General features: G+C 63.1%; 51 protein-coding genes (2 of these 51 running past the window's edge). 22 read left to right on the forward strand and 29 right to left on the reverse strand.

Annotated elements, in window-relative coordinates:
• Window positions 1-133, forward strand: the final stretch of a protein-coding gene (hslO, locus tag NCT03_RS09200; protein ID WP_244825594.1) for an Hsp33 family molecular chaperone HslO. Its footprint begins 821 nt before the window's first position; only the last 133 of its 954 coding nucleotides appear in the window; its start codon lies beyond the left edge, outside the window; the stop codon is at window positions 131-133.
• 144 nt (window positions 134-277) lie between these two features.
• A complete protein-coding gene (locus NCT03_RS09205) occupies window positions 278-634 on the forward strand; it encodes a hypothetical protein (protein WP_244825596.1) in 357 nt (118 codons plus the stop codon).
• Between the two features lie 98 nt (window positions 635-732).
• Here NCT03_RS09205 and ftsB read toward each other — a convergent pair whose 3' ends face one another.
• From ftsB to NCT03_RS09245, 8 genes are all read right to left on the reverse strand, one after another.
• On the reverse strand, window positions 733-1,197 hold the full coding sequence (gene ftsB, locus NCT03_RS09210; RefSeq protein WP_244825598.1) for a cell division protein FtsB: 465 nt from the start codon (window positions 1,195-1,197) through the stop codon (window positions 733-735).
• Between the two features lie 108 nt (window positions 1,198-1,305).
• Entirely contained in the window at window positions 1,306-2,589 is a 1,284-nt protein-coding gene (gene eno, locus NCT03_RS09215; RefSeq protein WP_244825600.1) for a phosphopyruvate hydratase, read from the reverse strand.
• Between the two features lie 367 nt (window positions 2,590-2,956).
• Window positions 2,957-3,811 carry a 3-deoxy-8-phosphooctulonate synthase gene (gene kdsA / locus NCT03_RS09220; RefSeq protein ID WP_244825602.1) on the reverse strand — a complete coding sequence of 285 codons (855 nt, stop codon included), beginning with the start codon at window positions 3,809-3,811 and terminating at the stop codon, window positions 2,957-2,959.
• A complete protein-coding gene (gene pyrG / locus NCT03_RS09225) occupies window positions 3,808-5,502 on the reverse strand; it encodes a CTP synthase (protein WP_250492571.1) in 1,695 nt (564 codons plus the stop codon). The genes kdsA and pyrG overlap by 4 nt, the downstream gene beginning before the upstream one ends.
• A gap of 219 nt (window positions 5,503-5,721) precedes the next feature.
• A complete protein-coding gene (locus NCT03_RS09230) occupies window positions 5,722-8,361 on the reverse strand; it encodes a ComEC/Rec2 family competence protein (protein WP_250492572.1) in 2,640 nt (879 codons plus the stop codon).
• An 86-nt stretch (window positions 8,362-8,447) separates the two neighbouring features.
• The gene (locus NCT03_RS09235; protein ID WP_250465187.1) at window positions 8,448-9,236 is read right to left on the reverse strand and encodes a TatD family hydrolase; all 789 of its coding nucleotides are present in this window, start codon (window positions 9,234-9,236) and stop codon (window positions 8,448-8,450) included.
• A 23-nt stretch (window positions 9,237-9,259) separates the two neighbouring features.
• A complete protein-coding gene (lolD, locus tag NCT03_RS09240; RefSeq protein ID WP_244825608.1) occupies window positions 9,260-9,970 on the reverse strand; it encodes a lipoprotein-releasing ABC transporter ATP-binding protein LolD in 711 nt (236 codons plus the stop codon).
• Window positions 9,963-11,216 carry a lipoprotein-releasing ABC transporter permease subunit gene (locus NCT03_RS09245; RefSeq protein WP_244825609.1) on the reverse strand — a complete coding sequence of 418 codons (1,254 nt, stop codon included), beginning with the start codon at window positions 11,214-11,216 and terminating at the stop codon, window positions 9,963-9,965. The genes lolD and NCT03_RS09245 overlap by 8 nt, the downstream gene beginning before the upstream one ends.
• Window positions 11,217-11,464: 248 nt before the next feature.
• Between NCT03_RS09245 and NCT03_RS09250 the strand changes: the two genes are divergently transcribed.
• The 4 genes from NCT03_RS09250 to lysS all read left to right on the forward strand — a co-directional run bounded on the left by NCT03_RS09250 (window position 11,465) and on the right by lysS (window position 17,075).
• Entirely contained in the window at window positions 11,465-12,553 is a 1,089-nt protein-coding gene (locus NCT03_RS09250; protein WP_250492573.1) for a regulator, read from the forward strand.
• A 12-nt stretch (window positions 12,554-12,565) separates the two neighbouring features.
• Window positions 12,566-14,269, forward strand: a complete 1,704-nt coding sequence (recJ, locus tag NCT03_RS09255) for a single-stranded-DNA-specific exonuclease RecJ (RefSeq protein WP_244825611.1) — start codon at window positions 12,566-12,568, stop codon at window positions 14,267-14,269.
• 85 nt (window positions 14,270-14,354) lie between these two features.
• A protein-coding gene (gene prfB / locus NCT03_RS09260) for a peptide chain release factor 2 (protein WP_244825612.1) occupies window positions 14,355-15,459 on the forward strand; the annotation gives its coding sequence in 2 pieces (ribosomal slippage) (window positions 14,355-14,435 and window positions 14,437-15,459; 1,104 coding nt in all).
• A gap of 89 nt (window positions 15,460-15,548) precedes the next feature.
• Entirely contained in the window at window positions 15,549-17,075 is a 1,527-nt protein-coding gene (gene lysS / locus NCT03_RS09265; protein ID WP_244825614.1) for a lysine--tRNA ligase, read from the forward strand.
• Between the two features lie 48 nt (window positions 17,076-17,123).
• On the opposite strand, the gene NCT03_RS09270 is transcribed toward lysS, so the two are convergent.
• The 3 genes from NCT03_RS09270 to NCT03_RS09280 all read right to left on the reverse strand — a co-directional run bounded on the left by NCT03_RS09270 (window position 17,124) and on the right by NCT03_RS09280 (window position 20,909).
• A complete protein-coding gene (locus NCT03_RS09270; RefSeq protein ID WP_250492574.1) occupies window positions 17,124-18,716 on the reverse strand; it encodes an aspartate:alanine exchanger family transporter in 1,593 nt (530 codons plus the stop codon).
• Window positions 18,717-18,783: 67 nt separating this feature from the next.
• Entirely contained in the window at window positions 18,784-19,962 is a 1,179-nt protein-coding gene (locus tag NCT03_RS09275) for an acetate/propionate family kinase (RefSeq protein ID WP_250492575.1), read from the reverse strand.
• A gap of 8 nt (window positions 19,963-19,970) precedes the next feature.
• Window positions 19,971-20,909 carry a phosphate acetyltransferase gene (locus tag NCT03_RS09280; RefSeq protein ID WP_250465192.1) on the reverse strand — a complete coding sequence of 313 codons (939 nt, stop codon included), beginning with the start codon at window positions 20,907-20,909 and terminating at the stop codon, window positions 19,971-19,973.
• 796 nt (window positions 20,910-21,705) lie between these two features.
• Between NCT03_RS09280 and NCT03_RS09285 the strand changes: the two genes are divergently transcribed.
• On the forward strand, window positions 21,706-22,455 hold the full coding sequence (locus NCT03_RS09285; RefSeq protein ID WP_250492576.1) for a glycine zipper 2TM domain-containing protein: 750 nt from the start codon (window positions 21,706-21,708) through the stop codon (window positions 22,453-22,455).
• Window positions 22,456-22,601: 146 nt separating this feature from the next.
• Here the strand turns inward: NCT03_RS09285 and pssA are convergent, their stop codons facing one another.
• The 5 genes from pssA to NCT03_RS09310 form a co-directional block, all read right to left on the reverse strand.
• Window positions 22,602-23,468, reverse strand: coding sequence for a CDP-diacylglycerol--serine O-phosphatidyltransferase (gene pssA, locus NCT03_RS09290; RefSeq protein ID WP_244825623.1), 867 nt, complete (start codon window positions 23,466-23,468; stop codon window positions 22,602-22,604).
• Between the two features lie 14 nt (window positions 23,469-23,482).
• Window positions 23,483-24,127: a phosphatidylserine decarboxylase gene (locus tag NCT03_RS09295; RefSeq protein ID WP_244825625.1), complete on the reverse strand. Its 645-nt coding sequence runs from the start codon at window positions 24,125-24,127 to the stop codon at window positions 23,483-23,485.
• A 213-nt stretch (window positions 24,128-24,340) separates the two neighbouring features.
• Window positions 24,341-25,357, reverse strand: a complete 1,017-nt coding sequence (gene ilvC / locus NCT03_RS09300) for a ketol-acid reductoisomerase (protein WP_244825627.1) — start codon at window positions 25,355-25,357, stop codon at window positions 24,341-24,343.
• Window positions 25,358-25,418: 61 nt separating this feature from the next.
• Window positions 25,419-25,910 (reverse strand): acetolactate synthase small subunit, encoded by a 492-nt coding sequence (ilvN, locus tag NCT03_RS09305; RefSeq protein ID WP_035939651.1) that lies wholly within the window; start codon window positions 25,908-25,910, stop codon window positions 25,419-25,421.
• A 107-nt stretch (window positions 25,911-26,017) separates the two neighbouring features.
• Window positions 26,018-27,781, reverse strand: a complete 1,764-nt coding sequence (locus NCT03_RS09310) for an acetolactate synthase 3 catalytic subunit (RefSeq protein WP_244825629.1) — start codon at window positions 27,779-27,781, stop codon at window positions 26,018-26,020.
• 388 nt (window positions 27,782-28,169) lie between these two features.
• Here NCT03_RS09310 and NCT03_RS09315 point away from each other — a divergent pair, with 388 nt between their 5' ends.
• The 10 genes from NCT03_RS09315 to NCT03_RS09360 all read left to right on the forward strand — a co-directional run bounded on the left by NCT03_RS09315 (window position 28,170) and on the right by NCT03_RS09360 (window position 35,374).
• A complete protein-coding gene (locus NCT03_RS09315; protein ID WP_244825631.1) occupies window positions 28,170-28,733 on the forward strand; it encodes an RNA polymerase sigma factor in 564 nt (187 codons plus the stop codon).
• Complete coding sequence (locus NCT03_RS09320; RefSeq protein ID WP_250492577.1) at window positions 28,730-29,188, forward strand: DUF3619 family protein; 459 nt, start codon at window positions 28,730-28,732, stop codon at window positions 29,186-29,188. Before NCT03_RS09315 ends, NCT03_RS09320 begins: the two co-directional genes overlap by 4 nt.
• Window positions 29,189-29,240: 52 nt before the next feature.
• Window positions 29,241-30,008 (forward strand): DUF3106 domain-containing protein, encoded by a 768-nt coding sequence (locus tag NCT03_RS09325; RefSeq protein ID WP_244825634.1) that lies wholly within the window; start codon window positions 29,241-29,243, stop codon window positions 30,006-30,008.
• Window positions 30,005-30,529: an RDD family protein gene (locus tag NCT03_RS09330; protein WP_250492578.1), complete on the forward strand. Its 525-nt coding sequence runs from the start codon at window positions 30,005-30,007 to the stop codon at window positions 30,527-30,529. Before NCT03_RS09325 ends, NCT03_RS09330 begins: the two co-directional genes overlap by 4 nt.
• Before the next feature lie 79 nt (window positions 30,530-30,608).
• Window positions 30,609-31,535: a UDP-2,3-diacylglucosamine diphosphatase gene (locus tag NCT03_RS09335; RefSeq protein WP_250492579.1), complete on the forward strand. Its 927-nt coding sequence runs from the start codon at window positions 30,609-30,611 to the stop codon at window positions 31,533-31,535.
• A 28-nt stretch (window positions 31,536-31,563) separates the two neighbouring features.
• Window positions 31,564-32,595 (forward strand): glycosyltransferase family 4 protein, encoded by a 1,032-nt coding sequence (locus tag NCT03_RS09340; protein WP_250492580.1) that lies wholly within the window; start codon window positions 31,564-31,566, stop codon window positions 32,593-32,595.
• Window positions 32,592-33,134, forward strand: coding sequence for a diacylglycerol kinase (locus NCT03_RS09345; protein ID WP_244825638.1), 543 nt, complete (start codon window positions 32,592-32,594; stop codon window positions 33,132-33,134). Before NCT03_RS09340 ends, NCT03_RS09345 begins: the two co-directional genes overlap by 4 nt.
• 146 nt (window positions 33,135-33,280) lie before the next feature.
• A complete protein-coding gene (locus NCT03_RS09350; protein WP_244825640.1) occupies window positions 33,281-34,021 on the forward strand; it encodes a TetR/AcrR family transcriptional regulator in 741 nt (246 codons plus the stop codon).
• Window positions 34,021-34,605 (forward strand): LOG family protein, encoded by a 585-nt coding sequence (locus tag NCT03_RS09355; RefSeq protein ID WP_244825642.1) that lies wholly within the window; start codon window positions 34,021-34,023, stop codon window positions 34,603-34,605. The genes NCT03_RS09350 and NCT03_RS09355 overlap by 1 nt, the downstream gene beginning before the upstream one ends.
• A 22-nt stretch (window positions 34,606-34,627) precedes the next feature.
• Window positions 34,628-35,374, forward strand: coding sequence for an SDR family oxidoreductase (locus NCT03_RS09360; RefSeq protein WP_250492581.1), 747 nt, complete (start codon window positions 34,628-34,630; stop codon window positions 35,372-35,374).
• A gap of 420 nt (window positions 35,375-35,794) precedes the next feature.
• On the opposite strand, the gene NCT03_RS09365 is transcribed toward NCT03_RS09360, so the two are convergent.
• From NCT03_RS09365 to sugE, 6 genes are all read right to left on the reverse strand, one after another.
• On the reverse strand, window positions 35,795-36,394 hold the full coding sequence (locus tag NCT03_RS09365; protein WP_250492582.1) for a DUF924 family protein: 600 nt from the start codon (window positions 36,392-36,394) through the stop codon (window positions 35,795-35,797).
• The gene (locus NCT03_RS09370; protein ID WP_244825647.1) at window positions 36,391-37,122 is read right to left on the reverse strand and encodes an alanyl-tRNA editing protein; all 732 of its coding nucleotides are present in this window, start codon (window positions 37,120-37,122) and stop codon (window positions 36,391-36,393) included. Before NCT03_RS09370 ends, NCT03_RS09365 begins: the two co-directional genes overlap by 4 nt.
• A gap of 96 nt (window positions 37,123-37,218) precedes the next feature.
• Window positions 37,219-37,641, reverse strand: a complete 423-nt coding sequence (locus tag NCT03_RS09375; protein WP_250492583.1) for a group II truncated hemoglobin — start codon at window positions 37,639-37,641, stop codon at window positions 37,219-37,221.
• A 21-nt stretch (window positions 37,642-37,662) separates the two neighbouring features.
• Window positions 37,663-40,152: an ABC transporter permease gene (locus NCT03_RS09380; RefSeq protein ID WP_244828072.1), complete on the reverse strand. Its 2,490-nt coding sequence runs from the start codon at window positions 40,150-40,152 to the stop codon at window positions 37,663-37,665.
• A 110-nt stretch (window positions 40,153-40,262) separates the two neighbouring features.
• A complete protein-coding gene (locus NCT03_RS09385) occupies window positions 40,263-40,901 on the reverse strand; it encodes a DUF4126 domain-containing protein (protein ID WP_244825650.1) in 639 nt (212 codons plus the stop codon).
• A 324-nt stretch (window positions 40,902-41,225) separates the two neighbouring features.
• Window positions 41,226-41,546, reverse strand: a complete 321-nt coding sequence (gene sugE / locus NCT03_RS09390) for a quaternary ammonium compound efflux SMR transporter SugE (RefSeq protein WP_250465203.1) — start codon at window positions 41,544-41,546, stop codon at window positions 41,226-41,228.
• Window positions 41,547-41,768: 222 nt separating this feature from the next.
• Here sugE and NCT03_RS09395 point away from each other — a divergent pair, with 222 nt between their 5' ends.
• Window positions 41,769-43,229, forward strand: a complete 1,461-nt coding sequence (locus NCT03_RS09395; RefSeq protein ID WP_250492584.1) for a cytochrome ubiquinol oxidase subunit I — start codon at window positions 41,769-41,771, stop codon at window positions 43,227-43,229.
• Between the two features lie 20 nt (window positions 43,230-43,249).
• Window positions 43,250-44,257 (forward strand): cytochrome d ubiquinol oxidase subunit II, encoded by a 1,008-nt coding sequence (gene cydB, locus NCT03_RS09400; protein ID WP_250465205.1) that lies wholly within the window; start codon window positions 43,250-43,252, stop codon window positions 44,255-44,257.
• A gap of 8 nt (window positions 44,258-44,265) precedes the next feature.
• On the opposite strand, the gene NCT03_RS09405 is transcribed toward cydB, so the two are convergent.
• From NCT03_RS09405 to NCT03_RS09415, 3 genes are read right to left on the reverse strand one after another with little or no spacing between them, the layout of a single operon-like run.
• Window positions 44,266-44,736: a hypothetical protein gene (locus NCT03_RS09405; RefSeq protein ID WP_250492585.1), complete on the reverse strand. Its 471-nt coding sequence runs from the start codon at window positions 44,734-44,736 to the stop codon at window positions 44,266-44,268.
• 47 nt (window positions 44,737-44,783) lie between these two features.
• Window positions 44,784-45,356, reverse strand: a complete 573-nt coding sequence (locus NCT03_RS09410) for a peroxiredoxin (protein ID WP_250465207.1) — start codon at window positions 45,354-45,356, stop codon at window positions 44,784-44,786.
• Window positions 45,357-45,408: 52 nt separating this feature from the next.
• Window positions 45,409-46,704 carry an EAL and HDOD domain-containing protein gene (locus NCT03_RS09415; RefSeq protein WP_244825657.1) on the reverse strand — a complete coding sequence of 432 codons (1,296 nt, stop codon included), beginning with the start codon at window positions 46,702-46,704 and terminating at the stop codon, window positions 45,409-45,411.
• Window positions 46,705-47,122: 418 nt separating this feature from the next.
• Between NCT03_RS09415 and NCT03_RS09420 the strand changes: the two genes are divergently transcribed.
• Both NCT03_RS09420 and NCT03_RS09425 read left to right on the forward strand, forming a co-directional pair.
• A complete protein-coding gene (locus tag NCT03_RS09420; protein ID WP_284503138.1) occupies window positions 47,123-49,069 on the forward strand; it encodes a putative bifunctional diguanylate cyclase/phosphodiesterase in 1,947 nt (648 codons plus the stop codon).
• 103 nt (window positions 49,070-49,172) lie between these two features.
• Window positions 49,173-50,642, forward strand: coding sequence for an HDOD domain-containing protein (locus tag NCT03_RS09425; protein ID WP_250492586.1), 1,470 nt, complete (start codon window positions 49,173-49,175; stop codon window positions 50,640-50,642).
• 10 nt (window positions 50,643-50,652) lie between these two features.
• Here the strand turns inward: NCT03_RS09425 and NCT03_RS09430 are convergent, their stop codons facing one another.
• Window positions 50,653-51,096, reverse strand: coding sequence for a hypothetical protein (locus NCT03_RS09430; RefSeq protein ID WP_250492587.1), 444 nt, complete (start codon window positions 51,094-51,096; stop codon window positions 50,653-50,655).
• A 277-nt stretch (window positions 51,097-51,373) separates the two neighbouring features.
• A complete protein-coding gene (locus NCT03_RS09435; RefSeq protein WP_250492588.1) occupies window positions 51,374-53,038 on the reverse strand; it encodes a methyl-accepting chemotaxis protein in 1,665 nt (554 codons plus the stop codon).
• Between the two features lie 288 nt (window positions 53,039-53,326).
• Between NCT03_RS09435 and NCT03_RS09440 the strand changes: the two genes are divergently transcribed.
• On the forward strand, window positions 53,327-54,598 hold the full coding sequence (locus NCT03_RS09440) for an MFS transporter (RefSeq protein ID WP_250492589.1): 1,272 nt from the start codon (window positions 53,327-53,329) through the stop codon (window positions 54,596-54,598).
• Window positions 54,599-54,743: 145 nt separating this feature from the next.
• On the opposite strand, the gene NCT03_RS09445 is transcribed toward NCT03_RS09440, so the two are convergent.
• On the reverse strand, window positions 54,744-56,699 hold the full coding sequence (locus NCT03_RS09445) for a propionate--CoA ligase (RefSeq protein WP_284503139.1): 1,956 nt from the start codon (window positions 56,697-56,699) through the stop codon (window positions 54,744-54,746).
• A 145-nt stretch (window positions 56,700-56,844) separates the two neighbouring features.
• Window positions 56,845-57,198: the 3' portion of a hypothetical protein gene (locus tag NCT03_RS09450; RefSeq protein WP_250492591.1), read on the reverse strand. 138 nt of this gene lie beyond the right edge of the window; only the last 354 of its 492 coding nucleotides appear in the window; the start codon falls outside the window, past its right edge; its stop codon occupies window positions 56,845-56,847.

Consider the following 57,198-nt stretch of genomic DNA (forward strand, 5'->3'; position numbering starts at 1 on the left):
GCGCGGCAGCGTCGAGGTTCACTGCGAGTTCTGCAATCAACGCTACGAGTTCGACCCGGTGGACGTTGCGCAACTTTTTGTCGCAAAAGAGCTCTCACAAGGGGTGAGCCCGGCGCCCGGTCAGCGGCACTGAGCCTTGCGGCGCCTGGGTTTGCGCGGGATTGGCGAGGGCATCTGCCGATCCGGCGCGGCTTTTGCATCGGTTGATGCATCAAGCTTGCCGCACGGTATGATTTTCACCCCGCCGAACTCAGTACCGGCCCGCTGGAGGTCGCAAATGAAAACCGCAACGCTCAACTGGAAACTTTCGTCGTGCCTCTTGGGCTTGGCGCTCGTCGCTGGCTGCACGATGGACCCGCCCGGCCCTTCGCCAATCTACAGCCGCTTGCCCAACACGCCGCTGCCCCCGCAAGAGACGCTCACGCCCGAGCAGCAGATGGCGCGCTATAACGCCATCGACAAACAGGCGCTGAACGAATCGCAGAAGGCTGCGAGCATAGGCAACGACGCCAAGATGATGTCCAATTACTACACGCCCCCCGTCACGGTCTACGGCGGCTATTCCAGCGGCGGCTGGGGTGGCGGTCCTTACTGGGGCTCGGGAATAGGCATCGGCACCGGCTATTCCTGGTAACGGCGAATCCCGCGCAAACCAGGCGCACATGAAAAATGGCGCGGTCGAAATATCGACTGCGCCATTTTTTTGTCCTGCCGGGAAAAACGAAAAGCCGCTCAGTTAGCCGCGCCCTGCTTCTTCTTCGCTTCGGCGGCCTTTTCCTTCTGCATTTTCTTGTCCGCGTCGCGCATTTCCTGCTTCGAGCGCGAAACCGGATTCGGCACCACGCGCAACGGCGCTGCCGAAACTTGCCCGCGCGTCGAACCGTTCATGCCGGGCACGTTGGCCGAGTTGACAGGCGCGTTGGAGTTCGGCGCGACGAATTGCACGAACACCTCGCTGTCCTTCACCATGCCCATCTCATAGCGCGCGCGCTCTTCAACAGCCGCGGTGCCGCTTTGCAGATCCTGCACTTCACCCTGAACGCGCTCGTTGCGCAGCTTCAGATTCGTGTTCTTATCGCTTTGCTGCGCGAGCTGCTGCTGCAATTCATGCACGCGAAGCCAGCCGCCGTGTCCCCACCACAACGGGTATTGGATCAGCGCCAGTAACAAGACCAGAACGACAGTTACGAGCCGCATTCGAGTAGCCGAAATAAGCGCCGCCCGGCAACCTCTATTGACGTCGAGGCCGTGGGCGGCGGGCTGAAAATAAGACTAACGTTCTTATCGACTAAAGCGGCAAAAGCTTTAGCGGAGGTTATAGAACGCCGACTTGCCGGGGTAGCTTGCGATATCGCCGAGGTCTTCCTCGATACGCAGCAACTGGTTGTACTTCGAGATGCGATCGCTGCGCGACAGCGAACCGGTCTTGATCTGGCCGGCGTTCAGACCGACGGCGATATCCGCGATGGTCGAATCTTCCGTCTCGCCCGAACGGTGCGAGATGACCGCCGTGTACGACGCGCGCTTGGCCATTTCGATCGCCGCGAAGGTTTCGGTGAGCGTGCCGATCTGGTTGATCTTGATGAGGATCGAGTTGGCGATACCCTTGTCGATGCCTTCCTTCAGGATGCGCGTGTTGGTGACGAAGAGGTCGTCGCCGACGAGCTGAATCTTCTTGCCGAGGCGATCGGTCAGCGTCTTCCAGCCGTCCCAGTCGCTTTCGTGCATGCCGTCTTCAATGGAGACGATCGGGAACTTGTCGGCGAGCGTCGCCAGATAGTCCGAAAATTCGCCGGACGACAGTTGCAGACCTTCGCCGGCCAACTGGTATTTGCCGTCGTGGTAGAACTCACTTGCCGCGCAGTCGAGCGCGAGCAACACGTCTTCACCTGCGCGATACCCCGCTTTCTCGATAGCCTGCAGGACGGTCGAGAGACACTCGTCGTTGCTGCCGAAGTTCGGCGCAAAGCCGCCTTCGTCGCCCACTGCCGTGCTCATGCCGCGATCGGCCAGAATCTTCTTCAACGCGTGGAACACTTCGGCGCCGCAACGCAGGGCTTCGCGAAAGGTCGGCTGGCTTACCGGCACGATCATGAATTCCTGGATGTCCAGGCTGTTGTTCGCGTGCGCGCCGCCGTTGACGATGTTCATCATCGGCACCGGCAGTTGCATGGCGCCCGAGCCGCCGAAGTAGCGATACAGCGGCAGTCCCGCTTCCTCGGCTGCGGCCTTCGCAACCGCCATGGAAACGGCGAGCATTGCGTTCGCGCCGAGTCGCGACTTGTTTTCGGTGCCGTCGAGTTCGAGCAGCGTCTTGTCGAGAAATGCCTGCTCCGAGGCGTCGAGGCCCATGATGGCTTCGGAGATCTCGGTGTTGATGTGTTCGACTGCCTTCAGGACGCCCTTGCCGCCATAGCGGCCGGCTTCGCCGTCGCGTAGTTCGATGGCTTCGCGCGAGCCCGTCGATGCACCCGACGGCACCGCTGCGCGGCCCATCGTGCCCGACTCGAGCAATACGTCGCATTCGACGGTCGGATTGCCTCGCGAATCGAGAATCTCGCGGCCGATGATATCTACGATAGCACTCATGGTTTCCTCAAATTGACGATGAATTCTGTCAGTCACAGCGATGCTTCGCGCGTCCAGGTTCGCGCGCGACGGCTTCGCTTGAGACACCTTCCACGGCCATCAGGTTCATTCCGTGGCGCTTGCCCGCGTGTTGCCACGCGAGCCTGGCGCCAGCGACGATCGAACCGTCTGGCACTGTCGAAATCGATGGTCCGCACATGAAACCGGCTGCATGCGTTTTGCTGCGGCCGCGGCGCGTTTGACAAGCCCTCGTGCCGCCAGGCCTTGCACGCCCATCTCCTCTTATGTTGTCACTCCGCGTGACTATTTTTAAGACACGGACGCCGTGAAGGCGACGCCCGCTTTCCTGCCTGAAGCGATTTGACGATCAGCTGAAGTCGTTTTCGAGAAACGGACCGCTCTTGACCGCGCGATCCAGCGCGACGAGCGTTTCGAGCAACGCTTCCATGCGATGCAGCGGCACCGCGTTCGGGCCGTCCGACTTCGCGCACGCCGGATCGGGATGCGTCTCCATGAAAAGCCCGGACACGCCCACGGCCACCGCCGCGCGCGCCAACACCGGCACGAACTCACGCTGGCCGCCCGAACTCGTGCCTTGCCCGCCCGGCAACTGCACCGAATGAGTTGCGTCGAACACGATAGGCGCGTTGGTCTCGCGCATGATGGCGAGCGAGCGCATATCGGACACGAGGTTGTTATAGCCGAACGACACGCCGCGCTCGCACGCCATGAAGCGGTCTTCCGAAAGACCGGCTTCACGCGCCGCGTCGCGCGCCTTGTCGATCACGTTCTTCATGTCGTGCGGCGCGAGGAACTGGCCTTTCTTGATGTTGACCGGTTTGCCCGAACGCGCGCACGCATGAATGAAGTCGGTCTGACGGCACAGGAACGCAGGCGTCTGCAGCACGTCCACGACCGATGCCACCGCTTCGATCTCGTGCTCGGCGTGCACGTCTGTCAGGACCGGCAAGCCGAGTTGCTTCTTCACTTCGCCGAGAATACGCAAGCCTTCGTCCATGCCGAGGCCGCGAAACGACTTGCCCGAGCTGCGGTTCGCCTTGTCGTAGGACGACTTGTAGATGAACGGCACGCCAAGCTTGTCGGTGATTTCCTTGAGACGCCCGGCGACGTCGATAGTCATCTGCTCCGACTCCACCACGCAGGTTCCCGCGATCAGGAAGAACGGCTTGTCGAGTCCCGCTTCGAAGTGACACAGCTTCATGCTTGCGCTCCTGCCGTGGCCGCGGTCTGCGTGGTGCTCGCGCCGCCAGCCGTGAGACTATGCGCGCGCGCCGCTTCGACGAATGCCTTGAAGAGCGGATGCCCGTCGCGCGGCGTGGACGTGAACTCCGGGTGGAACTGGACGCCGACGAACCACGGATGCTGTGCTTGCGGCAACTCCATCATTTCGGGCAGATCCTCGCTCGGCGTACGGGCGCTGATGATAAGTCCGCCGGCTTCGAGCTGGGGCACGAAACGGTTATTGACCTCATAACGGTGACGATGACGCTCGTTCACATCCGTGCCGTAAATACGCTCGGCCATCGTACCGGCCTTGATCGGGCACTTTTGTGAACCGAGACGCATGGTGCCGCCGAGATCCGATTCCTCGCTGCGCTTTTCGACGCGGCCCGCACGGTCGTACCACTCGGTGATGAGCGCGACGACAGGATTGGTCGTGTCGGCATTGAACTCGGTGCTGTTGGCGTCGGCGAGACCGGCGACGTCGCGCGCGAACTCGATGACCGCGAGTTGCATGCCGAGACAGATGCCGAGATACGGCGTCTTCGACTCGCGCGCATAGCGGATTGCCTTGATCTTGCCTTCCGTGCCGCGACGCCCGAAACCGCCCGGCACCAGCACGGCGTCGAGATGCTTGAGACCGTCCGCGCCTTCGGCTTCGATCTGCTCGGAGTCGATATATTCGATGTTGACCTTGGTCGACGTATGAATGGCGGCGTGACGCAGCGCTTCGATCAGCGACTTGTACGACTCCGTCAGTTCGACGTACTTGCCCACCATGCCGATGGTCACTTCGTTCTTCGGATGCTCGAGTTTTTCGACGAGATCCGACCACATTTTCAGGTTGGCTGGCGGCGGCGAGAGCTTCAACTCGTTGCAGACGATTTCGTCGAGGCCCTGATCGTTCAGCATCTGCGGAATCTTGTAGATGCTGTCGACGTCCCACACCGAGATGACCGCTTCCTCATGCACGTTCGAGAAGAGCGAGATCTTCTGGCGCTCGTCGTCGGGGATCGGGCGGTCGGCGCGGCAAAGAAGCACGTTCGGATAGATACCGATTTCACGCAGCTTCTGCACGCTGTGCTGCGTGGGCTTGGTCTTCAGCTCGCCCGCGGTGGCGATGAACGGAACCAGCGTGAGGTGGATGAAGCACGCGCTGTTGCGGCCCATGCGCAGGCTCATCTGACGCGCGGCTTCGAGGAACGGCAGCGATTCGATGTCGCCCACCGTGCCGCCCACTTCGACGATTGCCACGTCAGGCTGCCCGCATGTCGCCGCGGCGGCACCGCGTTCGACGAAAGCCTGAATCTCGTTGGTGATGTGCGGAATGACCTGCACCGTCTTGCCGAGATACTCGCCGCGACGTTCCTTGCGGATCACCGATTCGTAGATCTGGCCCGTGGTGAAGTTGTTGGCCTTGCGCATCTTCGTGCTGATGAAGCGCTCGTAATGGCCGAGGTCGAGATCGGTCTCGGCGCCGTCTTCGGTCACGAACACTTCCCCGTGCTGGAACGGGCTCATCGTGCCGGGGTCGACGTTGATGTAGGGATCGAGCTTGAGGAGGGTGACTTTCAGACCGCGCGATTCGAGGATCGCGGCGAGGGAGGCGGCGGCAATACCCTTGCCAAGGGAAGAAACTACGCCGCCGGTGACGAATACATATTTGGTCATCGCTAGATGCTCGCGGGAAAAACGGATTATACCGTAAAGGCACGCACCCACCCAGAGGATCGGCGGCGCAAATGCCCTGCATCGGTGCGCGCCTCGGCGATGCGCGCGATGTCTGTCGCGGGCGGTGCAAACGCCCGTTTCAGCACAAACATACGATCATGCGCCGCACCGCGCGATACGTGCATGCGCGCGGACGATGTCCTGAGAACGGCGCCTCGTTCAGCGATTCATCCAGTAGCGCAAGTGAGTCTGCCGGAAGCGTTCGAGCACGATCTCTTGCCCGAAGTCGATCCGCGCCGCGCCGTCTTCATCGCTTCGCGACAGCGCGATCTCGCGCAACTGATAGCGCGCATAAACGGTCGGGTTCGGATGATGAAAACGGTTGAGATAACCCATCTGAAATATCGCGGCGAGCGGCTTCACGGAGTCGAGAAACGGTTCGGTCGATGACGTGCGGCTGCCGTGATGCGGCGCGATCAGCACGTCCGCGTGCAACGCCGCGCGATCTCGCGCGATGAGCGTGCGTTCGTCGCCTGCCTCGATATCGGCGGTGAAAAGCGCGCTGCGGCCTTCCGCGTTCGTCACCTTCATCACGCAACCTTGATGATTCGGCTTGCCGGTAAGCGGCCCGGCATCCGGCCAGAGCATGCTGAAGTCCACGCCGTCCCACGTCCAGTGCTGACCTGCCGCGCAGCGCAGCCTCTCGGCCCCGCGCGCGCGTGCAAGCGACCACAGCAGGTCGCTTGCGGGCAGCGACGCGAGCAGTTGCTCGACCGCGATGCCTTGCAGCACTGCGGGCGCGCCGCCTGCGTGGTCCGAATCGGAGTGACTGATGACGAGCGTATCGAGCGAGCGGATGCCCGCCGCGAGCAGATACGGCGCGACGATACGTTCGCCCGCGTGCGTCGATTCGGGGCCGGGACCGGCATCGAAAACGAGCGTATGACGACGGGTTTCGACGACGAGCGACGAGCCTTGCCCGATGTCGAGCGCGGTCACGCGAAACTCGCCATGCGGCGTCACGTGATTCGCGGATGCGAGAAGCGGCAGCCACGTGAGCGGCGCGGCAAAGCGCAACGGCCAGCCGCGCGGCGCGAGCGCCCACGCGACGCCCACGCATGCGGCGACGAGCGCAAACGCGCCGGGTTGCGGCAAGTGCCAGAGCGGTGAATTCGTCGTGGCCGCGAGGCGGGCGAGCCCATCGATCATGATGCTCAACGATGCATGCGCGAAATGGAGCGCGGGGGCGTCCAACGGCGCGGGAAGGATCAGTCCCGCGAGCGTCGCGGGCGTCACGAGCACGCTGACCCAGGGAATCGCGAACAAGTTGGCCCACGGGCCGATGAGCGGTATCTGCGAGAACCAGTAGATGGTCAGAGGCGCGAGCGCGAGTGTCACGGCGTATTGCACGCGCAGGCTCGACAAGGCGTGACGACGTCCATTCGATGCGGCACGGCGGCAAGCTCCGGTGAGCTTTTGGAAAGCACCGGGGCTTGGGTTGATCACGCGTCGCGCCTGTTCGAGCGGCGTGGTATGTGCCGGGGACGCGATCGGCACACGAGCGCTGTCGTTACTCTCGTCACGCACGAGCGCGGCGGGCTGGCCTCGCGCCGCTTTCGAACCCGTCCTTACATTCGCTCGCTGCCGGCCAGCGTCGGGATCCGGCGGCTCCCGCGCCTCCATCTCCCGCGCGATCGTCTCTGCATCTTCCACCACCCTCACCGCTTGCCGCCCCACCGACGCGATGCCATGCAGAATCGCCGCGACCGCGCCGAACGAAAGCCAAAATCCGGGTGACGTCACGGCCCACGGATCGGCAAGCAGCACGAACGCGAGCGCCCAGCAAAACACCAGCGAAGAAGCCGGCCTTCGCCCGCCGATAAATCCGATGCCGAACACGACCAGCATCCACAACACGCGTTGCGCGGGCACGTTGAAACCGGCGAGCGCCGCATAGCAGGAAGCGAAGATTGCCGCGCCCAAGGCCGCGATTTTCGGCGCGGATACCCACAGCGGCGCCGCCATGCCACGCAGCCGCATGCGCTTCCATGCGAAGCCGCACAGCAACGCCGCGAGCCCCGCCACGAAGCCGATATGCAGCCCCGAAATCGCAACGAGATGGCTCGTGCCGGTCGCGCGCATGATGGCCCAGTCGCTATCGCTTACCGATGACTGCGCGCCCACCGCCAACGCCACGATAATCCCCCGGTGGGGCGCATCCGCGAGCACGGTGTCGATGCGTCCGCGCAGATGCGCACGCATGCGCTCTATCGCGAGCAGCGGCCCGCGCGCATCGACACGCAAACGCCGTGGCGCCCGCACGTTCGACATCGCGCCCGTCGCGCGAATATTGCGTTCGAGCAAAGCGACTTCGCTGTCGCGCAGCCCGAAGTTCGCGTTGCCGTGCGCACGCTTCAAACGCGCGTAAAGCGTCCAGCGCTGACCCGGCACGAGCGTCGGCGGCGCGTTGGCGTGGCCTCGCTCGGCGGGCATCCACAGCAATCTGACGATGCGCGGAAAGTCTCGCAACCCCGCGCCATTCGATTCGACTTCGAACAGGAACCGCACGCCGTCCGTCTGAGCCTCGGGCAGACCGCGCACGAAGCCGGTCAACGCGATATCGCGTTGTTCGTAAGCAACCGGCAGATGCGCCTGCAGTCGCACGTCGGCGCGCAACGCGGCATAGGCGAAACCGAATGCGAACGCGGCCAGGACGAATGCCGAACGCCGCCGGGCCCCGAGCGCACCGGTGCCGCAAAGGCACAACGAAGCGCAGAACCACGCCAACCACGACGGCAATTGCGCCTGCTGTTGTAACCACCAGACGCCCGCCGCGAATCCGAGCAATATCGCGCGCACCTATCCTCACCCACACGTTCGATCAAAGCGAACGCATCCGCATCGGAAAACCAAGTCATCCGAAGCAATGCGAAACCTGCGAACGATTATGCAGAGGCAAGCGCGAGCCGGGGCAATGCGCGATGCGCGTTAGCCGTTGTGCCGATGGCAAGCGCGTTTTCATCGATGCCGCGCAACTCGGCCAGCACCTTCGCGATACCCGGAACCTGATCCGGCGAATTGCGCCCCTTGTAACGCCAGGAAGGCGCGATATCGGGCGAATCGGTTTCGAGAACGATGGCTTCGAGCGGCAAGTCGCTGGCCAGACGGCGGATCTGTCGCGCGCGCTCGAACGTCAGATTGCCGCCGAAACCGAGATGCATGCCTTGCGCGATGAACGCCTCGGCTTGCTGAAAACTGCCGTTGAACGCATGCGCGATTCCGCATCGGATGGCATGCACGCGCAAGCCCTTCAGCACCTTGTCCTGCGACTTGCGTACATGGCAGATCACCGCGAGATCGAACTCGCGCGCGAGCTTGAGTTGCTCGTTGTAGAAGAACTGCTGGCGCGCGTCGTCGAGCGTGGGCACGAAGTAATCCAGCCCGATTTCGCCGATGCCGACGAACAACGGATCGTCGAGACTCGCCTCGATCTTCTCGCGCAGAACGCGCAGATCGTCCTCCCGCGCGCCCGGCGTGAAAAGCGGATGGATGCCGAGCGCGTACGCCCCGCCCGCGATGCCATGCGCCAGATCGCGCACGGTGTCGAAGTTGCCGCGATCCACACCCGGAATCACGATGCGCGACACGCCCGCGCCGAGCGCGGCATCCGCGACGGCGGCGCGGTCCGCGTCGAACTCCGAGGCATCGAGATGGCAGTGCGTATCGATCCACATGGCGTCCTCCGCGGCGCGCGTGATTACACCGGCACGGACGGCTCTTCGTGCAGCACGCCGTCGCGCAGGCGCATGATGCGGTCGCATCGCGCGGCCAGATCGGGGTCGTGCGTGACGATCACGAAGCTCGTCGAAAGCGTCTGCGACAGTTCCAGCATCAGATTGAAGACCGTGTCGGCGGTGCCGCCGTCGAGATTGCCGGTCGGTTCATCGGCGAGCACGCACGCCGGATGCGTGACGAGCGCCCGCGCAATGGCCACGCGCTGGCGCTCGCCGCCCGACAGTTCGCCCGGCCGATGCTTCGCGCGATGCCCGATGCCCACGCGCTCCAGCATGACCATCGCTTCGCGGCGCGCCTCGTCTTCCGGCATGCGGCGAATGCGCAGCGGCATCGCCACGTTATCGAGCGCGGTGAATTCCGGCAGCAGATGATGGAACTGATACACGAAGCCAAGTGCGCGATTGCGCAACTCATTGCGCTCCTTTTCCTTCAACTGCGTGAACGGCTTGCCGAGCAGCGAGACTTTGCCCGCGCTCGGTTCGTCGAGGCCGCCGAGCACATGCAGCAAGGTGCTCTTGCCCGATCCCGACGCGCCCACGATGGCGAGCTTCTCGCCGCGCCGCACTTCCAGTTGCGCGTTGTCGAGCACCTGCACGTTGAAGCCGCCCTGCACGAAAGTCTTCGAGATGGAAGACGCGTGCAACACGATATCGTTCTGGTTCAAGTCACTCATAGCGCAGCGCCTCCGCCGGACGAACCTTGGAACCGCGCCAACTCGGATACAGCGTAGCCAGCGACGACAACAGGAACGCGATGACGCCGATCTTCATGACATCGCCCGGGACGAGTTCGGACGGCAGTTCGCTGATGAAATAAACCGAAGGCGGCAGAAACTGCACGTTGAAGAGATGCTCGATCATCGGCACGAGCCACGGAATGCTCCATGCGACGAGACATCCGAACGTCACGCCGAGCGCCGTACCGATGAAGCCGATCGTCACGCCCTGCACCACGAAGATCTTCATGATCGATCCTGGCTGCGCGCCGAGCGTGCGCAGAATGGCGATATCGGCTTGCTTGTCGGTGACGGTCATCACGAGCGACGAGACCAGATTGAACGCCGCCACCGCGATGATCAGCGTGAGGATGATGAACATCATCCGCTTTTCGATCTGCACGGCGGAGAACCACGTCTTGTTCTGCTGCGTCCAGTCGCGAATATACAAGTCGCCCGAGAGCGTGTGCGCGAGTTGCCGCGCGACTTCGGGCGCGCGCTGCATGTCCTTCAGCCGCAGCCGCACGCCGGTTGGCGCAGGCAGGCGGAATAGCGCCTCGGCATCGCGAATGGAGATGAGCGCGAGCGTCGAATCGTATTCGTAGTGGCCCGACTCGAAGATGCCGACCACCGTGAATTGCTTGAGTCGAGGCATCATGCCGGCCGGCGTGATCGTGCCTTCGGGCGCGACGAGCGTGATCTTGTCGCCGGTCATCACGCCGAGATTGGTCGCGAGATCGCGTCCGAGCACGATGCCGAATTCGCCCGGCCTCAAGTCCGCGAGCGCGCCCGAGCGCATTTCCTTGCCGATGTCCGACACTTCCGGTTCCAGCGACGGCTCCACGCCACGCAACGCCACGCCGCTCACCGCGCCTTGACGCGTAAGCAGCGCCTGGGCTTCGACATAGGGCGCCGCGCCGAGCACTTCCGGATTGCGGCGCGCTTCCTGCGCGGTCACTTGCCAGTTGGGCATGGAACCGGTCGGCGAGAAGATCTCCACGTGCGCGAGCACGGAGAGCATGCGGTCGCGCACCTCTTTCTGGAAGCCGTTCATGACCGAGAGCACGACGATCAGCGCGGCGACACCGAGCGCGATGCCCGCCATCGACACGAGCGCGATGAAGGAGATGAAGCCGTTGCCTGTGGTGCGTTTGCTGGCGCGCGTGTAGCGCCAGCCTATCTGCCATTCATACGGGAGTTTCAAGCGAATCCTTTCTTCTACGGTTGCTGCGTTGCCGTCGTTGCTTGCGGCTTCGGTTTTGCGCTTCTCTCTTGATTACGCACATGCGCGACTAGCGGATGCAGCGCGACGCGAGCGCGAAATTGGCGAAAGTTTGCCATATTAGGACAATTCAAAGGCGCGGCGCAGGTCCGATCGATGTCCGGCGACGAAGAAATCGCTTCTCCCAGGGCGATGGCGAGCACCGATGCCGCGTGCGCCTTTGCCCTACAATGCCGACCATCATGCCCGTTTCCGACCTCCATCTTCTGCTCCCCTTCGCGCTGCCTGCCGCAGCAGACGCCGCCACCGCGCTACACGGGCTGCAAAGCGCGGCGCTCGACAAACTCCTCGCGCGCGCGACGCTGGAAGAACGGGTGATCGGCGAAGACTTTCAGCGCACGTTGCCGCACGAGCGCTGGATTGCGCAACGTTTCGATGCCGCCGCGCCAAACTCCGACGAAGCGCCGCTCGCACCCTACATGCTCCTCGCCGATGGCGGCACGCCCGGCGATGCGCTCTGGGCGTGTATCGAGCCGGTTCACGTGCGCATCGCGCACGACCATCTCGTGCTCATCGATCCGGCCACGCTCGGCGTGCGCACGGAAGAAGCCCGCACGCTCTTCGATACGGCGCGGCCCGTGATCGAAGACCTCGGCATCACGCTGCAAGCGCCCACACCGTTGCGCTGGTATGTGTCGGGCGGCGCGCTGGGCGCGCTCGCGGGCGCGTCGCCGTTGCGCGCGACGGGACGCAACATCGAAATCTGGTTGCCGCACGAAGCCCGCACGGGCGAACGTTCGCGCGCTTGGATGAAGTTGCAGAACGAAATCCAGATGGCGTGGTTCGAACATCCGGTCAACGAAGAACGCGAGTCGCGCGGCCTGCCTGCGATCAACTCCATCTGGCTGCACGGACAAGGCACGCTGCGTTCGGTCAAGAGCCCGTTCGCCCGCATCATGTCCGACGCCGCCGCCACGCGCGGTCTCGCGCTCGCCTCGAACATCGCGCCCGAAGCGCCAGCCGACTCTTTCGCCGCGCTCGCCAACGGGCGAGAAGCGCAAGAAGGCACGACGCTCGTCGAACTCGATCCGTTCTCGGCGCCGTTCATCGAACAGGACTGGGCGCGCTGGAACGACTCGTTGCAGGCGCTCGAAACCGCGTGGTTCGCGCCCGCGCTCGACGCGCTCGCGAACGGCACGCTCAAGAAACTCGGTATCACGCTCTGCGGCGATACAGGCTCGGTGACGCTCGGCGTCACGCGCTCGGACTTGCGCAAGTTCTGGCGACGCCGGCCGATCGCGGCGCTTTTCATCGAATAGGTCACTGACAGCATGACGCGTATCGTTACCCGCGCCGCCTCCCCCGCCGATGCCGAAGCCCTCGCGCGCCACGGTCTGCACCCCGTCATCGCGAGGCTGTATGCGTCGCGCGGCGTCACGTCGCCCGACGAAATCGAAACCGAGTTCAAGCGCCTGCACGCGCCCGTCGGCCTGAAGGGTTGCGATGCCGCCGCCGTCGTTCTCGCCGATGCGCTCGCAGCGAACAAGCGCATGCTCGTCGTCGCCGATTACGACTGCGACGGCGCGACCGCCTGCGCCGTCGCCGTGCGCGGGCTGCGCATGTTCGGCGCGGACATCGACTATCTGGTTCCGAACCGCTTCGAATATGGCTACGGGCTCACGCCGGAGATCGTCGAACTGGCGGCGCGTTCGCCACGCGGCGTACCCGATCTTCTGATCACGGTCGATAACGGCATTGCCAGCGTGGATGGCGTCGCGGCCGCCAATGCGCTCGGCATGGAAGTCGTCGTCACCGACCATCACTTGCCCGGCGACGAGTTGCCCGCCGCGCGCGCGATCGTCAATCCGAATCAGCCGGGCTGCGCGTTTCCGAGCAAATGCATCGCGGGCGTGGGCGTGATGTTCTACGTGCTGCTCGCGCTGCGCGCCGAACTGCGGCGTCGCGACACCTATGGCGATGGCCGCCCCGAACCGCGTCTCGACGGCCTGCTCGATCTGGTCGCGCTCGGCACCGTCGCGGATGTCGTGAAGCTCGACGCCAACAATCGCATTCTCGTCGCGCAGGGTTTGAAGCGGATTCGCTCGGGCCGCATGCAGCCGGGCATCGCCGCGCTTTTCCGGGCCGCGAGTCGCGATGCGCGCACCGCTTCCGGCTTCGATCTGGGCTTCGCGCTCGGACCGCGTCTGAACGCGGCGGGACGGCTGTCGGACATGTCGCTCGGCATCGAATGCCTGACGACCGACGATATCGGCCGCGCGTGGGAACTCGCGCAACAACTCGACGGCATGAACCGCGAGCGCCGCGAGATCGAAGCGGGCATGCAGCAGCAGGCGCTCGCCGAATTGCAGACGCTCGACCCCGGCGAGCGCGCCACGCTCACGCTCTACGACGCGAGCTGGCATCAGGGCGTGATCGGCATCGTCGCGGGGCGGCTGAAGGAGCGGTTTCATCGGCCGTCGTTCACCTTCGCGCACGCCGACGACAGCGGCGTGCTCTGCAAAGGCTCCGGCCGCTCGATTCCGGGCTTTCATCTGCGCGACGCCGTCGATCTCATTTCGAAGCGCGAACCCGGTCTCATCCACAAATTCGGCGGTCACGCGATGGCGGCGGGCCTCACGCTCGCCACCGCAGACATTCCGCGCTTCACGGCCGCGTTCGAGGCCATCGGACGCGAATGGCTGACGGCCGACGCGCTTTCACGCACCATCGAAACCGATGGCGAACTGGAGGACGCGTATTTCACGCCGCAATTCGTCGAATTGATCGATGCAGCCGTGTGGGGACAAGGCTTTCCGGCGCCCACGTTCTCCGGCGAGTTCGAGGTCGCGTCGCAGGCGCTCGTCAAGGACAAGCATCTGAAGCTACAACTTCTGCGCGGGCGCCAGCGCTTCAACGCGATCTGGTTCAACCATGTCGACCCGCTCCCGGCGCGCGCGACGGTCGCTTACCGGCTCGTCAGCGATTCGTGGAACGGCGTGGCGCGCGTGCAGCTGATCGTCGAACACGCGGGCTGAAAACCCGCCGGAACGGCCCGCTCGAAGCGGGAAAACCCGGTCGATCGGCTATAATTGCACCTTTTTACGAAGCCGAAGATCGACAATGGAAGCGGAACGTCTCAACGCGATCGAAAGCCTTCTGGCCGACCTGCGCCGTCGCGCGGGCGAGCTACGGGGGTATCTTTGACTACGACGCCAAGTCAGCGCGTCTAGCCGAAGTCAACAAAGAACTCGAAGACCCGAACGTCTGGAACGACTCGAAGAACGCGCAAGCGCTCGGTCGTGAGAAGAAGCTGCTGGACGGCGTGGTGTCGAAACTCACCGCGCTCGACAACGACCTGCGCGACGCCAGCGATCTCTTCGAGATGGCGCACGAGGAAGGCGACGAAGAAACGCTCGTCGCCTGTGAAACCGACGCGGAAGCACTGCGAGTGCGCGTCGAAGACACGGAATTTCGCCGGATGTTCTCGAACCCGGCCGACCCGAACAATTGCTTCATCGACATCCAAGCGGGCGCGGGCGGCACCGAGGCGTGCGACTGGGCGTCCATGCTGCTGCGCCAGTATCTTCGCTATTGCGAACGCAAGGGCTTCAAGACCGAAGTGCTCGAGGAATCCGAAGGCGACGTCGCCGGCATCAAGAGCGCGACCATCAAGGTGGAAGGCGAATACGCCTACGGCTATCTGCGTACCGAGACGGGCATTCACCGCCTCGTGCGCAAGTCGCCGTTCGACTCGTCGGGCGGGCGGCATACGTCGTTCTCGTCCGTGTTCGTGTATCCGGAAATCGACGATTCGATCGAGATCGAAATCAATCCCGCCGATATCCGCACGGACACGTATCGCGCTTCGGGCGCGGGTGGCCAGCACATCAACAAGACCGACTCCGCGGTGCGTCTCACGCACGCGCCGACCGGCATCGTCGTGCAGTGCCAGAACGACCGCTCGCAGCACCGCAACCGCGCTGAAGCCATGCAGATGCTGAAGGCGCGTCTCTACGAATTCGAGATGCGCAAGCGCCAGGCCGAACAGGACAAGCTCGAATCGAGCAAGACCGATGTGGGCTGGGGCCATCAGATCCGCTCCTATGTGCTCGACCAGAGCCGCGTGAAGGACCTGCGCACCAGCGTGGAAATGAGCAACACGCGCGCCGTGCTCGACGGCGACCTCGACGACTTCATCAGCGCGAGCCTGAAACAGGGCGTTTGAGTTTCGCGGCGCGGATCCCGGCTTTCGGTATCCGCGCTTTCGTCTGGCCCTCGCCGCGCCGCATCCCACCGTATCGAAAGCTACACATCATGACCGAACCGACTCAAGCGGGCGCCGCGCCCGAACTGGAAGAAAACCAGATCATCGGCGAGCGTCGCGACAAATTGCGCGCGCTGCGCGAGCAAGGAGTCGCTTATCCGAACGACTTCCGTCCGACGCATCAGGCCGCCGCGCTGCAAGGCGAATTCGCCAATACCGACAAGGAAGCACTCGAAGCCAATCCCCTGCCCGTGGCGCTTGCCGGCCGCATGATGCTCAAGCGCGTGATGGGCAAGGCCAGCTTCGCGACGGTCCAGGACGGCAGCGGCCAGATCCAGTTCTTCATCACGCCCGCCGACGTCGGCGCCGAGACTTACGACGCCTTCAAGAAGTGGGACCTGGGCGATATCGTCGCCGCGCGCGGCGTCCTGTTTCGCACGAACAAGGGCGAACTGTCGGTGCGCTGCACGGAACTGCGCCTGCTTTCGAAGGCGCTGCGTCCGCTGCCCGACAAGTTTCACGGCCTTGCCGATCAGGAAATGCGCTATCGCCAGCGTTATGTCGATCTGATCGTCACGCCGGAGTCGCGCAAGACCTTCATGGCGCGGACCAAGGCGGTCACGTCCATTCGCAATTTCATGGCGCAGGCGAGCTTCATGGAAGTCGAAACGCCAATGCTGCACCCCATTCCGGGCGGCGCGGCCGCCAAGCCTTTCGTTACGCACCACAACGCGCTCGACATGCAGATGTTCCTGCGCATCGCGCCGGAGCTGTATTTGAAGCGGCTGATCGTCGGCGGCTTCGAGCGTGTGTTCGAGATCAATCGTAATTTCCGGAACGAAGGCGTGTCGCCGCGACACAACCCGGAATTCACGATGATGGAGTTCTACGCCGCATACACGGATTATCACTGGCTCATGGACTTCGTCGAGCAACTGATCCGCCAGGCGGCAATCGACTCGCTCGGCACCGCGAGCATCACGTATCAGGGCCGCGAACTCGATTTTTCGAAGCCGTTCCATCGGCTGACGATCAATCAGGCTATTCAAAAATACGCGCCGCAATACACCGACGCGCAACTCGGCGACGCCGCGTTCCTGCGCACGGAATTGAAAAAGTTCGGCGTTGATACGACGCAACCGGCGTTTTTGAATGCGGGCATTGGCGCATTGCAATTGGCGCTTTTCGAAGAGACGGCTGAATCGCAACTGTGGGAGCCGACATATATCGTCGATTATCCAATCGAAGTGTCGCCGCTCGCGCGTGAGTCGGACAGCGTGGCGGGCATTACGGAGCGCTTCGAGTTGTTCATCACGGGCCGCGAGATCGCCAACGGCTTTTCCGAATTGAACGATCCGGAAGATCAGGCCGCGCGCTTTCAGAAGCAAGTCGATCAGAAAGACGCTGGCGACGAAGAAGCCATGTTTTTCGATGCCGACTATATTCGCGCCCTCGAATACGGCATGCCGCCGACAGGCGGCTGCGGAATCGGCATCGACCGGCTAGTGATGTTGCTGACCGACAGCCCGAGCATCCGCGACGTAATTTTGTTCCCGCATCTGCGTCGCGAGGACTGAGTTAGTGGCGCTGACAGTGATGTCAGCGCTGTCTTGCAGCGCTTCTGATCAATGCCCCATCAACACGGCGGCAATCTGCGCGAACAGAATTTTCAGAATGGTCATCGACGGGAAAATCATGGCATAGCCGATATCCGGTTTATCGGTTGGCGTCACGCGATTGGCAAACGCGAGAATGGCGGGATTTCCCGTAGCACCGCTGAGAACGCCAATGGTGGTATCGAACGGCAGCTTGAAAATCACCAAGCAAAAAAACGCCGTCACGAGCACTAACGCAATCAGAATCGCCGCGCCGTAAAGCAGGAGCGAAACACCCGTCGCACCTACTTCGGCAAAGAATTTCGGTCCGGAAGCAATCCCGACTTGTGCCAGAAAAATGGTCAACCCGAAGTTCCGCAGAACCAGATTCGCCGACAATGGCACGCTCCAGATAAATGGCCCCGAGCGACGAATCTTCCCGAGATAAAGCGCGGTCAGCAGCAGCGCCGCAAGCCCGAGCGTCAGTTTCCCCACGCCGGGCACGGGAATCGGAATCATGCCAATGAGCAAGCCAATCGCGGCGCCAACGCCAATCGAGATGAAGCTGAGTTCGGCCGTCCCTTTGATCGAGTCGCCGAACAGTTTGCGAACCGCTTTGGCATGCGTCCGATTCACCAGCAACCCGACCCTGTCTCCGGATTCCAGAATCAGATCGACGTGAGGCAACATGTCGGCGTCGCCTCTGCGCACATGAGCAATCGAGCAGACGACGCCATCGGGAAATCGAATGTCCCCAATGCGCTGCCCGGTCATGACCCGGCTCGATACGAACACGCGCAGGTAATCCAGATCTTCCCGATGCCGCGTGATTCTGCCCGGCTGAACCTCGCCGATGAGTGTGGCCGCCTCCTCCAGCGCGGCCGGCTCCAATGCCGTTGCCAGCAGGACATCGCCGGTTTGCAGAACGAAATCCGCGGTCGGCAGCCGGTTGCGATGCGCGCGGCGAACGGCGGCAATGGTCACGCCATCCGGCAACTCCGCATGAAGTTCGACTGCGCTGAGACCGACGAGCGCGGGATTTTGCAGGGCGATCTCCGCCGTCTCGATGTTGCTTTCGGGCGGCGCCTCGATCTTCACTTTGAGCAACGCGCCGAGGGCGTAGATCATCAGTATCGGACCGGCGACGCCGAATGGATAAGTCACGCTGTAGCCCACGGCGGCGCCATCGCTATGCAAGGTTGAGATCACGGCTTGCAACGTTGCCGTACTGGTTCCCGAGCCCGCGAACAAGCCGAGCGTTTCGTCGAGCCTGAGACCGAACGCCGGCACCAGCGCGAGCGACACGAAACCCGCCGCGACGACGCCAAGCGCCGCTGCCGCGTTGGCCCGCAATCCGTCCGCGCTCGTCAGTCCCTTGAAGAAATGCGCGCCGTACTGAATGCCGATGCCGTACAGAAACAGCAACAAGCCGAGCGTGCCGAGCAGCGCGGGCGGCAAGGCTTTCGGCGCGAATCCGCCGATTGCCAAGCCGACGAAAAGCACGGCCCCCGATCCGAGCGAGACGCCTTTGAGGCTGATCTCGCCAATCACATAGCCGAGCGCGATCGTGAGGAACAACGTGAAGAGCGGCTGAGCTTCGAGCAGCGTCCTGATTGCGTTCATAACGTCCTCTTGTCGATGTCAGCCGCGCCACGCATCGTCTTTCCGCTGGCAATGCGCCCGCCGACGTTCAGCTTCCCAGCAGCCTTAACGCGTGACGGGCAATCATCAATTCTTCGTTCGTCGGGATGACACAGACATCGACTGCGCTCGTCGAATCGTCGATGCGCCGTTCGTGGCGTGCATTGGCCGCGTCGTCGAGCGATACGCCGAGCCATGCCGCCGCGCGCCCCACGCGCTCGCGCACGGGCGCCGCACGTTCGCCGATGCCGCCGGTAAACACGAGCGCATCGAGCCCGCCGAGCGCGGCCGCAAGCGAGCCGAGTTCGCGCGAGATTCGATAGCAAAACAGATCGACCGCTTCGGCGGCAGCGGGGGCATCGCTCGCGAGCAGCGTGCGCATATCGCTGGAAATGCCCGACACGCCGAGCAGACCGGAGCGCTTGTAGAGCAGCGTCTCGATGGCATGTGCGTCCATGCGCGCTTCCTGCATCATCCACAGCAGCACGCCGGGATCGATGCTCCCGCAGCGCGTGCCCATGACGAGCCCTTCGACGGCCGTGAAGCCCATCGTATTGGCGATGCTCTTGCCTCGATCGAGCGCCGTCATGCTCGCGCCGTTGCCAAGATGAAGCACCACGCTCTTGCCATTGGCGGCCTTCGCGCTGTATTGCGGCAGAACGCTCGCGATGTACTCGTACGACAGCCCGTGAAACCCGTAGCGCCGCACACCGCGTTGCGTGATCTCGGGCGGCAGCGCGAAGCGCGTTGCCGATGCGGGCTGCGTATGGTGGAAGGCCGTATCGAAACATGCGATTTGTGGCACCTGCGGATTGCGCGCTCGTATCGCGCGGATCGCTGCGAGGTTATGCGGCTGATGAAGCGGTGCGAGCGGAACGAGCGCTTCCAGTTGCGCGAGCACGTCCGTATCGACGCGCACCGGCGCTGCAAATCGTTCACCGCCATGCACCACACGATGACCCACGGCAAGCAGTTTCGCGCCGGAAGAGCGTTCACGCAGCCAGTTCAGCAAGAACGTGATCGCATTGTCGTGCCCGAGTTGTTCGCCTTCGGGCCAATGCTTTTCGTCGATGAGTTCGCCGTTCGGCCGCCTGGCCTCGAAGTACGGCTTGCCGTAGATCTCTTCGAGCTTGCCGCCGGCGACAGGATCGAGGCTGCCTTCCATCTCGACGTATGCATGAAACTTGATGCTGGACGACCCCGCGTTGATGACCAGAACGACGTCCATACATCCCTCTAGACGATCGCGGCCGAAGGATTCTCGCGCCGCGCGAGCGCCACGAGCGAGGCCACCGCGCATGATGCGAGCCGCGTCATGATCGAATCCGCACGGCTCGTCAGGATGATCGGCACCTTCGCGCCCAGCACGATGCCCGCTGCATCCGCGCCGGCGAGAAACGACAGGCTTTTTGCCAGCAGGTTTCCGGATTCGAGGTCCGGCACGACGAGCACGTTCGCGCGCCCCGCCACCGGTGATTCGATCCCCTTGATCCTTGCGGCTTCCTCGCTGATTGCGTTGTCGAGCGCGAGCGGGCCGTCGAGAATGCCGCCCGTGATCTGCTGGCGATCGGCCATCTTGCAGAGCGCGGCGGCATCTAGCGTCGAGGGCACCTTCGAATTCACGGTTTCCATCGCGGAAAGAATCGCTACCCGCGTCTCGGCAATGCGCAATGCGTGAGCGAGATCGATGGCGTTCTGCACGATGTCGCGCTTCTGGTCGAGCGTCGGTGAGATGTTGACGGCGGCGTCGGTGATGATCAGGGCGTTTTCGCGGCCGGGAACATCCATCACGAAACAGTGGCTCACGCGCCGCCCGGTGCGCAAGCCGTTGCGCGTGACCACCGCGCCCATCAGTTCGTCGGTGTGCAGCGAGCCTTTCATCAGCGCTTCCGCGCGCCCTTCATGCACGAGCTGCACCGCGACTTCCGCCGCCGCGTGGCTGTGCGGAACGTCGATGATGGGTAGATCGCCGAGATCGAGATTGCACTCGCTGGCGACCGCTTCGAGTTTGCTGCGCGAGGCCACGAGAATCGGCGCGACGAGCCCGAGCCGCGCCGCCTCGATGATGGAAGACAGAGAGTCGTGATCGCATGGATGAGCGACTGCGGTCGGCAGCGGCGGCAAAGTACTGGCGAAAGCGAGCAGCCGCTCGTATTTTTCGCGTTTGAATTCCATTTCATGCCCTCGATTGGCGTGAACTGCTGGCGCTTGGCGATACACGATGAGTCGAGCACCGGCATCGATGCGCGTCGTGTGACTGCTTCGCGCCGCTGCCACGTTCGATCGTGCTGCCGCTTCTCGCCGTGCCGGATCGTGGCCACGGAGCGTCTCTCTGTGCGGGTCTCGTAATCGACGGGAGGCATCGATCCTCGCGACTGCCTTCGCGCGGCTGGGTCAGCATACGCTGCGCGAATTCGCCGGAACACACTCGGTTAGAGAACGGCCGACGCGCATCTCTGAAACGATCAGCATGGCGAATAAACGCGAAACGGCATCGACGATTGGTTATGTCGATGGGGCTTCTTGCGTCGTCGCGTTGCAAGCGATTTAGCGTTTTGCCGGGCGGTTACGGCAATGGCATTCCACGCGTTACGCGAAGACTTTCTCTTTGTGTGAGGCGCAACGCGGGAACAAGAGACCGTTCAAGAAGTGGCGGCGCCTACGCGCGAGGAGCGCCCCGCTGACGATCAGCTTATTTCCAGCCGTTTTTGCCCGAGGCATCATCTTTTTGTAACTACTGGTAAAGGTCGAGCGGGTCTTGCTCGCGTCAAATCGCCTTCGGACAAGGCGGATCACGTTTGGCATTATTTGTGCTTTCCACCTTGTGCCTAGCGGTTGAGCATTTGTTACAACCGCTTAAGCATGAAATCCGGGGTTCCCCGAGAATCGTATTGCACAGACGGCATCGGCAGTATGCCGCTTATAGTCAGCGCATCCGCGCTCCCAAAGCCTCGGCACGGAGGTCCAAAAAATGGATAACGGGAACAGTAAATTTACGCCGGCCACTTCGCCCTCGACAGGCAATGGTCAACCGCCACAACGGCGTCTGCATCCGCTCATCGCCACGGCGGCGGGCGCGGTGATCGTCGCGAGTCTCGTGGCCACGGCTGCGATGACGGGAATCTTCCCGCGCGCATCGAGCAATTCGGCGGATACGGCGCAGACGCAGGCGGCAGCCGTCGCGCAGCAGCAACCCAGCGCTGCGCAACAAGCACAACAGCAGCAAGCGGCGCAACAAGCACAACAGCAGGCAGCGCAGCAACAAGCCGCTCAACAGCAAGCCGCGGAACAAGCCGCGCAGCAACGGGCGGCCCAGCAGCAAGCTCAACAACAGCCGCCTGTTCAGCAACCGTCGTATGCACAACAGCCTCCCGCGCATCCGGCTTATTGCTCGACCTGCGGGACGGTTGAAGCCATCTCAGCCGTTCGTCAGGAAGGACACGGTACCGGCATCGGTGCGGTGGGCGGCGCGGTGGCGGGTGGCGTCGTCGGCAACCAGTTCGGCCGTGGTGGCGGACGTACCGCAATGACGCTCCTTGGCGCGCTTGGCGGCGGTCTGGCAGGAAATTCGGTCGAGAAACACGTTCGCAGCGAGACGGACTATTCGGTGCGCGTGCGGATGGAAAACGGCAAGACGCGCTACTTCACGTATAAGCAGCAACCGCCGTTCGGCGAAGGTCAACGCGTACGTGTGCAGAACGGCACGTTAGTGGCGGGTTGAGCCGTTCGCGAACACCTGCACTAGTCGCGTCGACTCGCGACAATATCCGCGCGCGCTGTTTGTCCTTGGACACTGTCGGTAAGCAAAAAGGCGGCGATCTTTCAAATCGCCGCCTTTGCTTTTTCTCACGATGACAGTAATGCCCCTCAACCATCCCGCTGCGAGCTACGCGCCGGGTTCGGCCGCCCGCGTATCGCCATATATCCCCACCAGACGTAGCCCGAAAAGCCGTACAGAACGAAGAGGCAAAACAGCATGACCGGCGGATCTGACGACACCAGCACGAACGCCACCACGACGAGCAACACGCCCGCGAATGGCACGCGATACCGCACATCCAGCGCCTTGCCGCTGTAGAACGGCGCGTTCGATACCATCGTCACGCCCGCATAGACAGTAAGTGCAAAGGCCACCCACGGCAGCCACACGAGCTTGAGTGGCACGCGGTTATCGGTCGCGAGCCACACGAAGCCCGCGATCAACGCAGCCGCGGCCGGACTCGGCAAGCCCTGGAAATAGCGCTTGTCGACCACGCCCACGTTCGTATTGAAGCGCGCAAGCCGCAACGCCGCGCCGGAGCAGTACACGAAGGCCGCGAGCCAGCCCCAGCGGCCGAGATCCTTCAAAACCCATTCATACATGACGAGCGCCGGCGCGACCCCGAACGACACCATGTCCGAAAGGCTGTCGAACTGCTCGCCGAACGCGCTCTGCGTGTGCGTCATGCGCGCGACGCGTCCGTCCATGCCATCGAGCACCATCGCGACGAAAATGGCGATGGCCGCGATCTCGAAGCGAACGTTCATCGCCTGGACGACAGCGAAGAAGCCGCAAAAGAGCGCCGCCGTGGTGAACGCGTTAGGCAGGAGATAAATGCCGCGTTTGCGCAGGAACTGCTGCCGCTTGGCGCGCCGCGTTTCCACGGCGCCGACGTCCTGCGCGGCCTTGTTGCGCCGGAAGGCGCGCGGAGTCGCGCCGTTCATACGGTTACGGCGCGGTTTGAATGCCGCCATCGAAACCCCCGGCGTTATTCCGCGAACTCGGCGAGGATCGTCGACGATGCGGACACTTTCTCGCCAATCGAGACACGCGGACGGCTACCAATCGGCAGATACACGTCGACGCGCGAACCGAAACGAATGAAGCCATAGCGCTGACCGCGCGTGAGCGGCTCGCCCACATGCACGTAGCAGAGAATACGTCGTGCGATGAGGCCCGCGATCTGCACCGACGTCACGGTATGACCGCTCGCCGTCTGCAAGACGATGGCATTGCGCTCGTTCTCCGTCGATGCCTTCTCGACCGCCGCATTCAGATACGCGCCCGGGAAGTACTGAACCTTGCTGATGGCGCCATCGACCGGCGAACGCTGCGAATGCACGTTGAAAACGTTCATGAACACGCTGATCTTGAGCGCCTCACGGCCCGCATACGGATCATGCGCAGTTTCGACCGCGACGATGCGCCCGTCGGCCGGACACAGCACGGCGTTGGCCTGCGCGGGAATGGGACGCGGCGGGTCGCGAAAAAACTGGACGACGAAGATCACGATCAGCCAGAAAATCCAGGCGAAGCCGAAGCCGCCGAGCGCCTGCACGAGAATCGCAACGACGGCCGCGATGGCGATGAACGGCCAGCCTTCGCGGGCAATGATCGGATGAGGATAGTTCATGAACGAGTTCGATGTTTTATTAAAACCGTAGGATAGCAAAAGCCGCCCGGAGCACAGGGCATCCGGACGGCTTTAGTTTCAGCAAGAAACGTGCTGCAAACATCGATCTCCACGCATGCGGAGAAAATGGCGCAAGCAGCAGGCCCCTCGGAAACGCGGTCTATCTCCACGCAAACGGAGAAGGGGCAAGTTACGAACCCCTCGAAGCGAGACTTAGTTCTTCGACTGATCGACCAGCTTGTTCTTCGCGATCCACGGCATCATGGCGCGCAGCTTCTCGCCGACCTGCTCGATCTGATGCTCGGCCGTCAGACGGCGACGCGATTGCAGCGTCGGCGCGCCAGCGCGGTTTTCGATGATGAAGCTCTTCGCGTATTCGCCGGTCTGGATGTCTTTCAGCACGGCCTTCATCGCCTTCTTCGTCTCTTCCGTGACGATGCGCGGACCCGTCACGTACTCGCCATACTCGGCGTTGTTCGAGATCGAGTAGTTCATGTTGGCGATACCGCCTTCATAGATCAGGTCGACGATCAGCTTCAGCTCGTGCAGGCACTCGAAGTACGCCATTTCCGGCGCGTAGCCCGCTTCCACCAGCGTTTCGAAGCCAGCCTTGATCAGGTCCACCGTGCCGCCGCACAGCACGGCCTGCTCGCCGAACAGGTCGGTTTCGGTTTCTTCGCGGAAGTTCGTTTCGATGATGCCGGCACGTCCGCCGCCGTTGGCCGCCGCATACGACAGCGCCACGTCGCGGGCCGAACCCGACTTGTCTTGTGCCACCGCGATCAGGTGCGGCACACCGCCGCCTTGCTGATACGTGTTGCGCACGGTGTGGCCCGGCGCCTTCGGCGCGATCATGATGACGTCCAGATCCGCGCGCGGGATCACCTGGCCGTAATGCACGTTGAAGCCGTGCGCGAACGCCAGCGCCGCGCCTTCCTTGGCATTGGCGTGGACTTCGTTCTTGTAGACTTCGGCGATTTGCTCGTCGGGCAGCAGCATCATGACGACATCCGCGCCCTTCACGGCTTCGGCCACTTCCTTGACCTTCAGGCCCGCGTTCTCGGCCTTGCTCCACGAAGCACCGCCTTTACGCAGGCCGACCGTCACGTTCACGCCGCTTTCCTTCAGGTTCAGCGCGTGCGCATGGCCTTGCGAGCCATAACCGATGATGGTGACTTGCTTGCCCTTGATGAGGGAGAGGTCGGCGTCTTTGTCGTAGAAAACTTTCATGGTGGTTCCTTGAGGTCTGTCTCCGCGCAGGCAGAGAAAACTAGTCGAAATGAGTGTAGGTTTAAACCTTCAGAATGCGCTCGCCCCGGCCGATGCCGGAACTGCCCGTGCGAACCGTTTCCAGAATGGCCGTGGCGTCGAGCCCCTGAATGAACGCGTCGAGTTTGTCGGATGCGCCTGTCAGTTCCATCGTGTAGGTCTTTTCGGTCACGTCGATGATGCGGCCACGGAAGATATCCGCCATGCGCTTCATCTCTTCGCGTTCCTTGCCGACCGCTCTTACCTTGATGAGCATCAGCTCGCGCTCGATGTGGGCGCCCTCTGTCAGGTCGACCACTTTCACCACCTCGATCAGGCGGTTCAGGTGCTTCGTGATCTGTTCGATCACGTCGTCCGAGCCAATCGAGACGATGGTCAGCCGCGACAGCGAACTGTCTTCGGTCGGCGCCACCGTCAGCGTTTCAATGTTGTAGCCGCGCGCGGAAAAGAGCCCGACGACACGCGATAACGCGCCCGGTTCGTTTTCCAGCAGTACGGAGATGATGTGTTTCATGTCTTTTCCCGAGGTTTATCCAGTTGGCGTCTGCTTCGAAAAACCCGTGCGCGGCGCTCGTCCTTTGTGAAGACGGGTGCGCCCGGGCCTCGCGAGTCAAAGCCGCGTTATAGATCTTCCGAGCCGAGCAGCATTTCCGTGATGCCCTTGCCTGCTTGCACCATGGGAAATACGTTTTCGGTGGGATCGGTCTGGAAGTCGAGAAATACGGTGCGATCTTTCAGGCGCAGCGCTTCCTTCAGCGCCGGCTCGACGTCCGCGGTCTTTTCGACGCGAATGCCGACATGCCCATACGCTTCGGCGAGCTTCACGAAGTCAGGCAGCGCGTCCATGTAGGAACTGGAATAGCGCTTCTTGTATTCGATCTGCTGCCACTGGCGCACCATGCCGAGATAGCGGTTGTTGAGCGAGATGATCTTGACGGGCGTGTTGTACTGCTTGCACGTCGAGAGCTCCTGAATGCACATCTGGATGGAGCCTTCGCCCGTGATGCAGACCACTTCCTCGTCGGGAAAGGCCATCTTCACGCCCATGGCTGCCGGCAAGCCGAAGCCCATGGTGCCGAGACCGCCCGAGTTGATCCAGCGGCGCGGCTTGTTGAACGGATAGAACTGCGCGGCCCACATCTGATGCTGACCGACATCCGAACAGACGAAGGCGTTGCCGTCGGTCAGTTCATGCAGCTTCTGGACGACATATTGCGGCTTGATGATCTCGCTTTTGCGGTCGTAAGCGAGGCAGTCTTTCGAGCGCCAGCCTTCGATCTGGTCCCACCACGACTTGAGCGCCTGCGTGTCAGGGCCGTGTTCCGCCGTCTGCAACTGCTCGATCAACTCCTTCAGCACTTCCTTCACGTCGCCGACGATGGGAATGTCCACCTTCACGCGCTTGGAAATGGACGAAGGATCGATGTCGATGTGGATGATCTTGCGCGGCGACGATGCGAAGTGCGCCGGGTCGCCGATCACGCGGTCGTCGAAGCGCGCGCCAATGGCGATCAGCACGTCGCAGTTCTGCATGGCCATGTTGGCTTCGTACGTGCCATGCATGCCGAGCATGCCGAGGAATTTCTTGTCGCTCGCGCGGTAACCGCCCAGACCCATCAGCGTGTTGGTGACCGGATAGCCCAGCAAATCGGCGAATTGGTTCAGTTCGCGCGATGCATCCGCGAGGATGATGCCGCCGCCGGTATAGATATACGGGCGCTTGGCCGAAAGCAGCAGTTGCACCGCCTTGCGGATCTGGCCGGAGTGGCCCTTCGTCACCGGGTTATACGAACGCAGCGACACGCTCTTCAGCGGTTCGTACTTGCACGGCGCCTTCGACACGTCCTTCGGAATGTCGATCAGCACCGGACCGGGACGACCCGTGCGGGCAATGTAGAACGCTTTCTTGACGGTGGCGGCGAGATCGCGCACGTCCTTCACGAGAAAGTTGTGCTTGACGCAGGGCCGCGTGATGCCGACGGTGTCGCACTCCTGGAACGCGTCGAGGCCGATGGCCGCGGTCGGAACCTGCCCGCTGATGATGACGAGCGGAATGGAATCCATATAGGCCGTGGCAATACCCGTCACCGCATTGGTGACGCCGGGGCCGGAAGTCACGAGGCACACGCCCACGTTGCCGGTCGAGCGCGCATAGGCGTCGGCGGCGTGTACGGCGGCCTGTTCGTGGCGCACGAGAATGTGCTGGATCTGGTCCTGCTTGTACAGCTCGTCGTAGATGTAGAGTACCGAGCCGCCGGGATAGCCCCAAATGAACTCGACCTTCTCGTCAGCGAGCGCGCGCATGAGCACGGTGCCGCCGATGGAGTCAGCTTCGTGAGGGGGAGTCGTATCCGACGTGGAGAATTCCGCGCTGGGCATGTTCATTCATCACCTTTCGAATTTTCGGCAAAAAATTGATCGGGTGCTCTCTGCCGGGCTTGTGGCTCGGGTTCAAGCGGCGCGTCTTGAATTGACTGGCGTGCTTCTTGGGCTCGCCTCAAAGCAGACATTTCACTTTATGATGCGAGTCGGAAAATGTAGCCCGGCGCGCGCAACGGGTCAAGAAAAAAGTTTCGGAAATCTCCGATCCGACGCTTTTCGGAAAAAGCTCAGATTTAGCACAACGTTTGACGCTTGGAGCAGCGAGTACGTAAATCGGGCAACAAATCGTCCCAAATCCTCCCGGCGTGGCGAAAATTTGCTAGCATCCGCAGGTTTTCCTAGAACCCACGATCCCTTTCGACGCAAATTCGTTGCGCCGGGCTCCCAACGGATGGCATCAGACAAGGAACTTGCCGATTTCCTGGCGGGCGTCGAACGACGCGCGTTCAAACAGACCGTGTACACCGTCCGCGACGACGACGCGGCGCTGGACATCGTGCAGGACGCCATGATCAAACTGGCGGAAAAATACGGTGACAAGCCGCCTTCCGAGCTTCCGCTGCTTTTCCAGCGTATCCTCCAGAATGCGACGCACGACTATTTCCGTCGCCAGAAGGTGCGGAACACGTGGGTCAGCCTCTTTTCGTCCTTCGGAAACGCGGACGACGACGAGTTCGACCCGCTCGAATCCTTCGAATCGCAAGACGGCGCACTCGGCAGCGAGAGCAGCGAGAACAAACTGGAACGCGAACAGGTACTCAACCTGATCGACGCGGAAATCCAGAAATTGCCGGCACGTCAACGAGAAGCCTTTCTCATGCGTTACTGGGAAGATATGGATGTCGCAGAGACGGCCGCCGCCATGGGCTGCTCCGAGGGCAGCGTCAAAACGCATTGTTCACGCGCCACGCACGCCCTCGCGCACGCCCTGAAAGCCAAAGGGATCACGCTATGAGTTCCGTTCTTGATTCAAAGGAAAACGAGTTCGCGCTGAAGGTAGTTCGCGCGCTGGACGAAAGTACATCGAATATTCCGGCCGCCGCGGTCGACCGGCTCGCCGAGGCGCGCCGGGCTGCTATCGCGCGCAAAAAGCCGGAGAAGGTCGCCATGACCGCGCCCGCGTTCACGCCGGCTTTGGCCGGAGCAGGCGCGAGCCTCTCGGCGGGCGGCGCGGGGCACGACGGCTCCGAGACGCGAGGGCCGAAGGGCCTGTTCGCGCGGCTCGGCGGCTTCGGCCTCGTGTGGCCGGTGTGCGCGCTGGCTATCGGTCTGGCTGGCATCGCTTACTGGGAAGATCAGGAGCGCCGTGCCGAACTCGCCGACATCGACGCGGCCATGCTCTCCGACAGCTTGCCGCTCGACGCCTATCTCGACCACGGCTTCAACGCATATTTGACGCGTAATCACTGACGCGTATTGTCGAATCTTTCAACTGACATCAGACCTGGCGGGGAGTTTTCGGGTGAGTTACAAGCGCGGTCTCGCGATTGTCTTTAGTTGCGCGATTGCGAGTCTGGTCGCATTCGCCGCGACTTATCCGCGCTTTTACCCAGCCACCGCCGCCTTGCTCTCGACCGCCGCCGCGCCCAACGGCGCAAGTTCGGGCGCCGATTCCGGCCTTTCGCTGTCGGCGCTCTCTTCCGGCAGTCCGCTCTCGTGGAATCGTCTCACCGAAGCGCAGCACGTCGCGCTCGCGCCGTTCTCCACGCAATGGGATTCCTTCAGCGAAGAGCGCAAGCAAAAGTGGCTGAAGATCGCATCGCGCTATCACCGCATGTCGCCTGAGGCGCAAAAGCGTCTGCATCAGCGCATGGAGGAATGGACGCGCATGACGCCGGACCAGCGCAAAGTCGCGCGCGAGAACTATCAGGTTTCAAAGTCCGTCGCGCCGGAGAATCGCGAAAAGGCGTGGGATGCTTACCAGAAGCTTTCCGAAGAGCAGAAGAAAAAGCTCGCCGCCACCGAGCGCACGCGCCGTCCCACGGTCGTCAGCGCGCCGCCGACCGGCAAGAGTGAAGTGAAGGACATCAACCGGCTCGTGGCCGCGCGCGAGCAAGGCCACGGCGCGGGACATGCCGAAGGCGGCTCCGGTGCGCCGGCTGCATCGCCTTCTTCCACCTCAACCGCCTCGCCCGCCACGCCCGCGATTCCCAACGCCGCGAGCGTCGTGCCGGCAACGCCGATTCCCGTCTCCCCGCAGCAAGCGCCTTCCATGTACAACGGCTCATGAGCGCGTCCGCTTCCACCACCACGCCTCTCTCGCCGCTCCACGCGCCCACGCTGCGCCGCCGGCTCGCGACGATGGTCTACGAAGGCGTCATCCTGTTCGGCGTGGTGTTCATCTCCGGATATTTGTTCAGCACACTCACTCAGCAGAAAAACGGCCTTACGCATCACAACTGGCTGATGACGTGGATCGGTCTCGTGCTCGCCGCGTATTTCGTGTGGTTCTGGACCCACGGCGGCCAGACGCTGCCAATGAAAACCTGGCGCCTCAAATTGGTCGACGCCCACGGTGAGCCCGTCACGCCTGGCCGGGCGCTCGCGCGCTATGCGCTCGCGTGGCTGTGGTTCCTGCCGCCGCTCGCGCTGCATCCGCTGCTCGGGCTCGCCGTGCCGCAGACGCTCGCCGTGTTCGCGGCCTGGATCGCGCTGTGGGCGGCCGCCGTCCGGCTCGATCCGGCGCGGCAGTTTCTGCACGATCGCCTGGCTGGCACGCGCATCATCACGGCGCCGGCTCCCTACAAGTAATAAGAACTTCTCGTGACTGTCACGGCTCGGTCACGGCCGCATGGCGCAATGCGCATATCGAAACCCGATACGCGAGCCCATGACCTTCCACTCGACCGTCACGCAGGCAATCGAAGCGTCTTCCGCTTATCGTTTTCGGAGCGCCGACCTGCGCGGCGCGACGCATGAAGCCGCCCTGCCGCTGCCGGCGAACCCGGGCGTCGACGACGACAGCGAATCCTCCAGCGCGCCTCAACGCTATCGCGCGATCTGGCTGTCGGACATCCATTTGGGCTCCGGCGGCTGCCAGGCACCCTATCTGCTCGATTTTCTGCGCCACAACGAGTCGGAGTATCTGTATCTCGTCGGCGACATCATCGATGGCTGGCAACTGAAGAAAGGCTGGTTCTGGCCGCAGGCGCACAACGACGTCATTCAGAAAATCCTGCGCAAGGCGCGCAAGGGCACGCAAGTCGTCTATATCCCCGGCAATCACGACGAAGCCGCGCGCCAGTACTGCGATCTCGCGTTCGGCGACATCCACGTGCGCGGCGAAGCCTTCCATACGACGCTCGCGGGCAAGCGTCTTTGGATCGTGCACGGCGATCTCTTCGACGGCGTGATCCAGCATGCGAAATGGCTCGCCTATCTCGGCGACACCGCCTACACGATGATTCTGCTGCTCAACCGCTGGTTCAATCGCGTACGCACGAAGCTCGGCTTCGACTACTGGTCGCTTTCGCAGTATCTCAAGCATCAGGTCAAAAACGCGGTCAACTTCATTTCGCAGTTCGAACGGGTCATGACCGACGAAGCTCGCCGCCGCGGCTGCGATGGCGTGGTGTGCGGGCATATCCACAAGGCCGAGATACGCGATATCGACGGCATTCTCTATTGCAACGACGGCGACTGGGTGGAGAGCCTCTCCGCGCTCGTCGAGACCCAAGACGGCGAACTGAAGATCGTCTACTGGACCGTCATGCACTCCCCGGAAGCGCAACCGAACCGCGTGCGCGCCACCGTCTGAACCGCATCCTCACCCGAGCCGAAATCCGATGAAAATCATGATCGTCACCGATGCATGGGAGCCGCAGGTCAATGGCGTCGTGCGCACGCTTACGCAGACGAGCCGCGAACTCACGGGCCTCGGGCATCGCGTGGAATTGCTCACGCCGCTCGAGTTCAAAACCATTCCGTGTCCGACTTATCCCGAGATTCGCCTATCATTGATGCCGGGCCGGCACGTGGCGAAGCGTATCGACGAATTCGCGCCGGACGCGCTGCATATCGCGACCGAAGGCCCGCTCGGCATGTCGGCGCGTGCCTATGCGCTGCGTCACAAACTGCCGTTCACGACCGCTTATCACACGCGTTTTCCCGAGTACGTGAAAGCGCGCTTCGGTATTCCGCTCGCCATGACTTATCGGTTTCTGCACTGGTTTCATCGGCATTCGCAGGCGGTGATGGCGCCTACTCCGGTCGTCAAGCACGACCTGGAACAGTACGGCTTCACCAACGTCGTGCTGTGGACGCGTGGCGTCGATCTGGACATCTTTCATCCGATGGACTCTAAGGTGCTCAACACCGCGCGGCCCATCTTTCTGTACGTCGGGCGCGTGGCCGTGGAAAAGAACGTGGAAGCGTTTCTGAAGCTCGATCTGCCCGGCTCGAAGTGGGTCGCGGGCGAAGGACCGGCGCTCGCGGAACTGAAGTCGCGCTATACGAACGTCAACTATCTCGGCGTGCTCTCGCAGACGGAACTGGCGGAGGTCTACGCCGCCGCCGATGTCTTCGTGTTCCCGAGCCGCACCGATACCTTCGGCCTCGTGCTGCTCGAAGCGATGGCTTGCGGCACGCCGGTCGCCGCGTATCCGGTCACGGGTCCCATCGACGTGCTAGGTGAACACGGTCCCGGCGCGCTCCATGAAGATCTGCACGAAGCCTGTCTGCAAGCGCTCAAGATCGAACGCGCCGATGCCCGCGCGTGGGCCGAGCGTTTCTCGTGGCGCGCGGCCTCCGAGCAGTTCGCCTCGCATTTGCGCCAGGTCGAACCGCGCGCGCCGAGCACCGACCGGGCGGCCGCATGACGCGAAAGAGGCTCGCCGAGCAACGCGCCGAAGCGCACGCCCGTGCGGCGCCTCGTCCGCTCGAGTCCAAGCGCGATGGCGACGTCGAAGCCAATGAGGAAAACGAACCGCTAGGTCCCGACGATCCGCTCGCGCCGCTCCCCTTCAACCCGTATAAGGGCAATCGCGGCTTCACGCGCGCCTGGCACGCGATGAAGAACTCGCTCAACGGTTTTCGCGTCGCCATTCGCGAGGAAAGCGCGTTTCGTCAGGAGCTCACGCTCGCCGCGATTCTTCTGCCATGCAGTCTTTTCGTGCCGGTGGCGCCCGTCGAGCGCGCGGCGCTGATCGCATCCGTGCTGCTCGTGCTGATCGTCGAATTGCTCAATTCGAGCGTGGAAGCGGCTATCGACCGCATCTCGCTCGAACGTCACGAACTCTCGAAGCGCGCGAAGGATTTCGGCAGCGCGGCCGTGATGGTCGCGCTCGGCGTTTGCCTCATTACGTGGGCGCTGATTCTCTGGCCGGTCGTGTCGAATTGGCTCGCTCGTATCCCATAAAAGATGAATGTCACCTGAAACGCAGCACTGTCGCGCCGAACGACCGGTTTATAATCGTCCGACATTCTCAAAAATAGCAACGGAAACCGGTCGCGCGAACGTTTTGGAGTTTCGAGCGCCGCCACCGGAAGCCAAGGTCGGACGACATGGAAGCCAAACCTCCCCGCCGTACCCGCGAACGGATTCTCGAGCTGTCGCTGAAGTTGTTCAACGATATCGGCGAGCCGAACGTCACCACCACGACGATCGCCGAGGAAATGGAAATTAGTCCAGGTAATCTGTACTACCATTTCCGGAACAAAGACGACATCATCAACAGCATCTTCGCGCAGTTCGAGCAGCAGATTCAGAAGCGCCTGAAGTTCCCGGACGATCATCGTCCGACCATAGATGAAATGTGGTCGTACTTACAGTACATGGCCGATTTCCTGTGGGCGTATCGCTTTCTCTATCGCGATCTGAACGATCTGCTCGCGCGCAATCGCACGCTCGAAACGCACTTCAAGCAGATCATCACGCACAAGGTGCGCTTTGCCAGCCAGCTATGCGAAGCGCTCGTCGCCGATCAAGAAATGGTCGCGACGCCTGCGGAGATCGAGGTCATCGCGACCAACATGGGCGTGATCTCGACCTACTGGCTTTCGTATCAGTACGTCATGAACCCGCGCAAGTACAACGATCAGGAAGCGATCCGCACGGAGTTGCATCAGGCGAGTCTGCATATCATTTCGATCATGGCGCCGTATCTTCGCGGACGATCGCGCCAGCTCTTCGACGACCTCGTGTCCGGTAAACTGCCGAAGCGCCAGTACGCCGACTTCCTGCCGCCGCGCGAGGAAGCGCCGCCGGGCGCGCCGAAGAACGTAACACCGAAGGATTCCCGATAATGAAGGCTGTTTGTGTCTATTGCGGCTCCGCGAGCGGAGCCCGCCCTGTGTATGCCGAAGCGGCCAAGGCGTTCGGCCGCGCGCTCGTCGAGGCCAACCTTTCGCTCGTGTATGGCGGCGGCCGCGTCGGTTTGATGGGCCTGATCGCCGATGAAGTGCTCGCCGCCGGCGGACGCGCAATCGGCGTCATTCCAGAGTTGCTGCTTGCGAAGGAAGTGGGCCATACGGACCTCACGGAACTGATCGTCGTGCCCGACATGCACGAGCGCAAGAAGCGCATGGCCGATCTCGCGGACGCGTTCGTCGCGATGCCCGGTGGCGTCGGCACTTTCGAGGAATTTTTCGAAGTGTTCACGTGGGCGCAGCTTGGTTATCATCAGAAGCCTGTTGGCCTGCTGGACGTAAACGGCTATTACGACCCGCTCATGGCCATGTTGCGCCATACCGTCGACGAAGGCTTCATGCGCGAGCAGTATCTAGAGCTCATACAGATTGCGCGCGAGCCCGGCGAGATGATCACGAAGCTGCAGCACTACACGCCGCGCACGCTCGACAAGTGGAACGAAAAGCGCGACGCGGTTTGATCCATCCCTAACGGTCGACACGATGTCCAAAGTCATCCTGATTACGGGCGCGAGCCGCGGCATCGGCCGCTCGGCAGCGCTGCTCGCGGGCGCGCGCGGCTGGTCGGTCGGCGTGAACTATGCGAATAACGCCAGTGCCGCCGATGAAACCGTCGCCGCGGTGCAAGCCGCTGGCGGCAAGGCGATCGCCATTCAGGGCGACGTGTGCGAAGAGGCGGCGATCGTCGCGATGTTCGATGCCACCGAGAAGGCGTTCGGCAAGCTCGATGGCGTGGTGAATAACGCGGGCATCGTCGCGCCTGGCTCCATGCTCGCGGACATGGATATCGAGCGCATGAAACGTATTTTCGATACCAATGTGCTCGGCGCGTTTCTTTGCGCTCGTGAAGCGGCGCGGCGGCTTTCCACTTCGCGTGGTGGCAAGGGCGGGTCGCTCGTGAATGTTTCTTCGGCGGCCGCCAGATTGGGCGGCCCGGGGGAGTATGTCGATTATGCGGCTTCCAAAGGGGCTATCGATACACTCACCATCGGGCTTTCCAAAGAGCTCGGGCGCGAAGGGGTAAGGGTCAATGCCATTCGGCCAGGTCTCATCGAGACGGAGATTCACGCTAGTGGTGGTAAGCCCGATCGGGCTCAGGTGCTGGGTGGGCAAACGCCTATCGGGCGCGCCGGGTCCGCCGATGAAGTCGGCGAGGCTATCGTCTGGCTGCTCTCCGACGCCGCTTCTTATGTCACCGGGGCTTTGATCGATGTCGCCGGTGGGCGGTGAGTGCTTTCTTTTTTTCTTTTGCTGCGTTTTGTTCAGTAGCCGCCTCCCCGGCGGAGGGGTAACTTTCTTTGCTGCTGCAAAGAAAGTCACCAAAGAAAGCAGCTTAGGAACCGGCTTCTGAAGCACAACTGGTTCCCCGCTATTTACCACAAACCCTTTGAGCACTTCCCCTTTCTCACGCTCGTAGTCGTTCGCAGCTGATGATTCTCTTCGAGCGCTTGCCCTGCAATGGGCCGTTGTCTGCGAATTTTTTTGTCACCTCTCCGCAGTTGATGACCTTCTTTGCGGCCCGCTGATCGAAGCCTTGTCTTTGCGCAGTTCTACTCGAGCACTCACATTGACTACCGGTCTTAATGCTCTTCGGACCTCCTAGCCACGCCTTTGTGACTCGCTGCGCGCAATCATCGGGTTCGCCTCCCTCTAAAAGCCGCCGCGTGTCGTCAGCCACGTTTCTTCGTCCTTCGTCGTCGGCCTGCCCAAAATTCGGTTGCGATGCGGAAAGCGCCCGAATCGTTCGATGACTTCCGCATGCTTCATCGCCGATTCATGGAAGCTCGTCACGCCCTCTTCTTTCTCTAATTTCCCAAACAATTCAACCGCGCGAAGCTGGCTCTCCATCGTCTCGTCATGCTCGAATGGCATATACGCAAACGCACGATGGTATGCATCGGCCAAGCGCAAATCATCGCCGGAATCGACCAGCGCTTTCGCCAACGCCAACGCACGCTCGTCGCCCGCAAACGCGCGCGGCGTATGCCGATAACAATTGCGCGAAAACTGGTCGAGCAGCACGATCAGCGCAAGCGCACCCGAAGGCGTGCGCTCCCATTCACGCAAACCGCCCGACAGCGCTTCTTCGAGCACCGCGCCGAAACGCTCGCTGATCTGCGCATCGAAGGCAGGCTTCTTTTTCCACCACAGCTTGCGTTCCGTCCCGGCCTCAGGCGAGCCGACCGCGCCGAACCAGAATTCGAGTATCGCGCTCGCGCGCGGATCGAGTGCTTCCGCTCGCGCGTTCAAACCAGCTCCAGCACCAGTCGCCGCGTGCGCGCGCTCTTCTTCTCCAGCTTCGCAATCCGCAAGCCGCCGATCTCGCCCGTATTACGCACATGTGTGCCGCCGCATGGCTGCAAATCCACGTTCTCGATGCGCAACAGGCGCACGCGGCCAAGGCCCATCGGCGGCTTTACGCTCATCGTGCGGACGAGTTCAGGGCGCGCGGTCATCTCGTCGTCGGTGATCCATTCGGTATTCACGTCGTGCGCGCCGCCGATCAGTTCCGCCAGACGCGCTTCCACGCGCTCACGTTCGATAGGCTCGACCGTCGCGAAGTCGAGGCGCGCATAGTCTCTCGTGATGCTGCATCCATCCACCGGATACGGCAGTACCGCGCACATCAGATGACTCGCCGTATGCAGCCGCATATGCCGATACCGCCGCTCCCAGTCGATCTCCGCGCTCACTCTGTCGCCAACCTTCAAAAGCGAAAGCGCTTCTTCCTGGCCGGGCGCGGGCACATGCACGGCGTCGTCGGGCGTGGCGCCTTCGAACTTCGCCTTGCGCGTGTCGGCGATGACGATCTTCGTGCCGTCGGCAAGCGTCAGCGTGCCCGCATCGCCGGCCTGGCCGCCGCCGAGCGGATAAAACACGGTTTGATCGAGGTGGATGCCCATTTCGTCGATAGCCGTGACGCTCGCCTCGCACTGCGTGCGATAAGCGTCCTCGCGAAAGAGTGCGCGTGTGCTCATGTCTTGTCCTTGCGATGTTTCGTGGGGCGGCAAAAAGCCGTTCCGCAGATCATGCCGCACGCGCCGCTGCCTTGGACCGATACAAAAGCGCGCGAATCAGCCGGGCCGGTTGCGCATCCAGTCGGCGGTATCGAAGAAAGAGGTGAGAAGGCGCTCGCGCAAAGGCTCGTCGAGGCCGATGTCCTGCATCGCCCACGCCATGCAGCGCAACCATTGATCGCGCTCGGCCGTTGCAATGGCGAACGGCATATGCCGCGCCCGCAAACGCGGATGGCCGAAGCGGCTGATGTAGTGATCCGGTCTGCCCATCCAGCCGCACAGGAACCAGAAGGTCTTGTCGCGGGAGTTGTCGAGTGTCGGCGGATGCAGCGCGCGCAAGCCCGCGAATTCGGGTTCGAGGTCCATCAGATCGTAAAAGCGATCGACCATCGCGCGCAGACGTTCCTCGCCGCCGATCAGTTCGAACGGCGTGGGCTTTTGGACTTCATCGTCGGAAGGTTGGGAATTGACTTCGCTCATTGCTTTTGGACAACAGAAAACTCAGGCGTCGCGCAGCGATTGCAAGGCCGGACGCGCCAGCACGCGCCGCAGGCTCATCCAGCCGCCGAGCGCCGCGCAAGCAACGCCCGCGACGATGCCAACCGGCACGAGCCACGGGTTGAACTCGATATGAAACTCGAACACGCGCGATGCAAGCACGTAACCGATGCCCTGCGCACCGAGCGCCGCCATCAGGCCGGACAACGCGCCGACCGCGACGAACTCGGCGACCTGCACCGAACGAATCTGCCGATGCGATGCGCCCAAAGCCCGCAACAGAGCCGACTCGCGCATGCGTTCGTCGCGCGTGCCGGCAAGCGCCGCATAGAGCACCAGCACGCCGGCCGCGAGCGTGAAGATGAACAGGAACTGCACCGCGCCGATCACCTGGTCGAGCGTTCGCTGAATCTGCGCGAGGATCGGCGCGGTATCGATGGCGGTCACGTTCGGATAGGCGGCGACGAGGCCGTCGATGGTGCGCGCCTGTTCCGGCGGCAGATGAAAACTCGTGATGAACGTCGCGGGAAGGTCGGCCAGCGTCTCGGGCGGCATCAGCACGAAAAAGTTGACCTTGAACGAATTCCAGTCGACCTTGCGCACGCTCGTCACCGGCGCCTCGACCGGCATGCCGGCGACATCGAAACGCAGCGTGTCGCCCATCTTCACGCGAATAGTTTTCGCGATGCCCTCTTCTATCGACACCGCCGGCTGCGCGTTCTTGCCGAACCACGTGCCCTGCGTCACGCGGTTATCGCCCGGCAATTCGGTGGTGTAGGAGAGATTGAATTCGCGATCGACGAGCCGTTTTGCATCCGGCTTGTCGTAGCTGTCCGGATTCACCGCCTTGCCATTGATGGCGACGAGACGCGCGCGCACCATCGGCGAGAGCGCGGCATCGGGTTGGCCATGCCCATGCAGATACGCGAGCACGCCTTCGCGCTGATCCGGCTGGATGTCGATGAGAAACTCGTTGGGCGCATCCGGCGGCGTGGCGGCGCGCCAGCCCTTGATGAGGTCGTCGCGCGTCATCGCTATCAGCAACAAACACATGAGGCCGATGCCGAGCGCCGTGATCTGCAACGCGCTCGCGCCGCTGCGCCGTTCGAGCGACGCCAGCGCATAACGCCAGCCCACGCCCGCGCGGCTCTTTTCCCGCCGCACGAAGCGCGCCGCCGCCCACAACGCCGCGCGCGCGATCACGCCGAAGATCAGGAGGCCGGCCGCGAATCCGCCCGCGACGATGCCGCCGAGCTTCAACTCGCCCGCCGCGACGATGAGCAACGCCGCGAACAGCACGACGCCGACGCCGTAGGCCGCATAAGCGACGCGCTTTGCATCGCCGAGTTCACGGCGGATCACATGCACAGGCGGCACGCGCGTGAGCGGCAAAAGCGGCGGCAGGGCGAAGCCGAGCAGCAGCACGAGGCCCATCGCAATGCCTTGCAGCGCGGGCCAGACGGAGGGCTGCGGCAAATCGACATCGACGAGCGAGCCCAGCCAGTTCAGCAGCACGAGATGGCCGCCGAAACCGAGCACGACGCCAAGCGCGCTGCCGATCACGCCGATCGCCAGGAATTCGTTCAGAAACAACGCGCGCAGCGTGCGCTGACTGACGCCCAGGCAACGCATGGTGGCGCAGCCGTCGAGATGCCGCCGCGCAAAACGATGCGCGGCCATGGCGATGGCTACCGCCGCGAGCATCGCCGTCAGCAGCGAAACGAGCGTGAGAAAGTGGCTCGCGCGATCGATGGTCTGCCGCACTTGCGGCTGCCCGTCCGACAGCGATTCGAGTCCGACGCCGCGCAATTTGCCGCCGTCGGTCTTATCGCGGGCGAATTGCGCGAAGCGCTCGATCTGCGCATCCGGTCCCGCGACCAGCAAGCGGTAAGTCACGCGGCTGCCGTAGCCGAGCAATCCCGTGGCGGCGATTTCATCGGCGCGCATCATGAGGCGCGGCGAGAAGTTGACGAAGGAAAAGCCGCGATCCATCTCGCGCGTGATGATGCCCGCCACCTTGAACGTGCGCGTGCCGACCTTCACCGTGCCGCCGGGCTGCGTTTTCAGCGCATCGAGCAGGGACGCATCGACCCAGACGGTGCCGGGCGCGGGAATGCCGTTGACGGGCGCGTCGGGCTTGCCGGGCGCCGACGCGATACGCAGCGCGCCACGCAGCGGATAACCTTGCGTCACGCCCTTGATCGCCGCGAGCCGCGAGGCGGGCTGCGCCGCGGTCGAGCTGATCATGCTCGGGAAGATCGTGGTCCCGGCGGTTTCGAGGCCGAGCGACCTGGCTTGGTCGGTGAACATCGCATCGACGGGATGATCCGAGCGCACGACGAAGTCCGCCGCGATCATCTGACGGCCGTCGCGCACGAGCCCTTGACGCATGCGGTCGGAGAGAAAACCGACGCTCGACAGCGCCGCCACCGCCAGCACCAGCGCGAGCAGCAGCATGGTGAGTTCGCCCGCGCGCCAGTCACGCGCGGTCATGCGCCACGCCTGACGCGCGGTCTGCAGAAAATCGAGCCGGACGGGAGGATGCGTGCGGTCGGCTTTGAGCGCGGCCTTGGAGGGAGTGGAGTCGTTGCGCGCCGCGGTGCTCAATCGTGCTTGCTCCGCAGGCTCGTGATCGACGTTTGCGGCGCGCCGCTGCCGGGCAGCATGTGCTTGGCCATGCGCGATATGCCGCCGTGCACGCCGCGCACGAGGCGCGGCAGCGCCCAACCGGCGATGACCAGGAACGCAATCAGCATGACGAGGAACAGCACCGGCACGAAGAGCGCGAGCGTGATGCCAAGCAGCACGCCGATGTCTTCCGTCGCGGATGCCGCCCAGTTCGACACCGGTTCGGGCGAGAGATTGATCAGCGCGCGCGTGCCCGCCTTGGCGAAATGCGAGGCGCCGGCAAGCGTTCCGCCCGCCAACGCCGCGATGGTGAGCATGGCCGGATCGGCATGACCGAGCGTGCCGGCGGCAAGCACGGCGCCCGCCGGAATGCGGATGAACGTGTGAATGGCGTCCCACAGCGAATCAAGCGCGGGAATCTTGTCGGCGAGAAATTCGACGACGGCGAGCACCGCCGCCACGCCGATCACCCACGGCGAACCGAGCACCGCGAGCGAATCAGGAAGATGGATGAGACCGATGCGTTCAAACAGACCCGCGATGAAGACCGTGAGATACAGGCGCAACCCGCTCGCCCATGACAGGCCCGCAGCGAGCGAAAGTGACTCAAGCATTGCCGCCTCCTTGTTGCGCCAGCAACCCGGCCAACCGTGTGCGCCGGTCTGAACGTCGCTTCTTTCCGGCCCGGATGCCGGAAGAAGCCGCCCATATCAACGAGGATATCGAAAAAAGCCTCGTGACGCAGGCGGAAAGATAAAACGGTGCGGCTCGCCGAGTGGTGTTATCTGCAATCGGAGATTGCTGAAAATCGGAAATGCCTTCAGACCATTATATCCATGCAAAATGAAGCGGTGCAGCAATGCATCCGGCGAATGCCGCCCGAAGTGCGCTGCCGCTCGCACCGGCGACCATTGCGGTGGCGCCGGTGCAACAGCGCGTCAATGTCCGGACGAGAGCTTGAGTCCGATGAGCCCCGCGACGATCAGCGCCGCGCTGCCGATACGCGCCGCCGTCAACGCCTCGCCCAAAAACACGATGCCGAAAATAAACGCGCCGACCGCGCCGATTCCCGTCCAAACAGCGTAAGCGGTGCCAAGCGGCAACTGGCGCATGGCCATGGCAAGCAAGACGAAGCTGCCGATGGCCGTCACCAGCGTGAACACCGACGGCCAGAGCCGCGTAAAGCCTTCCGATGACTTGAGCCCGGCGGCCCATGCCACTTCGAGCAAACCGGCGATAAAAAGAAGAATCCAGGACATGAGGTGACTTCCTCGAAGGAACGGGGCCGTCCCCGGTAACAAGAAGCGCGCGCGGTCGTCCACGCGGCGAAAGCAGACCGTAATTATACCGATTTGGTGCAGCAAGGCTTCTCGCTCCTCGTGCCGAGCGATGTAAAACCGTGTATTAATGGAGCGCGCGCCACCAGTGTGCGACCGTGCACCCTTCGCCCCGCCCTTTACAGAAACACAAAAGGAGCGCTCATGGATGTCGATTCGGTCCTGCTTTCACGTTTCCAGTTCGCCTGGGTCGTCGCGTTCCACATACTGCTGCCCGCGTTCACGGTCGGCCTGTCGTGCTTCATCGCGACGCTCGAATTCAACTGGTGGATCACCAAGCGCGATGTCTACCGGCGCCTGTCCGCGTTCTGGCTGAAAATCTTCGCGGTGTCGTTCGGCATGGGCGTGGTGTCGGGCATCGTCATGCCGTTTCAGTTCGGCACCAACTGGAGCCGTTTCTCCGATGCCACCGCCAATGTCGTCGGCCCGCTGATGGGCTACGAAGTGCTGACGGCGTTCTTCCTCGAATCGGCGTTTCTCGGCGTGCTCCTGTTCGGACGCAAGCTCGTGCCGCAATGGGCGCACGTCATGTCCGCGATCTTCGTCGCGGCGGGCACGGTCATCTCGTCGTTCTGGATTCTCGCCGTCAATAGCTGGATGCAGACGCCGCAAGGGCATCGCATGTTGCCGGACGGCCGCTTCGAAGTGGTGAGCTTCTTCGACGTGATCTTCACGCCGTCGTTTCCGTATCGGCTCGGGCATACGGTGAGCGCGTTCCTCGTCACGACGGGCTTCGTCATTCTCGGCGTCGGCGCCATGTATCTGCGGCAAAAACGCGCTGTCGAGGAAAGTCGCGTGATGCTCAAGATGTCGCTGATCTTTCTCATCATCATGGTGCCGATCCAGATGGTGATCGGCGATTCGCACGGTCTGAACACGCTCAAATATCAGCCCGCCAAGCTCGCGGCGATGGAAGGTCTGTGGGAAACCGGCTCGCGCGTGCCCGCGAATCTCTTCTCCGTTCCCGACGAAAAGGAAGAGCGCAACCGCTTCGAGATTTCAATTCCCGTGCTCGGCAGCCTTTACCTCACGCACGATCCGAACGGAGTCGTGCGCGGGCTGAAGGACTTTCCGCGCGAAGACCGCCCGCCTGTCGCCGTGGTGTTTTTCGCCTTTCACATCATGGTCGGGATCGCGCTTCTGATGTTCGCGCTCGTGCTGTCGGGCATCGTGCTGTTCGCGCGCGGCAAGCTGGAACAAAGCACGCGCTGGCTGCGTTGCGCGACGTTCGCCATGCCGCTCGGCTTCATCGCGGTGATCGCGGGCTGGACCACCACCGAAGCGGGCCGTCAGCCGTGGACCGTGTATGGCATCCTGCGCACGCGCGATTCCGTCACGCCCTCGCTCACCACCGCCGACGTCGGCCTGTCCTGGGCGCTCTACATGCTGGCTTATCTCGTGATCTTCGGCGCGGGCTTCGTGCTGTTGCGGCGGCTCGTGCGCATTGGGCCGACCGACGCGTCGCGTGACCATGAGAACGAATCGCTCGATACGAAGACGCGCGCGGCGCGGCCGCTGTCGGCGGTATCGGCGGTCACGGCAGGCGGCGACGGCGGCGCGCGCACGGCGAATCGCGACGACGTCGTCCCGCCGCATCGCCCATAACAAGTCAACAGGAGACCGCGATGCTCGATCTCGTGCCTTTGTGGGCCGCCATCCTCGCGCTGGCCGTATTCATGTACGTGCTGCTCGACGGCTTCGATCTGGGCGTCGGCATGCTGTTCTTGCTGCGCCGCGATCCCGACGAACGCAACTTGATGATCCACTCCGTCGCGCCGGTGTGGGACTTCAACGAAACTTGGCTGATCCTCGGCGGCGGCGGCTTGTTCGCGGTGTTCCCGCTGGCCTTCGCGATCATCGTGCCGGCGGTCTACTTTCCAATTCTCTTCATGCTGCTCGGGCTGATCTTTCGCGGCGTCGCGTTCGAATTCCGCGAGGTCGAGGGCGCGCGCCGATGGCTGTGGGATGGCGCGTTCGGCTACGGCTCGCTCGTCGCGACCTTCGCGCAAGGCACGGTGCTCGGCATGTTCATCCAGGGCTTTCCGATCCACGGCCGGCAGTACGCCGGCACGAGCTGGAACTGGGTGGCGCCGTTTCCGCTACTCGTCGGCGTCGGGCTGATCTTCGGCTATGCGTTGCAGGGCTCGACCTGGCTCGTGCTCAAGACCGAAGGCGAGTTGCAGGCGTGGGGTCGCAAGATGGCGCGTCATGCACTGCTCGGCGTGATCGCGTTCATCTTGCTGATCAGCCTGTGGACACCGCTGAAAGATGCGCGCATCGCGGCGCGCTGGTTCGGCTTTCCGCAGAGCTTCGCGTTCACGCCCGTGCCGGTGTTGACCGCGCTCCTTGCGTGGACGTTGTGGTCGAGCTTGCAAAAAGGCCGCGAAGTGCTGCCCTTTCTGTGCTCCGTGGGCCTCTTCTTCCTCGCGTTCACCGGGCTCGTGATCAGCCTGTGGCCGTTCATTGCGCCGCCTTCGGTGACGCTGTGGGACGCATCGGCCGCACCGTTATCGCATCAGTTTCTGCTGATCGGCACGATGTTCCTGCTGCCGGTCATCATCATCTACGTGATCTGGTCTTACTGGGTGTTTCGCGGCAAGGTGCGCGGCGATCTCGGCTATCACACGCAATAGCCGCTTGGTCATGACTGAAGCTTCTGGCGCGTGGCGAGCGTGAGGATGCGCGTCCACTTGCGAGCATTGGCTGTATCGTTGATGGGCAGACGCCATTCCGGATGTTTCGAATCCGCGACGGTGAGGACGACCGCGTTGCCCTGCTCCTCGCGCGCGCCGCGCAGATCGGCAAAGATATAGCTGCCCGTCGCTTCGCCCACGCGCACTTCCAGGAGCCGCTTGCCCGCGGCGAGCCGCAAGCCGCCCCAGTCGCGTTTGAGTTCGTGAGTCCAGTCGCCGCCAGCCGAGCGCGGAATGTTCGCCGCGACTTCACGGCGCCGCGCGAGCCAGTAAGCGACGCCCGCCGCGATTGCCGCGGCCGCCACCACCGCCACGCCGACTGCGACAGCAAGCCCGAAGTGCGCGTGCAGCGCGTTGAACGACCAGACCGCGCCATAGATGAGCGCGACGAGAACCGCGAGTGCGACAACGATCGGCATCTGACTTCACACCTTGTTCTTTGAACGACGAATACGGAACGACAAGCTCATTGCGCCTTGTGTTTCGCGTTCCAGTCACGCAAGGCCTGCAAGGTGTTCGCGACATGCTGATCCGGCGAAAGGCTCGTGTATTCGTAGATCACCTTGCCGTCCGGCGCGATCACGTAGGACACGCGATTGGCCATCGAACTCTTCATGGGCAGCGAGGCGTCGTAGGAGCGGATGATCTTCGAATCTTCATCCGCCGCAACCGGGAACTTGCTGCGGCACTCGCTCACGGAAAACTTCTTGAGCGTGTCGATGTTGTCGTGCGACACGCCGATCACGGTGGCGCCCTGCGCCTTGTATTGATCGACCGCCTCGGCGAATTCGTGCGCTTCGATCGTGCAGCCCTTGGTGAACGCCGCCGGATAGAAGTACAGGACGACGGGGCCTTTCTTGAGCGCGTCGGCGAGCGAGTACTGATACACATCGCCGCCAAGCGATGCCTGGGCGACGAACGACGGCGCGGCGTCGCCCGGTTTGAGCGTGGCGCTCGCGGCAGTCGAATACACCACGGCCACGCAAGCCGCGGTTGCGGCGGCCAGGCCGGCGACGGTCGCCAGAATCTTTTTCTTCATATGCACTCCGCTTGAGGGCAGCAAAAATGTCGCGAGACGAGCGGCAAGCGCCTCAGCCTTGCGCCTCGTCCTGATCCAGCCGGCTCTCGGTGAACCACGCCGCCGCTTCGACCTGCATTTGCGAGAGCGTGGCGGGCGTGAGTTCCGCGAGCGCGGGATCGGCCAGCCGGCTTGCATCGATCGCGGCGGCATCGCCCTGTTCGGCCGCTTTCGCGATGGCCAGCAGCGCACCGAGCGCGCCCTCGCCTTCGAGGATCGCCGAGCGGATCTCCGCCGTGAGGTGAAGCTTATCGACAATTTCTTCCGGCTGCATGCCGAGCACGACATGCACGAGCGAAAAGATGCCCGTCATGAAGGCGGCATCGGCAAAAGGCTCGTCATCCGGGCGCAGCACGCCGGCCGCAAGTTCCATGAAGCGCGCGCGCGTGCCGACGAGTTGGAGGAGCGGGTCCGAGCGCCACGGCAGACCGCTGCCGTCCGCATAGAGCAGCAGTTGGGTCCAGCGCATCAACTGACGTGTGCCTGTCGACGCGATGGCCTCGCGCAACGACGACACGCGCCGTCCGCGCGCATGCGCGCTGGAATTGGCCAGACGCAGCAGTTGCACGACGATGTCCGGATTGCGCTTGAGTTCGGTCTCGAGCTCGCGCAAGGCCGGGTCGCCGCCGAGCACGGCGAGCAACCGCAGCAGCGCACCGCGCGCCGGACTCGCGCGCCTTGCGGAGAGCACTTGCGGCCGCGCGAAGAAATAGCCCTGAAAGAAGTCGAAGCCCAGGCGCTTGGCTTCCTTGAAGTCGTCGAGCGTCTCGACCTTCTCGGCGACCAGCAACTTGCCGCGCGTCTTGAGCGTCGTGGCGAGCTTCGGCAAGTGCGCGCGGTCGGTGGACAGAAGATCGATCTTGACGATATCCACGGATGGCAGCGCGGCAAGGAGCGCGTCGTCCAGACGGATGACATCGTCGAGAGCCAGGCGAAAGCCTGCGTTACGCAACTGGCCGCAGCGCCGGAAGATGGACTCGTCGAACTCGATGCTCTCCAGCAATTCGAGCACGAAGCGCTCGGGCTGCATGATGTGGACGATGTCGTCGAAGAGCAATTCGCGGCTCATGTTGACGTAGCCGGGATGATCGCCCAGCACGGCCGACACGCCGATCTCGCCGACCGTGCGCGCCACCACGTGCGCGGTGGCCTGCACGTCGTCCGCTATGCGGGCGCGATTGTCGGGGCTGTCGCGAAACAGCAATTCGTAGGCAGCCAGCGCGCCGTCGCCGTCGAGAATGGGTTGACGGCCGACATAGACACTGTGTTCGCGCCGGGAGGGCGCGGGCTTTAGCGGGGAATCGGCCATGACGGGAAGCTCGGAAGTGCCCAGCACGCTGCCTTGCAAACGAGGCAGGCCGGCAATCTATGGTGGGTCATGGGATTGAACAACTCAAGCGAATTTTCCGGTCGACGGTCAACGGTCTTGCAAGCGGACATCGCAGCCGGCACTGCAGGTGCCATCGCATGTGCCATCGCAGGTGGCATGATACGCAAGTTTTGTACGACAAATAACCTCGACGCGTTAGGCCATACAGCGCGGCACCGTCGCTCCAGCTAAAGAAACCGTCCCATGGGCCGATAACTCGCCTGATAGAACGTGTCGCGCGTGTGCCGGCACGTACCCGACGAAAGCGTCCGCAAGACGTTTTCGAGCGCCGCAGTGTCCCCTCGCCGTTGCTTATTCGGCCGCGGAACACCGGCGCCACGCACCACTCGACCTCAACATGCAAGCGAATCGGATCACCGCCTCCCGCCGCGCACCGTGGCGCATCGTTCGCGATGCGCTCGGCCGCGCATGGCGAAGCGCCGTGGCGAGCCGCCGCGAAGCCGTGAGCGCCGCGCCCGGCGTCGCCGCCGTGCAAGCGCAGGCACAAGAGCCGGTACAGCCGGAAGCACAAGCGCAAGCACGCGCGCCCGCTTCTTCGAGCGCAGTCGCGGCGCACGGCTTCGACAAGGATCAGTCGGTGCTCATGCTGGCGCTCGGCGCGGTCGATTTCCTCGCGCAACTCGACGATGCCCTGCGCTTCCGGCAAGTGTCGGACGCGAGCATCGAGTTCATCGGGTATCACCGCGACTATCTGAGCATGCTGACGCTGCACGATCTCGTGCCATCCGAGGAAGCCGACGAACTGCACGCGCTCATTGCTCGCGCGCGAGCGAGCGGCAAGCTCGAATCGGCGACGCTCAACGTGGTGAAGTCGTTGACCATTCCGATCTGCGTCGAGTTGCGGCTCATGTCCACCGCCGCGCTCGGCACGCCGGGCTTCGCGCTCGCCGCGTTCGATGTATCGCACTGGCGCGAGCGTGAGGATTCGCTGCAACACGCGCTGCATCACGATGCGCTCACCGGACTCGACAATGCCGCCGCGCTCCATACCGCCATGAGCGCGGCGCAAGCCGAAGCCGAACTCACGCGCACGCAGGCGGCGCTGCTCGTGCTCGATATCGACGATTATCAGCGGATCAACCGCGCGCTCGGTTACGACACCGGCGACGACATGCTGCGCGAGACGGCGCGGCGCATTCAGCACACCGTCGCGCCGGGCGAGCGCGTGGCGCGCATTGCGAGCGACGAGTTCGCCGTGCTGCTGCCCGCCGGCACCACGCTCGAAGCCGCCGAAAGCCACGGCAAGCGTCTGCTCAACGCGATTGCGCAGCCGTATCGGCATCGCGGGCAGCATACGCATTTGTCGGCGAGCGTGGGCATTGCGATGTACCCGGATCACGCCGCGCTCGCGGACAAGCACGTCGAGCGCAACGGCAAGCACGGCGTTCAGGCGAGCCTGTTGCGCATGGCCGATCACGCGCTCGCGCAGGCGAAGGCCGCGGGCGGCAACACGCTCGTGTTCCACGCACCCGACGACGACCCCGCCGACGCCGAACGCCTCAAGCTGGAAGCCGAGCTATACGAAGCGGTGCGCAACGGCGAATTCTCGCTGTACTTCCAGCCGATCACGAAGATCCGCACGGGCGCGGTGGTCGGCGTGGAAGCGCTGATGCGCTGGAATCATCCGCTGCACGGGCTCGTGCCGCCGACGGTGTTCATTCCGCTCGCGGAGTCCATCGGTCTCATCAACTATCTGGGCAACTGGGTGTTGAAGGCGGCGTGCATGCAGCTCGCGCAGTGGGACGCCATCGGCATCCGGCTGGATTACGTGGCGATCAACGTGTCGCCGCAGCAGTTCCGGGACAAGCGTTTTGCCTCGGCGGTCAAGGAAGCGCTGGCGCTGACGGGCATCGACGCGCGCCGCATCGTGCTCGAAATCACCGAGAGCGTGCTGATGCGCGATCCCGAGGAAGCGACTTGCCTGCTCGAAGCGCTGACTTCGGTGGGCATTCGCTTCGCCGTCGACGACTTCGGCACCGGCTATTCGAGCCTCGCCTATCTGCAGCGGTTTCCCTTGTCGAAGCTCAAGATCGACCGGAGCTTTGTCGAGAACCTGATTACGTCGCGCAACAATCGTGCGATCGTGAGCGCCGTGGTCGGGCTCGCACAATCGCTCGGGCTGGAACTCGTCGCCGAGGGCGTCGAAACCGAGGAGCAACGCGACCTGCTCGCCGAGATGGGCTGCGACCATATTCAAGGCTGGCTGATCAGCCGCGCGCTGCCGTCCGACGAGCTGGCGTCGTCGTTCCAGTCGCATTCGCTGGTGCTGCACGAGACATTATGAGAGAAGGCGTGTTCGTGTTCTAATCGAACGACACGTCATGAGAAAGAAGGCTGCGAGGGCCGATTGGAATCGATCCTCGCGCAACGAAGGGTTCTTATCACGGATGGCAGTCAAGGCCGAAATTATGGACAAGCTGTGGGCGCGCATGAGCGAGCGCGGGGATTTCCCCATGCTGTCTCAGGCGCTGCGCACGACCGTGTCCGCGATGAGCGATAACGACCTCGACTTCACGTCCCTCGTGCAAGTGGTGCTGTCGGACTTCGGCCTCACGCAGAAGGTGCTGCGTCTCGCCAATTCCGCGATGTACGTGGCCTTCGGCGGCAACATCACCACCGTCACGCGCGCGCTGATGGTGCTCGGCATGGACGCCGTCGGGCATCTCGTGGTCGGGCTCAAACTCGTCGATCACTTTCATCACAGTGCGCCACGCCGTATCGACGCCAAGCTGGAACTCAACCGCACCTTGCTCTCCGGCGCGGTCGCGCGGCAGATCACCGAGCGCACTGATCTGCGTTCGGCGGAAGAAGCCGTGGTCTGCACGCTGATGCGGCAGATTGGCAAGCTGCTCGTCGCGTTCTATCTCGAACACGAGTGGGATCAGTTGCGGCGCAAGGCGGCGGCGGACAACATCAGCGACAGTCACGCGTGCGCCGCGCTGCTCGGCGTGACCTTCGATGAAATCGGCATGGAAGCGGCCGACCGCTGGCGCCTGCCCGAGACGATTCGTGCCGGCATGCAGGCGAGCGACCCTGAAGCGCCGCCCGACGAAAACGTGCCGAAGCACGTGCGCTGGCTGCAGGCCGTCACCAACTATTCGACCGAAGTCGCCGACGCGCTCACCGCGCAGCATGTCGAAGCGAGCGGCCGCGAGTCCTTGCTCGTCGATATCGCCAATCGCTATAGCGACGCGCTCAGCACCGACGCCGCGACGCTCGCCTCGATGAGCCTCGCGCTTGCCAGCGAAGAAGGCGGCGACTCGGTGATGCGTGAAATCAGCGAACTGCAGGCCAATGCGGATGCCATCGCGCGGGCGGGAATATCCGCGGAAGCGCGCATAGGCGCGAGCCTCGAAGACTTGCGCTCGTTGCCATCGAAGAATGCGCTCGCGCCCGTGCTTGCGCTTGCCTCCGAAGCGGTGCTCGCGGGGCTCGGCTTGTCGCGCGCGGTGGTATTCGTGCGCCAGGCCGACAACGAATTCCAAGCGCGGCTGGGACTTGGCGCCGGCGTCGAAGCGATGCTGCCCAAGCTGCACTTTTCCGCCGACTTCAAGCCCGACGTGTTCCATCTGGCGATCACGAATCCGGTGGGCATCTTTATCGAGAACGCGCACGATCCGCGTATCGACGCACGCTTGCCGCGCTGGTACAAGGAGACGCTCGGCGAGGCGCAGGCGTTCGTGCTGCTGCCGGTGAAGTCGGATGCATCGACGGTCGCGCTCGTCTACGGCGACTGGACGCATCCGCAACACGTGCGCAAGATCGCGCCATCGGAAATGAGCGCGCTGAACGAACTCACGCGCGAACTCAGCCGCTTCTTTTCCAGCGCGAACTGGAAAGAAGTCGAGCTGATCTGATTCCTCCTTCCTATTCGCGCTTCAGAATAGCCACGACCTGCTCGCCATATGGGACGAGATAGCCGCCGTTGGCGCGCTGCCAGGCGAGCGCGTCGGCTTCGTTGGCGAACCAGTTGCGCTCGAAGTCGTTGAACGCACCGGCATCGAGCCGGTATCGGTCGATGCGCGCGGCGGGTTTTGTGTCGATATCGTTCTTGCAGGCGTCCCAGCTTGAATAACCGAGTTGTTTGGCGAGCATGGCGAGCACGTGCTTGAGTTGCAGCGCGTCGCGCTTCGCGTGGAGATCGGTGAGACGCGAGGCGCGTGTGATGTCGGCGGATTGCAGCCGTCGCAACACGGGCAGCGCGGCGCTCGAAGCGCCATCGCGCGCCTGACGCAAGAGCCGCCGCGCGTGTTCGCGCAGATAGTCGCTATTCAAAGCGGGAGGGGAAATTGGACAGGATGTGGACCACATGACGTTGTTCCTTTGTTTGCGCCGTTCTCGCGTGCGGCTGAAAAGGTTCGACGTTGCGGTTCGTGACTTGGGCGCGTTGACTGCGCTTTGGACTGCAAGACGTGGCAGGTGTGGATGACTTTCGCGAGAATGGGCGCCCTGCCGGCGCCCGAGTTCGCGGATTTTAGCTTGAGGTTGCGACTTTGAGCAAGCGCGAAGAGTACGCGTACTCAACGATTGCGCTTGCCGTGCAAACCAGGTCGAGGGGCTTCTTCACCGTCACCCGACGCCACGCGAATCAGGCAAGTTGGAACTTCCCGACCAGCGCATTCAAGCCCTTCGCCTGATCGTCGAGCGATTGCGCCGCCGCGGCCGCCTCTTCCACCAGCGCCGCGTTCTGCTGCGTGCCCGCATCCATCTGCGCGACGGCGTGGCTGATCAGTTCGATGCCCGTCTTCTGTTCCGCCGATGCCGCCGAAATCTCACCCATGATGTCGGTCACGCGCCGCACCGCGCGCACGACCTCTTCCATCGTCGCGCCCGCTTCCTGCGCGAACGACGAGCCGTCCGACACGCGCGCCACCGATGTATCGATCAGGCTCTTGATCTCCTTCGCCGCCGCCGACGAACGTTGTGCAAGACTGCGCACCTCGCCCGCCACGACCGCAAAGCCGCGCCCTTCCTCGCCCGCGCGCGCCGCTTCGACCGCCGCGTTCAACGCCAGAATGTTGGTCTGAAACGCGATGCCCTCGATCACGCCGATGATGTCGCCAATACTTTTCGCGCTCGCATCGATCCGCTGCATGGTTTCGACCACGCGGCTCACGACCGCGCCGCCCTTCTCCGCAATCGCCGACGCGTTGTTGGCAAGCGTGCTCGCCTGCATCGCGTTATCGGCGTTCTGGCGCACGGTCGACGTGAGTTGCTCCATGCTCGAAGCGGTCTTCTCGAGCGCCACCGCCTGTTCCTCGGTGCGGCGCGACAAGTCGACATTGCCCGTCGAAATCTCGCTCGATGCCGACGCGATAGCCTGCGCGCTCACCGCAATCTCGCCGACCGTCGACGACAGGCCCGCCTGCATCTCCGACAAAGCCGCCAGCATGCTCGCGTCATCGCGACGCGCAAGCGCGATGCGATTGGCCAGATCGCCCGAGGCGATGCGCCGCGCGATATCCATCGCGTAAGCCGGCTCGCCGCCGAGTTGCTTCGCGAGCCGCCGCACGACCCATTCGCTCACGGCGATAGCCAGCCCGAGCAGCGCGAGCGTCAGCACGGAAACCATCACGAACGAGGAATGAAAGATGAACGCGGCGGCATCGATGGTCGCCTTTGCGGCCGCGCCGCGCCGCGCGACGAGTTCATCGACCATCTTTTCGAGCTTGCCGGTCTCGACCAGCAGCGAAATGTCCTGCGTCCCCACTTGCCAGTTCATCTGCGAAAGATCGAGCGGCTGCTCCTTCACGAGTTTCACGAAGCCGCGCACGTTGCCACTCCACGTGGCGAGCGCCGTGTCGAAACGCTTTTGCTGGGCGAGTGCGTCCTGGTCCGCGTGATCGACGTATTGCGCGAGTTGTCCCTGTTCCTTGCCGATGGCCGCGAGCGCCTCTTCGATCTGCGCGCCGAGATCGTCGCGCTCTTTGGCGGTCGTCGCGGTGAGCAGCATCTTTTGGGAACGGCTCGCGCGCAGCAGATAGCCACGCGTTTCTTCCGCCGCGCGGCTCGCGACGACGCCCTGCGTGTAAATGGATTCGGTCGCGCCGTTCAGACGGCTGATCTGCATCAGCGATATCGCGCCGATGGCAAGCGTTCCTGCAAGCACGAGTCCGAAGGCAAGACGCAGCGTCGCCTTGACGCTCAACCCTCGCCTGGCGGAATCGGCCGCGCGTGGATGGTTGCTGGCGGCGTCCGGCAGGAAGGCCGCGTCGCTCGTTGCGCGTACGCCGCGTAGCGAGAACAGTTTCATGGTAGATCCCCGAAGTGTTTGCTGGACGGCCGCGTCTATCGCGCGGCACGTCTGTATCGCTGGTCTACGGCAAACATTCGGCTTTCTTTAATCCGATTGTGTACGGGCGTTCGTCTCTCGCGTGGCCGCCGAGAACACACCGACGATGTCCGATTCGCGACGAACCTTGGCAGGACAACGACTCGCGGACAGCCTACACTTGTCAGAAATTCAGCTTGCGCATAAATGTCGCAGGCGAATACAAGAATTGGGACAACCGTTTTTTCCACGCGTTTTACGCCATCCACCATGCAAACAAGTATCGATAAAGGCGCGTTTCCGCCTTCGGGCAGCGCGTCGGTCGCCAGTACCGCGACTGCGGGCGCGTCACCGGCCACCACGCCTGCCGTTCAGCGCACCGTGTATTCGGTGCTGGGCGCGGTCAGCTTCGCGCATCTGCTGAACGACATGATCCAGTCGCTGATCCTGGCGATCTATCCCATGTTCAAGAGCGAGTTCTCGCTCTCGTTCGGGCAGATCGGCCTGATTACGCTGACTTATCAGATCACCGCATCGCTTCTGCAGCCGCTCGTCGGGCTCTACACCGACAAGCATCCGAAGCCGTGGTCGTTGCCGGTCGGCATGGGTTTCACGCTGTCCGGTCTCTTGCTGATGTCGGTGGCGGGCAACTTCGGCACTTTGCTGATCGCGGCGGCGCTGGTTGGCTGCGGATCGTCGGTGTTTCATCCGGAATCGTCACGCGTTGCGCGCATGGCGTCGGGCGGCAGGCACGGCCTTGCGCAATCGCTCTTTCAGGTGGGCGGCAATGCGGGTTCGTCGCTCGGGCCGTTGCTTGCGGCGCTGATCGTGATTCCGCACGGACAACGCAGCATTGCGTGGTTTTCGGTCGCGGCGCTCGTTGCCATGTTCGTGCTGGCGAATATCGGCCGCTGGTACAAGCGTCATCCCGCGACGAAGAAGGGTCGCGGACAGGCTGCGCATCATTCCTTGCCGCGTCAAAAAGTCATGATGGCGATGAGCGTGCTCGTCCTGCTCGTGTTCTCGAAGTACTTTTACCTGGCGAGCATCACGAGTTACTTCACGTTTTATCTGATCAGCAAGTTCGGCGTGTCTGTGCAGAGCGCGCAGATTCACCTGTTCGTGTTTCTGGCGGCAGTGGCGGCGGGGACGATCATCGGCGGGCCGGTTGGCGACAAGGTCGGGCGCAAGGCGGTGATCTGGGTATCGATTCTCGGTGTCGCGCCGTTCACGCTGCTCATGCCTTACGTGAATCTGTTCTGGACGGGCGTGTTGTCGGTGATCATCGGGCTCGTGCTGGCATCCGCGTTTTCGGCCATCCTGGTCTATGCACAAGAGTTGATTCCCGGCAAGGTCGGGATGGTGGCGGGCCTCTTCTTCGGCTTCGCGTTCGGCATGGGCGGCGTGGGCGCGGCAGTGCTCGGCCATCTCGCGGATGTGACGAGCATCGACTTCGTTTATAAGCTCTGCGCGTTCTTGCCGTTGATCGGCGTGCTGACGGTGATGTTGCCTAAGATGAGCGAGGAGCGGGTGAAGGCTTGAGGTTTAACAGGCCGTGATTCCCTTTAACGGGCGCGTCGATGCTTCGAGAGATCACGCGCCCGGTGTGCTTTAAGTGGCGATGCAGCTTGGTTCGTTCCGGTGAAGGTGCAAGCGCCCTTGCGTATTCAAAGCCCGCTGCTCGCGCTCACGATTCCAACGCCGCCTTCACCAACCCCAACGCACTCGGGTCCTCGATAGTCGGCAATTCCCCCGGATCGCGCCCTTCGGCCAGCGCCGCGATCGCTCGGCGCAAGAGCTTGCCCGAACGCGTCTTCGGCAGCATCGACACGAAAAGCACGCGCGTCGGACGCGCAATCGCGCCCAGTTGCGCATCCACCGCGTGACACAGCTCCGCCGCCAGCCCGGCGCGCGCACCGGGCGCATCGAGACGGCTCGCATCGCGCAGCACGACGAACGCAGCGGCGGCGTGGCCCTTCACGGCATCCGTCACGCCGACGACCGCGACTTCCGCCACCGCCGGATGCGCGGACAACGCCTCCTCGATCTCGCGCGTGCCCAGCCGATGCCCCGCCACGTTGATCACGTCATCGGTGCGGCCGAGAATCGACACATAGCCGTCCTCGTCCTGCACGCCCCAGTCGAAAGTCGAATAGACCAACTGGTTCGGCACGCTAGTCCAATAGGTGTCGATGAAACGCTGATCGTCGCCCCACACGGTCTGCATGCAGCCCGGCGGCAGCGGATAACCCAACGCGACCACGCCCTTCTCGCCCGGCGCGCAAATCTCGCCGGTCGCCTCGTTGCGCAAGGTGAGGTTGAAGCCCATCGACGGCACGCCCGGCGAGCCGAGCTTCGAGGGCAACGCCTCGATGCCGCGTGGAATCGCGATCATCGGCCAGCCGGTTTCCGTCTGCCAGTAATTGTCGATGACGGGCTTTTTCAGCGCGCTCTGAATCCATTGCGCGGTCGGTTCGTCGAGCGGCTCGCCCGCCAGAAACAGCGTGCGCAGGCTGGACAGATCGGCGTCTTGCATCAGCGCCGGGTCCTGCTTCTTGAGCACGCGGATCGCGGTGGGCGCGGTGAACATCAGGTTGATGCGATGCTGCTCCACGAGCCGCCACCAGATGCCGCCGTCCGGACGGACCGGGGTGCCTTCGTACATGACCGTGGTCAGGCCCGCGATCAGCGGCGCATAGATGATGTAGCTGTGCCCAACGACCCAGCCGATGTCGGACGCGGTGAACATGGTGTCGCCCGGCGCGCCCTGAAAGATATGCTCCATCGATGCCGCGAGCGCGACCGCATAACCGCCGACATCGCGCTGCACGCCCTTCGGCCTGCCGGTCGTGCCGGACGTGTACAGCACGTACGAAGGCTCGTTCGATTCGAGCCATTCACATGGCACGTGAGCATCGAAAAATTTTTCGCGCAAGGGTTCGTAGGAGACGAGATAGCTCGCCTGCAGCCGCTCGGGCGCCAGTTGCCGGTCGATCAAAAGCACTTGCGGCACCTTGAATTCAGCGCGCGAAAGCGCCTCGTCGACGAGCGGCGTGTAGTCGATCACCTTGCCCGCGCGCGCGCCGGCATCGGCGGTGACGATGAGCGCGGGCTCCGCATCGTCGATGCGCGCTGCCAGATTCGGCGCCGCGAAGCCGCCGAACACCACCGAATGCACCGCGCCGAGACGCGCGCACGCGAGCATCGCGAAGAGCGCTTCGGGGATCATCGGCATATAGATGAGCACGCGGTCGCCCTTCTTCACGTGCAGCGAGCGCATGACAGCGGCCATGCGGTTCACTTCCGCGTGCAGTTCGGCGTAGGTATAACGGCGCTCGATGCCCGTTTCCGTCGATACATACACGAGCGCGTTTTGCTGCGCGCGCGAGGCGAGATGGCGATCGACCGCGTTATGACAGAGATTGGTCTTGCCGCCGACGAACCAGCGCGCGAACGGCGGGTTGCTCGCATCGAGCACCTGCGTGAAAGGCGTATGCCAATGGATGCGGCGCGCCTCATCGGCCCAGAACGCCTCGGGTTCCTCGATCGACCGGCGATACGCTTCTCGGTAAGTCGGCATGCGCGTCCTCTTTGAGCGAAGTGCGTGGCTGTGCTTGTCTCTGTGCGTCCGCCAACGCCGCATGCGCCCACGTCGGGCGGCCGCGTTGACATCTCTTCATCACGAAGACAGAGCATAGAGCAGCCCGCAAACCCTTGCTAGACAGGGCGCGCCCTGATCGGTGTCATCGATTCAGGCGCGCTTCGCCTCTCCGAACGCTTCGGACGTTTCAGACCGCGCGACTCTTCGACACCGGCGCTGCCGCTTCGCCCGAATGCTTGAGCAACACGGGCGCGAGTTCGCCGGCCACGCGCATGCTCGATACCACGACCGTACGCACGCCGCTGCCCTCGGTCGAATGACGCAGCGCTTCACGCGTGGTCGCGCGCGCCTCGATACGCGGCTCGATCACGACGATGCCCCGGCAATACGCCGCGAGTTGCACGCGCTGATTGCGCAGCCACGCGGTGCGCAGGCGAATGTCGTCGGCGGTTTCATCGGCGTCGTGCTCGGCGACGATCACGAAGGGCGTGTTGAGCGCAAGCAGGCGGCGCATCTGCGCGCACCATGCAAACGCGTAGCC

This window comes from Caballeronia sp. GAWG1-1 (assembly GCF_023631465.1).
GTDB lineage: Bacteria > Pseudomonadota > Gammaproteobacteria > Burkholderiales > Burkholderiaceae > Caballeronia.

What these genes read in the sequence shown, in the direction of transcription:
- NCT03_RS09205 (WP_244825596.1), top strand. Translation starts at nt 278, where the DNA reads ATGAAAACCGCAACGCTCAACTGGAAACTTTCGTCGTGCCTCTTGGGC.
- ftsB (WP_244825598.1), bottom strand. Translation starts at nt 1,197, where the DNA reads ATGCGGCTCGTAACTGTCGTTCTGGTCTTGTTACTGGCGCTGATCCAA.
- eno (WP_244825600.1), bottom strand. Translation starts at nt 2,589, where the DNA reads ATGAGTGCTATCGTAGATATCATCGGCCGCGAGATTCTCGATTCGCGA.
- kdsA (WP_244825602.1), bottom strand. Translation starts at nt 3,811, where the DNA reads ATGAAGCTGTGTCACTTCGAAGCGGGACTCGACAAGCCGTTCTTCCTG.
- pyrG (WP_250492571.1), bottom strand. Translation starts at nt 5,502, where the DNA reads ATGACCAAATATGTATTCGTCACCGGCGGCGTAGTTTCTTCCCTTGGC.
- NCT03_RS09235 (WP_250465187.1), bottom strand. Translation starts at nt 9,236, where the DNA reads ATGTGGATCGATACGCACTGCCATCTCGATGCCTCGGAGTTCGACGCG.
- lolD (WP_244825608.1), bottom strand. Translation starts at nt 9,970, where the DNA reads ATGAGTGACTTGAACCAGAACGATATCGTGTTGCACGCGTCTTCCATC.
- NCT03_RS09250 (WP_250492573.1), top strand. Translation starts at nt 11,465, where the DNA reads ATGCCGACCATCATGCCCGTTTCCGACCTCCATCTTCTGCTCCCCTTC.
- recJ (WP_244825611.1), top strand. Translation starts at nt 12,566, where the DNA reads ATGACGCGTATCGTTACCCGCGCCGCCTCCCCCGCCGATGCCGAAGCC.
- lysS (WP_244825614.1), top strand. Translation starts at nt 15,549, where the DNA reads ATGACCGAACCGACTCAAGCGGGCGCCGCGCCCGAACTGGAAGAAAAC.
- NCT03_RS09270 (WP_250492574.1), bottom strand. Translation starts at nt 18,716, where the DNA reads ATGAACGCAATCAGGACGCTGCTCGAAGCTCAGCCGCTCTTCACGTTG.
- NCT03_RS09275 (WP_250492575.1), bottom strand. Translation starts at nt 19,962, where the DNA reads ATGGACGTCGTTCTGGTCATCAACGCGGGGTCGTCCAGCATCAAGTTT.
- NCT03_RS09280 (WP_250465192.1), bottom strand. Translation starts at nt 20,909, where the DNA reads ATGGAATTCAAACGCGAAAAATACGAGCGGCTGCTCGCTTTCGCCAGT.
- NCT03_RS09285 (WP_250492576.1), top strand. Translation starts at nt 21,706, where the DNA reads ATGGATAACGGGAACAGTAAATTTACGCCGGCCACTTCGCCCTCGACA.
- pssA (WP_244825623.1), bottom strand. Translation starts at nt 23,468, where the DNA reads ATGGCGGCATTCAAACCGCGCCGTAACCGTATGAACGGCGCGACTCCG.
- NCT03_RS09295 (WP_244825625.1), bottom strand. Translation starts at nt 24,127, where the DNA reads ATGAACTATCCTCATCCGATCATTGCCCGCGAAGGCTGGCCGTTCATC.
- ilvC (WP_244825627.1), bottom strand. Translation starts at nt 25,357, where the DNA reads ATGAAAGTTTTCTACGACAAAGACGCCGACCTCTCCCTCATCAAGGGC.
- ilvN (WP_035939651.1), bottom strand. Translation starts at nt 25,910, where the DNA reads ATGAAACACATCATCTCCGTACTGCTGGAAAACGAACCGGGCGCGTTA.
- NCT03_RS09310 (WP_244825629.1), bottom strand. Translation starts at nt 27,781, where the DNA reads ATGAACATGCCCAGCGCGGAATTCTCCACGTCGGATACGACTCCCCCT.
- NCT03_RS09315 (WP_244825631.1), top strand. Translation starts at nt 28,170, where the DNA reads ATGGCATCAGACAAGGAACTTGCCGATTTCCTGGCGGGCGTCGAACGA.
- NCT03_RS09320 (WP_250492577.1), top strand. Translation starts at nt 28,730, where the DNA reads ATGAGTTCCGTTCTTGATTCAAAGGAAAACGAGTTCGCGCTGAAGGTA.
- NCT03_RS09330 (WP_250492578.1), top strand. Translation starts at nt 30,005, where the DNA reads ATGAGCGCGTCCGCTTCCACCACCACGCCTCTCTCGCCGCTCCACGCG.
- NCT03_RS09335 (WP_250492579.1), top strand. Translation starts at nt 30,609, where the DNA reads ATGACCTTCCACTCGACCGTCACGCAGGCAATCGAAGCGTCTTCCGCT.
- NCT03_RS09340 (WP_250492580.1), top strand. Translation starts at nt 31,564, where the DNA reads ATGAAAATCATGATCGTCACCGATGCATGGGAGCCGCAGGTCAATGGC.
- NCT03_RS09345 (WP_244825638.1), top strand. Translation starts at nt 32,592, where the DNA reads ATGACGCGAAAGAGGCTCGCCGAGCAACGCGCCGAAGCGCACGCCCGT.
- NCT03_RS09350 (WP_244825640.1), top strand. Translation starts at nt 33,281, where the DNA reads ATGGAAGCCAAACCTCCCCGCCGTACCCGCGAACGGATTCTCGAGCTG.
- NCT03_RS09355 (WP_244825642.1), top strand. Translation starts at nt 34,021, where the DNA reads ATGAAGGCTGTTTGTGTCTATTGCGGCTCCGCGAGCGGAGCCCGCCCT.
- NCT03_RS09360 (WP_250492581.1), top strand. Translation starts at nt 34,628, where the DNA reads ATGTCCAAAGTCATCCTGATTACGGGCGCGAGCCGCGGCATCGGCCGC.
- NCT03_RS09370 (WP_244825647.1), bottom strand. Translation starts at nt 37,122, where the DNA reads ATGAGCACACGCGCACTCTTTCGCGAGGACGCTTATCGCACGCAGTGC.
- NCT03_RS09375 (WP_250492583.1), bottom strand. Translation starts at nt 37,641, where the DNA reads ATGAGCGAAGTCAATTCCCAACCTTCCGACGATGAAGTCCAAAAGCCC.
- NCT03_RS09380 (WP_244828072.1), bottom strand. Translation starts at nt 40,152, where the DNA reads ATGACCGCGCGTGACTGGCGCGCGGGCGAACTCACCATGCTGCTGCTC.
- NCT03_RS09385 (WP_244825650.1), bottom strand. Translation starts at nt 40,901, where the DNA reads ATGCTTGAGTCACTTTCGCTCGCTGCGGGCCTGTCATGGGCGAGCGGG.
- sugE (WP_250465203.1), bottom strand. Translation starts at nt 41,546, where the DNA reads ATGTCCTGGATTCTTCTTTTTATCGCCGGTTTGCTCGAAGTGGCATGG.
- NCT03_RS09395 (WP_250492584.1), top strand. Translation starts at nt 41,769, where the DNA reads ATGGATGTCGATTCGGTCCTGCTTTCACGTTTCCAGTTCGCCTGGGTC.
- cydB (WP_250465205.1), top strand. Translation starts at nt 43,250, where the DNA reads ATGCTCGATCTCGTGCCTTTGTGGGCCGCCATCCTCGCGCTGGCCGTA.
- NCT03_RS09405 (WP_250492585.1), bottom strand. Translation starts at nt 44,736, where the DNA reads ATGCCGATCGTTGTCGCACTCGCGGTTCTCGTCGCGCTCATCTATGGC.
- NCT03_RS09410 (WP_250465207.1), bottom strand. Translation starts at nt 45,356, where the DNA reads ATGAAGAAAAAGATTCTGGCGACCGTCGCCGGCCTGGCCGCCGCAACC.
- NCT03_RS09415 (WP_244825657.1), bottom strand. Translation starts at nt 46,704, where the DNA reads ATGGCCGATTCCCCGCTAAAGCCCGCGCCCTCCCGGCGCGAACACAGT.
- NCT03_RS09420 (WP_284503138.1), top strand. Translation starts at nt 47,123, where the DNA reads ATGCAAGCGAATCGGATCACCGCCTCCCGCCGCGCACCGTGGCGCATC.
- NCT03_RS09425 (WP_250492586.1), top strand. Translation starts at nt 49,173, where the DNA reads ATGGCAGTCAAGGCCGAAATTATGGACAAGCTGTGGGCGCGCATGAGC.
- NCT03_RS09430 (WP_250492587.1), bottom strand. Translation starts at nt 51,096, where the DNA reads ATGTGGTCCACATCCTGTCCAATTTCCCCTCCCGCTTTGAATAGCGAC.
- NCT03_RS09435 (WP_250492588.1), bottom strand. Translation starts at nt 53,038, where the DNA reads ATGAAACTGTTCTCGCTACGCGGCGTACGCGCAACGAGCGACGCGGCC.
- NCT03_RS09440 (WP_250492589.1), top strand. Translation starts at nt 53,327, where the DNA reads ATGCAAACAAGTATCGATAAAGGCGCGTTTCCGCCTTCGGGCAGCGCG.
- NCT03_RS09445 (WP_284503139.1), bottom strand. Translation starts at nt 56,699, where the DNA reads ATGCGGCGTTGGCGGACGCACAGAGACAAGCACAGCCACGCACTTCGC.